Genomic DNA, 43,306 nt, shown 5'->3' with positions numbered 1-43,306 from the left:
AAGTTCACCTCCGAGGTGAACCGGCAGGCCCAGCGGCTCGAGGGCTTTGCGGATGAATTTTCGGCCATCCTGTCGCGTCAGATCGACGAGCGGGGCTAATGGACGGTATAATGACGATCGTGGGCTCTAGATCATGGGCATGAACGTCGCAAGTTCGTCCGGAGGCGGCGGCCGCCGCAGCCGGCGCAAGCCGGTCATGGCCGAAATCAACGTCACGCCGATGGTCGACGTGATGCTGGTGCTGCTCATCATCTTCATGGTGTCGGCGCCGCTGCTCACCGTCGGCGTGCCGCTCGACCTGCCGCAGACCCAGGCCAAGAGCCTCGAGACGAACGACCAGAAGCCGATCCAGCTCTCGGTCGACATCAAGGGCAAGGTGTTCATCAACGACGCCGAGATCGACATCAACGAGCTGGTGCCGAAATTGAAGGCGATCACGGATGCGCGCGGAGGCCTGGAGGAGCGCATCTACATGCGGGCCGACAAGAAGGCGGATTACGGAACGGTGGCCAAGGTGATGGGGCTGTTGTCCGGCGCGGGCTTCAAGAAGCTGGCGCTCGTCACGGAAGTGGACCAGGGGTCGTAAGATCGTGAAGGTGAAGGTCGACAAGACACTCGTTGCGTCGATTGCCCTCCATGTCCTCGTGCTTGGGTGGGGGATGGTCACCTTTTCGTCGCGCTCGATGGAAGCGCCGCCGCCGGAATCGCTGCCGGTCGACATCATCTCCGCCGATCAGCTGTCCAAGATCACGCAGGGCATCAAGACCGGCGACAAGAACCAGCCGAAGCCGATGGTCGAGAAGGTCGCCGAGGCCAAGCCTGTCGAGGAAGCCATAGGCAAGGTGACCGAGAAGAAAGAGATCATCACCTCGTCCGCGCCCGAGCCGCCGCCGAAGCCGGTGGAGAAGCCGGTCGAGAAGAAGCCGGATCCGCCGAAGCCGGTCGCCGAGAACAAGCCGAAGGAAGAGCAGAAGCCGGCCGAGAAGAAGCCCGACCCGGCCAAGGAAGATCCGATCGCCGAAGCCATCAAGAAGCAGGAAGCGAAGAAGCCGACACCGAAGCAGGAGACCAAGCCTGCGCAGGCGCAGGCTCAGCCGCAACCTCCGAAGCCGAAGCAGGAGCGCACCTTCGACCAGACCAAGATCGCGGCCCTGCTCGACAAGCGCGATCCGACCCGGCAGGCGATCACCGGTGCATCGCTGAACGCCTCGGCTTCGCTCGGGACGACGCGCGGCACGGCCGCGACGCTGTCGCAGTCCGAGCTCGACGCGATGCGCGCGCGGCTCGCCAGCCTGTGGAACGTGCAGCCCGGCATCGAGCATCCCGAAGAGATGTTCGTGACCGTGCGCATCCATCTCGGACCGGATCGACGACTGACGCAACCGCCGCAGGTGGTCTCGACCGGCTCCTCGCCGCGCTATCAGGCCGCGGCTGACGCCGCCGTTCGCGCCGTGTTGCAGGGCCAGCCCTACACCATGTTGCGCCAGGAAACCTACGATCAGTGGAAATACATGGACATCGATTTCGATCCCAAGACGATGTTCCGCAGCTAATGTTTGAGAGCCCGCAATGTCCGTGAAGTCTTTTCCCTTATCGCCTTTGCCGATCGATCGCCGTCAGCTTCTCATCGGAGGCGCCGGTGCCGCCGCGGGGCTGCTGCTTCCTTCGCAGCTATCGGCGCAGACCAAGCTGCAGATCACCGAAGGCAACGTCGCGCCGATGCCGATCGCGATCACCAACTTCGTGGCGGGCTCGCCGTCCGATGGCGAGGTCGGCAATGGCGTCACCCAGGTCATCACCAACAATCTCAAGCGCTCGGGGCTGTTCAATCCGATCGATCAGGCCGCCTTCATCGAGCGCATCTCCAATATCGATGTCGCGCCCCAGTTCCAGAACTGGAAGACGATCAACGCGCAGGCACTCGTCACCGGCCGCATGACGCGTCAGCCGGACGGCCGGCTCAAGGCCGAATTCCGCCTGTGGGACGTGGCCTCGGGCCAGCAGCTCACCGGCCAGCAATATTTCACCTCGCCGGAATATTGGCGCCGCATCGCTCACATCATCTCCGACCAGATCTACGAGCGTCTCACCGGCGACAAGGGCTATTTCGACAGCCGCGTGGTGTTCGTCGACGAGACCGGCGCCAAGGAACGGCGCGTCAAGCGGCTCGCGATCATGGACCAGGATGGCGCCAATGTGCGCTATCTGACGCGCGGCTCGGATCTCGTGCTGACGCCGCGCTTCTCGCCGAACTCGCAGGAAATCACCTACATGGAGTTCGGCCAGGGCGATCCGAAGGTCTATCTCTACAACATCGAGACCGGCCAGCGCGAAATCGTCGGCAACTTCCCCGGCATGACCTTCGCGCCGCGCTTCTCGCCGGACGGCCAGCGCGTCATCATGAGCCTGCAGCAGGGCGGCAACTCCAACCTGTTCGCGATGGATCTGCGCTCGCGCTCGACCACGCGGCTCACCGACACGCCCGCGATCGACACCTCGCCGTCCTATTCGCCCGACGGCACGCGCATCTGCTTCGAGTCCGATCGCGGCGGCAAGCCGCAGATCTACGTGATGGCCGCAGGCGGCGGTCCGGCGCAGCGCATCTCCTTCTCGAAGGACGACATCAACGGCAGCTATTCGACGCCGGTGTGGTCGCCGCGCGGCGATTACATCGCGTTCACCAAGCAGGGCGGCGGCCAGTTCGCGATCGGCATCATGAAGCCTGATGGTTCGGGTGAGCGCATCCTCACCTCCGGCTACCACAATGAGGGGCCGACCTTCGCGCCGAACGGTCGCGTCGTGATGTTCTTCCGCGATCCCGGCGGCAGCGGCGGGCCGTCGCTGTTCACCGTCGACATCTCCGGCCGCAACGAGCAGAAGGTGCCGACGCCGGGCTTCGCGTCCGACCCGGCATGGTCGCCGCTGCTCTCCTCGACGTCGGGCTAGCGGCCCGGTCCTGGTCCGGTCCTGGCACGATCTTGGCGCGCGAGCCTGAACGCGCGCCTTTTTCGAAAAACTTTGCGCGATGTTTGCCCGCATCAATCTTTCCTTTAGATTGTGCCCGGTAAAATTTTCCCAGTCCTTTGATTTAATTGATGTATTTCGATCGTCTGACGTTCAGAAACACTCGACTTTAACGATGTTCCCTCAGAAAGACTTCACTCCAGGTCTGTAAAACTGCGTGTCAGACAGGACGCGCGTACAGACCAGATGCAGCTTGCTAGTCAGAGCGGAGAGCCGGACAAGCGACAGCCCTCGCCGACGATCTCGGCAGCGCTGATCGATTCGTTGTACGAGGCTCCTGGTACGGTGCTCACCGGCATCGTCTTCTCCGCCTTCGCTGCAACCTTGACCGCTCTGAAGACGGGACAGACGTTGATCTGGGGATTCGTCCCTCTCCTCATCTTGGCGGGAGCTGTCCGGGCGTTCGATCTACATCGGTACCAGGCCCGAAAATCCGACGTTACCGCCGAACAGGCCGCGCACTGGCAGAGGCGCTATCAGGTCGGAGCGCTGATCCAGGCTGCTGCAATCGGCCTGTGGTGTTCCACCACCCTGTTGAGCAGCGACGACGCCGTCGCCCACATGATCTGTGTTTCCGTGACCACCGGGATCGTGGCGGGTGGCGCGGGCAGGGCCTATGGACGGCAAACGATATTTCGACTGCAGGCCCTGCTGATATTCGGCCCAACCGTGGTCGCCTTGGGGCTGCGCGGCACGCCCTACTACATCGCGATGTCGGTGATATCCGCTGCCTTTCTTCTGGCGGTCGTGCAGCTATCGGCCAATCTGCACAGGATCTTCGTGCGAGCGGTCGTGGCGCGCGAGCGCGAGGCGGCGCTCGCCAGCCAATTCGACACGGCACTGAACAACATGCCGCACGGTCTGTGCATGTTCCGCGCCGACGGGCAGCTCGCGGTCATGAATCACAGGTTCGGCGAGATGGTCGATCTGTCCGGCGACCTCGCGCAGAGTGGCGCCGGCGCAGCCGACATCATCGCGGCGTGCGTCAACTCCGCCTCAATCTCGGCGGAGAGCGGCAAGCTGATCCTCAGCGAGATCGCAGATGCGCGGATGAAGGAGATCGTGACCAACGATCCCGATCTCGCGCGCGGACGGACGCTGTCATGGACGCTGCAGCCGATGGCGGACGGCGGCACGGTCGTGCTGCTCGAGGACATCACCGAGCGCAAGAACGCGGAGGCAAGGATCAGCCATCTCGCCCGCTATGACGAGCTCACGGCGCTGCCCAACCGGGTCAGCTTCCGCGACGAGATCGAGCGGCTCCTGGCGATTTCCCAGAATGCCGAGCGCCTCTCCGCGCTGCTCTTCGTCGATCTCGACCAGTTCAAGCAAGTCAACGACACGCTCGGCCATCCCTGCGGCGACCAGCTGCTGTGCGCGGTCGCCAACCGTCTGCGCGAGATGCTGCGGCCGGAGGACTTCGTCGCCCGCTTCGGCGGCGACGAGTTCGTCGTGTTCCAGCAGAACATCCACTCGCCCGAGGATGCCGCGGCGCTTGCCCGCCGCATCGTCGAGCGGCTGAGCGAGCGTTACCGCATCGACAATCACCTGGTCGAGATCGGCGCCAGCGTCGGCATCGCGCTGACCTCGCCGGAGGGCATCAGTGCCGATACGCTGCTGAAGAACGCCGACATGGCGCTCTATCGCGCCAAGGCCGACGGCCGGGGCACCTACTGCTTCTTCCGCGACGAGATGGCGGCGACCGTCGAGGCCCGCCGCATCCTCGAGCTCGACCTGCGCAAGGCGCTCGCCAACGAGGAGTTCGAGCTGTTCTACCAGCCGCTGGTCAATCTGAAGTCCGGCAAGATCACCACCTGCGAAGCGCTCTTGCGCTGGAATCACCCGGTGCGCGGCACGGTCTCGCCGGTCGACATCATTCCCGTCGCCGAGGACATGGGATTGATCGTCGATCTCGGCCGCTGGATCCTGCGCAGGGCCTGCATGGAATGCATGAAGTGGCCCGACGGTGTCAGCGTGGCGGTCAACTTCTCGCCGCAGCAATTCCACCAGCGCGACGTGCTGAGCGAAATCCGGTACGCGCTCGAGGTCTCGGGCCTGCCCGCCCATCGTCTGGAGATCGAAATCACCGAATCCTCGCTGTTGCGCAACACGCAGCTGACCCACGACATCCTGTCGCAGCTGCATGCGCTCGGCGTGCGCATCTCGCTCGACGATTTCGGCACCGGCTATTCCAGCCTCAGCTATCTGCACAATTTCCCGATGCAGAAGGTGAAGATCGACCGCTCGTTCCTCGAGGGCATCGACACGGACCGGCCGCTGACGCTGCTGCGCGGCGTGGCGCGACTGTCCGCCGATCTCGGCATGTCGGTCGTGGTCGAGGGCATCGAGACCAACGAGCAACTCGCGCTGATCAGCGCTGATGGTACGGTGAGCGAAGGGCAGGGCTATCTGTTCAGCCGACCGATCCCGGCGGTGCGGGTCCGCCAGTTGCTCAACGCCTCCCATGGCCGCCGCATGCCCGACGACCAGATCACGCTGGTGTCGTCGCGATCCATCGCCTGATCGTCCCTCGACAGCTCTGAATTGCGTTCAACTCTCGCGCGCACCCGTGTTTTTGCGGGTCGCAAAGCTTAACCTTAACACTTCGAAGGCTTTGCAATTTTGTTAAGGAACTATTAATCTTCCTACACTCGCGGAAGTTGCTGGAGTTGTAGGGGTAAGAGATGAAGTCCGGGGCCGAACCGCATACGGCGCTCCTTCCGCGTGGAGCCGCACTGTTTGACCGCATCGACTACCGGCTCATCGAGACGCCGGAGGACAGAGACAGCCTCTACTTGATGCGCTACCGGGCCTATCTGCATGCCGGGCTGATCCCGCCGGCGGAATCGCAGCGCGTGACAGACCGCTTCGACGATGCGCCCAATGTCTGGAATTTCGGGGTCTATGTTGACGACGAACTCTGCAGTGCCGTCCGGATTCACGTTCTGACGTCCGAATGGCGGATGTCCTACACCACCGAGGTGTTCGGCGATGCCCTCCATCCTCGCCTCGATCGCGGCGAGGTGTTTGTCGATCCGTGCCGGTTCGTTGCCGAACCCGAAATGCAGCAGCGCTTCCCGGAACTACCCTATCTGACCGTGCGGCTGCCCTTCGTGGCATGCGAACATTTCAACGCCGACGTCGGGCTTTCGATGGTGCGCGTCGATCACCAGGCCTTCTATCGCCGCGTGTTCCTGTCGGAGACCCTGACCGAGCCTCGTGGGTTTCCGGGCTGGCCCACGAAGAAGGCGGTCTTGATGGCATCCGATTTCCCGAGGACGCGGGAAAGGATTCTGACGCGCTTTCCCATCATGCGGTCCAGCGCCTTCGAGCGGCGCATGCTGTTCGAGCGTTCCAGCGCGCGCCAGGCCGCGCCGCGGCCGGTGCTGGCCACCTCGCGGAACCCCGACGCAGCAGCGACCCTGATCGGTTCCGCCCGTTGAGGCGCAACTCCGGGCTCCTACCTGTTGCCTAAGGGCCAAAGTCCCGGCAAAACCAGCGCTTCTGCCGGCTGAGACGGCTTGCCTTCACCATCGCGCCACATTTACAACCCATTAACCATCGCGGTTGCTTTTCGCCGATTGGGGGCATTCGAACGGCTGTGGCAACGTCCCATCAAGGTTGACGGAACGTTCGCTTAACCAACCCCCTGTAGACCGGACAGCAGTGGACTAACGTGAGCGTGGAGGCTCCGGAATGAAACATCCTATGCGTATCCTCCAGGGATTGAAGCTGGCTGCGGTGCTTGCGGTCGCGCTGTCGATGGGCGCCTGCGCCAACAAGAACCTGGGTGCCGATGCGATGGCCAGTGCGGCGACGCCTGGCAGCCAGCAGGATTTCGTCGTGAACGTGGGCGACCGCGTGTTCTTCGAAAGCGACCAGACAGATCTGACCCCGCAGGCGATCGTGACCCTGGAGAAGCAGGCGCAGTGGCTCCAGACCTATCCGCGCTACACCTTCACCATCGAAGGTCATGCCGACGAGCGCGGCACCCGCGAATACAACATCGCCCTCGGCGCCCGCCGCGCCCAGTCGGTGCGCTCGTTCCTGGCCTCGCGCGGCATCGATCCGAACCGCATGCGCACCATCTCCTACGGCAAGGAGCGTCCGGTGGCTGTCTGTAACGACATCTCCTGCTGGTCGCAGAACCGTCGCGCCGTCACCGTGCTGAACGCGAGTTCCTGACGGCCAGTCAGGCGCTGTTCAGCTTCAGACTTGGACTATGCCGGCGCCCCCCCTCGGGCGCCGGTTTCGTTTGACGGGGCCGGCATAGAAACCCCTTGGTAGCAGTCACAGTTTTGGCGTACTCCCTCTCTCAATGTGTGGCGCGGCGAGAGTTCCGCCGCGCGCCACGTCGCTTTCGTCGTCAGGGCAAAATGTCATCTAAATTCCAGGTCATTTCCGGCACCGTGGCGATCGCCACGCTGCTCTCTCTGTGCTCGCCCGTCCTCGCGCAGGAGGATGCCGACGCCGAGATGCGGATCGAGCGGCTGGAGAATCAGCTACGCCAGCTCACCGGCCAGAACGAAGAACTGCAATATCGCAACCGCCAGCTCGAAGAGCGGATCCGGCAGCTCGAGGGCGGTGCGCAAGGCGCGCCCGGACAGGTGCCGGCCCAGCCCAACGTGGCGGCCATGCCGCCCGCCCAGTCCGCGCCGACCTATCGCCAGCAGCAGGCAGTCCAGCCCACCCAGCCGGCCTACGAGCCGCAGGGAGGGGCGCCGGCTCCGATCGTTCAGGAAGCGCCGCCGCCTGGGGCGCCGGGGTCCCGCCGCCGCGGCGATGCGTTTGACCCGAACCAGAGCCCGAATGCCCCGGGTGCGCCGCGCGCGCTCGGCGGCGGCCAGCAGCCGATGGCGACGGCTCCGGTCGGCCCGCCCGGCGGCCGCGGCGCCGGCGAGCCGCTGGACCTCGCCAACACCGGCAGCCGCTACCCGCAGCAGCAGGCACCGGCGCCGGCGCAGCAGGGCTATCCAGCACCGGCCGGCGGCGGTCTTACCACCCAGCCGCCCTCGCAATCGCCGCGCGACGAGTTCGACCTCGGCATCGGCTACATGCAGCGCAAGGATTATGCGCTCGCCGAGCAGACCATGAAGAACTTCGCGCAGAAATATCCGAGCGATCCGCTGCTCGGTGACGCCCAGTACTGGCTCGGCGAGAGCTATTTCCAGCGCCAGCAATATCGCGACGCGGCGGAAGCCTTCCTCGCCGTCACCACCAAATACGATAGGTCCGGCAAGGCCCCGGATGCGCTGCTGCGGCTCGGCCAGTCGCTTGCGGCGCTGAAGGAGAAGGAGGCCGCCTGCGCCGCCTTCGGCGAGGTCGGCCGCAAATATCCGCGCGCCTCCGCCGGCGTCAAAGCCGCCGTCGATCGCGAGCAGAAGCGCGTGAAGTGCTAGAGCATGATCCGGAAAAGTCTGAGGCGGTTTTCCCTCGCGACAAACGCGGAACGCGTTTGCGCGGAGATCATGCTCGAACAACAGAACCGCGCCAGTGCGCAGCGTTTGATCCTGACAAGGTGGATGGTGCTGCGCTAGACAGTCTTCCATCCGCTGGCGATTGCTGGGCAGCGTCATGTCAGACGACGACAATTCGCCGATCTCGGCCCGTGCGGCGAAGCTGCTCTTCGCCGACCTGAAGAACGCGCCCGCACTGGTGCTCGCGGTCTCGGGCGGGCCGGATTCGGTCGCGCTGATGTGGCTTGCAGCGCGCTGGCAACGCAGCCTCGCGCATGGCCCGCGCCTCGTCGCCGTCACCGTCGATCATGGTCTGCGACCGGAAGCGGCGCGCGAGGCGCGCGACGTCAAGCGGCTCGCGACAGTGCTCGAGTTGACGCACCGGACCATGCGCTGGACGGGGCCGAAGCCGAAGACCGGACTGCCCGCCGCGGCGCGGCAAGCCCGCTACCGCCTGCTTGCGCGTGCCGCTCGTGCGGCCGGCGCGACCCATGTGCTGACCGCGCACACCCGCGATGATCAGGCCGAGACGCTTCTGATGCGTCTGCTCCGCGGGAGCGGAATCGCCGGGCTGTCGGCGATGGCGCGCATCTCCGAGCGCGAGGGAATCATGTTGGCGCGACCGCTGCTCGACATTCCGAAGTCGCAGCTCGTCGCCACGCTGAAGCGGGCGAAGATCGGTTTTGCCGATGACCCGAGCAACCGTGACACCGCGTTCACGCGTCCGCGGTTGCGCGCTCTGCTGCCGCAGCTCGCGGCCGAAGGCGGCGATGCCCGGGGTCTTGCGCGGCTCGCAGCGCGGCTGGCCCGGGCCAACGCGGCGGTGGAGGTGCTGACCGACGGCGCCGAACGCTTCCTCAGGCTCAGGGATCGCGGCGATGCGTCGCATGGCCTGCCCGCGCGAAGCTTCGAGGCGTCGGCCTTCGCATCCCTGCCCGAGGAGGTCCGGCTGCGGCTCCTGCTGCGGGCCATCAACGCGCTCGGGCACGAGGGGCCGGCGGAACTCGGCAAGGTTGAAGCGCTCATGGCGATGCTTGATCAAGCCATTGCCGGCGACGCCCGTACGCCCGCAAAGGGCCGGCCGCTCCTGAAGCAGACGCTTGCGGGAGCCCTTATCAGCCTCGCCGGGGGACGCATCCATATCGCGCCGGCGCCCGCTCGACGCGCGAGGAACGGATCGAGGGGCGGATCATGACACCGGCTGATCGAGGCACTATCATCAGAGCAACCTTAACCAGGCAGGAAAAACCCCCGATCCGGTGCCATTATTTCAGCAGGAATCGGGCTAAGATGGGATAAATAGTCCCATCTCGTTCCCTTGGCAGCGACCGGGGCGGCACCTAAATTGTATGCGTCTAACCGAGAGGATTCCTTGGGGATTTCCTCGTATTGCCCAAGTAGCTCCTGAAGGATCAGGGCCGCGATCCGCGCGACCACGAAGGAAGATCGATGAACGCCAATCTGCGCAATTTCGCCCTCTGGGTCATCATTGTTTTGCTGCTGTTGGCGTTGTTCACGCTCTTCCAGAATCCGGGCCAGCGGGCGGCCTCCCAGGACATCGCCTTCTCGCAGCTCCTGACTGAGGTCGACAAGGGCAATGTGCGCGACGTCGTGATCCAGGGGCCGGAGATTCATGGCACCTTCACCAACGGCTCGAGCTTCCAGACCTATGCGCCGAACGATCCGACGCTGGTCAAGCGCCTCTATGACAGCAAGGTCCAGATCACCGCGAAGCCGCCGGGCGACAACGTGCCGTGGTTCGTCTCCCTGCTGGTCTCCTGGCTGCCCTTCATCGCGCTGATCGGCGTCTGGATCTTCCTGTCGCGGCAGATGCAGGGCGGCGCCGGCAAGGCGATGGGCTTCGGCAAGTCGCGCGCCAAGATGCTGACCGAGGCGCATGGCCGCGTCACCTTCGAGGACGTCGCCGGCGTCGACGAGGCCAAGCAGGACCTCCAGGAGATCGTCGAATTCCTGCGCGATCCCGGCAAATTCCAGCGGCTCGGCGGCCGCATCCCGCGCGGCGTTCTGCTGGTCGGCCCTCCCGGCACCGGCAAGACGCTGATCGCGCGCGCGGTCGCGGGCGAAGCCAACGTGCCGTTCTTCACCATTTCAGGCTCCGACTTCGTCGAGATGTTCGTCGGCGTCGGTGCTTCGCGCGTCCGTGACATGTTCGAGCAGGCCAAGAAGAACGCGCCCTGCATCATCTTCATCGACGAAATCGACGCGGTCGGTCGTCACCGCGGCGCCGGTCTCGGCGGCGGCAATGACGAGCGCGAGCAGACGCTGAACCAGCTGCTGGTCGAGATGGACGGCTTCGAGGCCAATGAGGGCGTGATCCTGATCGCCGCGACCAACCGTCCCGACGTGCTCGATCCCGCGCTGCTGCGTCCGGGCCGCTTCGACCGCCAGGTCGTGGTGCCCAATCCGGACGTCGTCGGCCGCGAGCAGATCCTCAAGGTTCACGTCCGCAAGGTGCCGCTGGCGCCGGATATCAACCTCAAGACCATCGCGCGCGGCACGCCGGGCTTCTCCGGCGCCGACCTGATGAACCTCGTCAACGAGGCCGCGCTGACCGCCGCCCGCCGCAACAAGCGGATGGTGACGCAGGCTGAGTTCGAGGAGGCCAAGGACAAGGTGATGATGGGTGCCGAGCGCAAGTCGCTCGTCATGACCGAGGAAGAGAAGCTTCTTACGGCCTATCACGAGGGCGGCCACGCCATCGTCGGCCTGAACGTGCCGGCGACCGATCCGATCCACAAGGCGACCATCATTCCGCGCGGCCGTGCCCTGGGCATGGTCATGCAGCTGCCCGAGCGCGACAAGCTGTCGATGTCGCTGGAGCAGATGACCTCGCGCCTCGCCATCATGATGGGCGGCCGTGTCGCCGAAGAGCTGATCTTCGGCCGCGAGAAGGTGACCTCGGGTGCCGCCTCCGACATCGAGCAGGCCACGCGCCTTGCCCGCATGATGGTGACGCGCTGGGGCCTGTCGGAAGAGCTCGGCACGGTCTCCTACGGCGAGAACCAGGACGAGGTCTTCCTGGGGATGTCGGTGTCGCGGACGCAGAACGCTTCTGAGGCGACCGTCCAGAAGATCGACTCCGAGATCAAGCGCTTGGTCGAGGAAGGCTACAAGGAAGCGACCCGCATCCTCACCGAGAAGCATGCCGACCTCGAGGCGCTCGCCAAGGGCCTGCTCGAGTTCGAAACGCTGACCGGCGACGAGATCGTCGACCTGCTCAAGGGCAAGAAGCCGAACCGCGAGTCCGTGCTCGAGCCGACCACGCCGCGCGCTTCCGCCGTGCCGCCGGCCGGCAAGTCGCGCCCGCGGCCCGATCCGGATCCCGGCCTGGAGCCGCAGCCGCAGGCATAACGGCAAGCGGCAGATTGAAATGAAAAACGCGGCGGAAACGCCGCGTTTTTTGTTGCCTCCGTCATTGCGAGCGCAGCGAAGCAATCCAGACTGGCACCGCGAAGGGATTGCTTCGCTGCGCTCGCAATGACGATGCGGATGCAGCTCCACTCTAACGACGCGGCACCGCTCTCGTAGGATGGGCAAAGGCGCGCAAGCGCCGTGCCCACCATCTTTCTGCAACCGCGATAGAACTGGTGGGCACGCTGTCGCTTGCCCACCCTACGACATCTCACTTTGCCGCATCCTTCCGCCCGAGAGCCGCAGCTTCGTAGGGTGGGCTCTCAATGCCGCCGGGAAATTTGCGGCCGCGTCAGGCCGCTTGCCCGTTCTCGATCGCCGCTTGCGGCGTGTTCCGGAAGCTGATGGCCATGCGATTGTAGGCGTTCATCAAGCCGATCGCGATCGTGAGGTCGACGAGCTCGCGCTCGTCGAACACGGCGCGGGCGGCCTGATAGGCTTGATCCGGCACGTTGGTCTCTGCGACGCGCGTCACCGTTTCTGACCATGCGAGCGCAGCGCGTTCGCGTGCGTCGAAGAGATTTCCAGCCTCAGCCCACGCTTGCACCAGTGCGAGCTTCTCGATCTTCACACCCTTCTTGAGCAGGTCGCGGGTGTGCATGTCGAGGCAGTAGGCGCAGTTGTTGATCTGCGACACGCGCAGATAAACCAGGTCGACAAGCACTGCGGGAAGCTTGCTCTGCATGACGTAGCCGTAGACGCCGCCCAGCGCTTTGACGCCTGCCGGCGCGATCTGGTTGTAGTCGAGGCGCTTGCTCATTTCGTGCTCCTTGATGAAGTGAAGATGAAGGCGACTTGGCGTGGAGATGTGAAGGCGATGCCCCACCCGGCGCGTAATCGACGATCACGCTGACCAGCGACTTGCCGGGGATGTCGGGAATCGCCTCCTCGAAGTGCACCGCTCCGGAAAAGCCGGCTCACTTGCGAATGGCTGCCTTCAGCGAATCGACGAAGACCCAGAAGGAGGCGGCGAACAGGCCGGCATCCTTGAGGAGGAACTGGCCCGGCGCGACCGTGATTGCGGGCACCCCGAGCTCCGGCACCACGACGCCCGGCGTCGAGAACATGAAGCTCAAGGTCGTGACGAAGAGCCCGGCCGAGAGAAAACCGCCGGCGACGGAGAAGACCGGGCTTGCCAATCTGAGGGCGATCAGCAGTCCGATGCTCAGTTCCAGGAAGCCGAGAAAGGTGGCGAAGCCGCGGACCGAAAACGCGGCGTAGAACCAGCTCAGCAACGGGCTGTTCTCTACCAGCGGCACCAGCCCCTGGGCTTCGTAGTCGGTGAACTTCATTCCGCCGAACCAGGCGTAGATGATCGCGAGCGATACATAGAGGCCGACCCGGCTGACCGGCTCTGCGTAAGTGAGCAGGCGTTCGGCGTGATCGTGCCACCGCACGCCGGTACCAGGTAAGAGGAACGGTTCGGGGGCCTGAGTGATGATGCGTGACATGGTCATTTCCTTTTCGTGGTCATGGTTTCAGTTGGACATGCGGTTCGATCGGTCTCACGCATTCACGCGCGAGCGAGGTTGTAACGGGGGGCCGGAATGGCGCTCGAGAGCTTGTTCGTCATGGCGAGGCGAGCGGTCTCATGACGGTCCCATTCGGCCTTGTCCGGCAGCGAGGGGATGGTCACGATCTCGCCGAGGTCGAGACCCGCGAGCGCCGCATCGACCAGATCGTCGGCCGACATCACGATTTGCGCCGGAAGCTGATGCACCGGCGTGCCGGCGACATCCCAGAACTCGGTGGCGGTTGCGCCAGGCAGCACGGCCTGCACGCGGACGCCCTTGTCGGCGAGCTCGTGAACGAGCGATTGACTGAATGCGAGCACGAAAGCTTTCGAGCCGCCGTAGACGCCATTCAGCACCTCCGGTGCGATCGCGACAATCGACGCAATGTTGATGATCGTGCCGTTGCCGCGGGCGACAAATCCGGGGACTGCGGCATAGGTCAGCCGCGTCAGCGCGGTGACGTTCAGGTTGATCATGTCTTCCATCGTGTCGGCATCGGAGGCCACCAGCGGGGCCGATGCGCCGACGCCTGCATTGTTGACCAGCACCGAGATGCCGGCGTCGGTCTTGAGGATCTCCTCGACGCGCCGGAGGTCCGCCGGGGAGGTGAGATCGGCTTCGACCGTCTCCACCTTCCGGCCCGTCTCGTTGGAGAGGCGGCNCGACGCGAGCCGCTGCTTGTTGCGGGCAACAAGAATGAGATCATGGCCGCGCCTGGCCAGCCGATCGGCGTAGATCGCGCCGATGCCGGTTGATGCGCCGGTAATGAGGGCAGTGCCTGCAGTCTGGGTCATTTCCATCTCCGTTGGTTGGCCGGGTTCGCGGCCTCGCCGTGATGGATATGCCCTTCCGAATTTGATGGGTATCTGGCAAGATAGAGATGCATCCTTCCAAAAATGGAAAAATGCCATGGGCCGTTTCGAAAGCATGTCGATCGTGTTGGCAGTCGCGGAGACCGGCAGCCTGTCGGCTGCGGCGCGCCGCCAGAAAATCCCGCTGGCGACGGTGAGCCGAAAAATTTCCGAGCTGGAAGCGGACCTGCGCACCAAGCTGTTCAACCGCTCGACCCGCGCGCTTGTCCCGACCGAGGCAGGGCTCTCATACGCGGTTGCGGCCAAGCGGATTCTCGCCGATGTCGCCGAAGCCGAGCGCGCTGCGTCCGGCGAGTACGCGACGCCGCGCGGGGAGCTGAGCGTTTCGACCCTTGTCGCGCTCGGCCGCTTGTGTCTGCAACCAATCCTGGCGGAGTTCCTGGTGGCGTTCCCGGAGGTCGACGTTCAGCTCAATCTACAGGATCGCACACTCGATCTTCTGGACGAGCACATCGACGTTGCGCTTCGCGTCGGCGATCTCGCCGACAGCAGCCTGATCGCCGTGCGCGTCGGAGAAATTCACCGCGTCGCTTGCGCCAGCCCGGCCTATCTGAAATCCCGGGGCACGCCGAAAACGCCCGACGATCTCTGTGCGCACGACTGCATCAGCTATCCTCCGATGCAGTCGCCAACCGCGTGGCGATTCAAACGGGAGCAGACCGACTACGAGATACCCGTGCGTTCCCGCTTCGTTGCGAGCAATCTGGAGTCGGCCTGTGATGCCGCGCGCGCGGGCATAGGGATCACCGTGGTGTTCTCCTATCTCGCCGCCGAATTGATCAAGTCGAGAGAGTTGGTTCCGCTGCTCCAGGATTTTCAGCCGCCGCCGAAGCCCGTCAGCTTCGTGTATTCGCCCAATCGTTTCATGTCGGCCAAATTGCGCGTCTTTCTCGACTTCGCGGTGCCACGCCTCAGGGCGCGCCTCGCCGACCTGCCAAGAGGCGTAGCTTCGCCGAAGCGCCCCACGTAACCGTGTCGGCGTCGACAAATGTCGTTCAACATCCGCTTCGAATCGGCCTTGTAGCCTCGTAGGGTGGGCAAAGGCGCGTAGCGCCGTGCCCACCACATCTCGCAGCAGTCACTACGAAAGTGGTGGGCACGCTATCGCTTTGCCCACCCTACGATATCTCACTTCGGCGCTGCATCTCGGCGCCCCAGAAATCGCAACACATCATCACTAAACTGCTCGGGATCCTGCAGGAACGAGAAGTGGCTGACCTCCGGCTGGATCAACAGGCCGGCGCCCGGAATGTTCGCCGCCATGAACTCGGTGTTCTCGCGCTTGATCGCCTCGTCGTGGTCGCCGTCGACGATCCAGGTCGGGACCTTGATCGCCGCGAGGTCCGTGGCCGTCCATTTCGGTTGGCTCTCCCACATTTTCGTAATCTCCGCGACGAAGCTCTTGTACTCCGTCGGCGTCGGCGAGAGGCGCTTGTACTCTTCGCCCGCCCTGGCGATGTAGGCGTTGAAGACGTCGCTCGAGGCGATGTCCGCAACGCCTGACGGATCGGAGTTCGCCGCGAAGGCGAACAGCCTGCTCACCCGCTCCGGATGCTTCATCGCGATGTCGAGGCCGATGATGGCGCCGTCGCTCCAGCCGACGATCGCGGCCTTCTTGATCTTCAGGTGGTCGAGCAGGCCGACGACGTCCGAGGCCATCAGATCGTAGCCGTACGGCTCCTGATTGCGGCTGCTGCGCCCATGCCCGCGACTGTCCATGACGATGACCTGATAGCGGCCTTGCAGCGCGCGGACCTGGTGGCCCCAGTAATTGGCGTTGGCAAGACCGCCATGCAGCAGGATGACCGGCTCGCCGCGGCCGAACATGGCGTACCAGATCTTCACCCCGTTGACGGGCGCGAGGCCGCTCTGCGCCGCCTTCGGCAATGTCGGCGTCGGCGGCAGGTTCAGCCATCGCGGCGCGGCGTGGGCCGCGCTGAGCGAGATCGTGACGAGAAGCGCGGCGAAGAGATTGCGAAGCAGCATGAGGCGTATTCCTGTTCGACCGTCGGCCGTAGGGTGGGCGAAGGCGCGCACGCGCCGTGCCCACCATTCCCACGTCGTGCGCGCTACGATAGCCGTCGCTTATAATGATTGGAGTCCATGCCGATGTCATGGCATGCTCCCTTCAAGTAAAGGTGCGGCGCGATCGCACCACAAAAGGGGAGGGGAAGCCGATGCGCTTTGCGATGGCATTGGGCGTGCTTGGCGCCGTTGCATTTGTAACATTGCCTGCCGCTTCCATCGCCGCCGAGATGCGCGGCGTCACCGCAACCGAGATCAGGATCGGCCAGACCATGCCCTATAGCGGACCGGTCTCGGCGTTCGGTGCGCTCGGCAAGGGCGAGGTCGGCTATTTCAGGATGCTGAACGAGAAGGGCGGCATCAACGGCCGCAAGGTCAATCTGATCTCGCTCGACGACAGCTATGCGCCGCCGAAATCGGTCGAGCAGACGCGCAAGCTGGTGGAAAGCGACGAGGTCGCGCTGATCTTCTCCTCGATCGGCACCGCCCACAACACGGCGATCGCGAAATATCTCCAAAGCAAGAATGTGCCGCAGCTCTTCATCGGCTCCGGCGCCTCGAAATTCGCCGACATCGCGCAATATCCGCAGGCGACGATGGGCGTGCAGGCGCCGTTCCGCTACGAGGCGCGGCTCTATGCGCGCTATGCGCTGGCGATGAATCCCAGCGCGAAATTCGCGGTGATCTCGCAGAACGACGACTATGGCCGCGACTATCTCGCCGGCCTCAAGGACGTGCTCGGCGACAAATACGACACCGTCGTCACCAGCGCGACCTACGAGATCCAGGACCCGACCATCGATTCCCAGATCGTGAAGCTGAAGGCGTCAGGCGCGGAGGTGTTCGTGATCGCGGCGACGCCGAAATTCGCGGCGCAGGCGATCCGCAAATCCTTCGAGATCGGCTGGCGGCCGATGACGTTCCTGTCCAACGTCGCGGTATGGGTCTCGACCGTGATGGAGCCCGCGGGCCTGGAAGCCGGCACCGGCATTCTCTCCACCGCCTACGTGAAGGACCCCGACGATCCTGCCTGGAAGGACGATCCGGGCGTCAAGGGCTGGCGCGAGTTCATGACAAAGTACGTGCCGGAGGCCGACCAGCACGACACCAATTACGTCAACTCCTACAACAGCGCGATGGCGCTGGAGGCGGTGCTGAAAGCCTGCGGCGATGATCTGTCGACCGAGAACATCCTCAAGCAGGCCTACGCGATCCACGACCTCGAGCTGCCGATGCTGCTGCCGGGCATCAAGGTCAACACCAGCCCAACCGATCACGTCCCCGTCGACCAGATGCAGTTCATGCGCTTCAACGGCAGGAGCTGGGAGCGCTTCGGTGAGTTGCAGACCGGGAATTGATGATCAATGTGGAATGAGCGTTGGTCTTCTGCCATTTACCCGAGAATTCACGCGCCATAGCGCCGAAGTAGGCGCCCACTGCCGGGATGGATTCGCGTCTACTGGTCAGGCAGCAGCGCCCAACTGCACTTGAAATTCTTCGAAGGCCGAGATGGCGTCCGCCGCGTACATCAGCGACGGCCCGCCGCCCATATAGATGGTCATGCCGAGGGTTTCCTCCACCTCCTGACGGGTGGTACCGAGCCTGACCAGCGCTTCCATGTGAAAGCCGATACAGCCGTCGCAGCGCGTCGCAATCGCGATCGCAAGCGCGATCAGTTCTTTGGTCTTCTTGTCCAGGGCACCGTCGCGGCCAGCTGCCTGCGCGAGCGCCGAGAAGGCCTTCATCGTGTCGGGGATATCTTGGCGCAGTTTTCGCAAATCGCCGGAAATGCGCTTGGTGATGTCGAGGTAATTTTTCTTCATGAGTGCACTCCTCGCTTGCTTGATGACGGCTGGAGCGATGGTTGCCCGAACAGCAAACGAAACGGCCAAGCCCTGAAAAATCGGATTGAGCAGTGCAAACCAAAATTGAAGGGCGCGAAGCCGCCGTCCGCCGAAGGCCAGTATCGCACAAAGTGCATTTTGCACTGCCGTCAGGGAACCTCGAACCTCTGCGCGCGCGGCACAGCAAGGATATCAGCGGGAGGAAGCGCGCTCACTGAACAAGCCGAGCGCGCAGTCGTGTAAATTCGGCATCGCTGATCGACCCTGCCTGTTTCAGCCGACTGAGCTTGTCGATTTCATCTGCGACGCTGAACCCAACTGCGCTCCTGAGTTCGTCGCGTGCCTGCCGAACTTGTTGCACGTTACGCTCCGCCATGCCTCTTCCCTGAAAGATCAAGTACGCAAGCACGACGATGTATGGAAATACGATCCATCCTATCACCCACATTGCCTTGACCCAGCCGGAGATGTCGTGGCGTCGGAATAGATCGGAAGCGACAGTAATAAGCAGCCAGAACCACACGATGAGGAAGAATATCGTGAGAGCGTCCAGCAAAAAATTTCGATAGGTGAAGCCCTCCTGAAAGAACAACATTGCGCGCTCCCTTTGCCTGTCACGGAGTGCAAGAGACCAGCCGACTGTTATTATTATTCAAGGTCGCTGCCCGCTTTTGATTTAGATCAACGCATGTCGGGTTGGGGTCAAAACGCGAAGAACTCACCGTGCGCAAATCCAATCCGCTATACCCCCGTGTCCGGACTCGACAAAGCGCACGGCCACTTCGCTGATGGGCCACGAGCCGGCATTCAGATGAATGCTATTCCGTTCGCCAGTGCTCGTTGATCTGATGCCATGTACCGTCTGCGCGTATCGAAGCAATTCCAGCGTTCAGGCGCGCGAGCAGTTCAGCTCGCATACCTTTTGGCACGGCAACTGCGAACGGCAGTTCCAGAAACATGTGCGGTGAACCGCGAACCTGGCCTGGATAGAGCCCATCAGCAATGCGCGAGCCCACATGATAGCTCAGCGCCGCAGCAGCAGCCTCACCACGAACGAGACGGCCCAGGCATCCTAACACGGGCGATGTCGGAAATGGGTCAAACCGCGACACCGCCGGTGTCCAAGTCGAGTTTGCTTCACGCCTGGAAGCGGACATCTCACTTTTGCGCGGGCCGGCCCAAAGCTACGCCCTCACTTCGACGGCGGCGCGGCCGCGCCTTCCGATTCGTCCCGTACATGGATCACGGCAATTTTGTCCGCGTAGAGCCGCTTCCAGCCCTTGATGTGATCCAGCACCTGCGCCGCCGGGGCATCAGCAACCAGCAGCGTGGCGTCGATCTTGTATTCGTCGAGCAGCCGCGTCAGGTTGTCGAGCTTCTTGACCTCCACCGCCTTGAAGAAGTCCATCACGAACTTCTCGCCATAGAGCTCGGCGCGGCCGTCGACGAACACCGGAATGTCGCGCGAGATCAAATAGCCGCCGAACTGGTAGGCGTTGAAGATGCGCTGTGCCTTGCGCTGTTCGAGCAGGTCGATGGCGGCAACCGGCGTCTGCTCCATCGTGAAGCTGAAGCGATGATGCGACAAGTAGATCGATGTCGAGGTCCAGGCGGCACCGACGATCATCAGCGCGCCGAGTGCCGTGACATAGCGGGCTGGCCAGCTCTCGCCGCCCGTCGCGTCCAGCTCGGGCCACGGTGATTGTTCGCCGAGCGGCTTGGCCAGCACCAGCGGCACCAGGAAGGCAAAGGCCTCGATGCTCCTGACATGGGTCAGTCCCATCCAGGTCAGCAGCAGGATCAGGAGAATGCGCGGTGGGGAAAGCGTGAGGCCACGGAAAAGGCCGATCGCGATCAGGCCGAACAGCGCGCCCTCGAACGCGGTGAAGGAGGCGAAATTCGCCGGCATCCATTCCGAGATGACCGAGAGCAGTTCGCCGAGATTGAGGATGTTCGTCGCGCCAAGCAGCGTTCGCCAGCCATAGGGCGTGACGCAAGCAGCTCCCATCGCGGCGACACCGAACAGGAACCAGCGCAGCAGCAGCCGGACCTGCTTGCCGGACTCAATGCCCCAGATCGCCACGAGCGCGGTCGGGCCGATCAGCGCGAGGCCCAGCACGAAGCCGCCATGCAGGTTCGACCACAGCGACATCAGTGGCAGCCAGTACCAGGACGGTGTGCCCCTGCGATCGGCCGCCGCCATCAGCATGCCGACCCACGCGATCATGACGGGCAGCGCCAGGATGTGCGGGCGCGCCAGAATGTGATGCAGCGACAGCACGACCGCGAGCATCGCGAACAGCACGGAGCGTGGAATCTCGAGATGTGCGTCGAGCAGATAGACGAAGATCGCCGCCGACAGCGCCACCGCAAGCGCAGTGAGGATCACCGGACCGGCCCACTCCCACTGCGCGTAGGACAGTGCGAACATCACCTGCGACAGCCACGACGTCGAGATCCAGGGCTCACCTGGCCGTGTGAAGGAATAGAAATCGGTATAGGGCATCGCCTGATGATCGAGGATCCACTGCCCGATCTTGATCTGCCAGAACGAGTCGGAGTCCTGCAGCAGCGTGTCGCCGACATAAAGGAAGAAGAGATAGGCGCCGGCGCCGACGCACAGCGGCACCAGCGCTCGCGCGCGGCCGTGGACCGCAATGCTGTTGGTGAAGGAGAGGGACATGCCGCCTTGACGTCCTGCCTGTTCTTTCCGGTTGGCCGGGCGGCATTGGACCATGGCGGTCATAACTTCGGGTAAATCGGCGCACGCAGCGCGGTTTCAAATCCCTACTATTTAACCGATCGTTTTCAATTTCGATTTACCATCGGCGAATACACGCAAACCGCCCCGTCTTTACGCGGTCGAGTTAACTGCGGCGCAATTCTTTGCATTTACAGTCGGTTCCATGGTCAGGCGGCGCTGGGAAGCCAAGAGACCAGACCAGTTGTAGCCTCGTGTACTCTTTGGAGCAGTCTATGAAGAACCTCGTTGCGCGTTTCGCGAAGGATGAATCCGGCGCCACCGCTATTGAGTACGGTCTGATCGCTGCCGGCATCGCGCTGGCAATCATCACCGTCGTCAATAGCCTCGGCACCACGCTGAACGCCAAGTTCGGCTCGATCTCGTCCAGCCTCAAGTAAGGCCAGACGAACTGGAATCAAAAGAGCCCCGTCCTGGACGGGGCTCTTTTCTTTTGGGCGGTGATTTCGTGCTGGTATGGTGAGCAAAGCGAAGCGTGCCCACCATTGAAAATCTTGAACTGCGAGAATGCTGGTGGGCACGGCGCTACGCGCCTTTGCCGACCCTACGGTAGCTCTAGCCGAGGCCTGGCTGCCAGGCGGGTGACGCGTCCTTCGCAACGTCGTCCGACGCGCGGCTCATCCATGAGAGATAGCATTTTGCGGCCCAAATCGACGCCGCGGCGAGTGCAATGCCCCCGATGACATCGATCATGTAGTGCGCGCCGATCACCGGCGTCGCGGCGATCATCAAGAGGTTGAGCGCGGCGGCGATGCCGCCGATGCGGCGCACCGGCCACAGCGCCCACATGTAGAGCACGGCTGAGGCGGCGTGAAAGCTCGGGAACGAGACGATGCCGGAGAGCTTGAACAGTTTGAGCTCGTGCAGGCTTCCGTCGCGCAAGGCGAGGATGTCGCGCAGCTGCCCGGCATAGATCGCGGTGTTGATGTCGGGGAAGTGGGCCGCCGGCAATTGCAGTCCGTAATAGGTGCCGATCGCCGGGACGACGGCCGAGATCGCGATGGTGATCGCGAGCGCGAGGCTCATCGCGAGCATGAACAGTTGTAGGCGCACATAGCGCGCCGTCAGCGCCAGCACGATGGGGATGGCGAGCAGCGGCCATTTGATCAGTCCGTAGCCGCGCGACAGGACGTCGGCGAGCCACGGATGGTCGTTGACATAGCGGGCGATCGGTTCGGGATCCATGCCAAGCGCGCGATCGATCGCAAGCAGCGCGTGGTCCTGCAGCGGCCAGCCCATGTTGCCCGCGACAAAGCTCAGCGGGCCCACGATGGCGCAGGTGAGAATGACCTGACCGATCGTGCCGAGCGAGAACACCAGCTTTGGATCGGCGCGCTCGCCTTTGGTCATCTGATGAAGATAGGTAACGGCGAGCAGTACAGCTGCGATCGCCAGCGTCACGCCGTAGGCGATCGGCTCGAGCCGAAGCCCCGTGAAGGCGAGGCCGAGCGCCAGCAGGCTGCCCATGGCTGCGATGGGAAGCCAGTTCACGTGGAAGAGCTGCCAGGCGGTTCGGGCGTCCGTATCGATCATGCTGCACCGAAATTGATGCCGTACAATCGCGGGCCCGCTTTAAGATGGCGGTAAGAATTGTAGTCAGCCATTCGCCAAGAGATTCGCTGCAGTTTTAGACGTCCAAGAGATGGTCCAGCGGAACGTCCAAACCGCGTTGCGTGGATTGCGGCTCCGCGCATTTGCTTCTTGTCATTCGCTCTGAATAGTTGTTCAGTTCTTGGGGGCGATTTGCAGCGAAATTGGTGACGAAGCGTTCGGGCGCAGGGCATGCGGTCGGCGTGGGTGGGACAGGAAGCGCGCCATGGTTTATCGGCGGACGCATCAAGTGGTTAAGCGCCTTGCGGCCCGGCGCAGCGCCATTCTCGCGGCGGCGCGCGAGGCGGCGGCGGAAGGCGGGATGGCGGCGGTGCAGATCGCGCCAGTCGCGGTTCGGGCCAATGTCGCGGCCGGAACCGTCTATCGCTACTTCCCCTCCAAGGCCGACCTGATCTCCGAATTGATCGCCGAGGTCTCCCGCGACGAGCTCGCGGCGATCCGCCGGGCGGCCGATGCCGCGCCGGGCCCGTCCTCGGCGCTGGCGGCCGCCGTCACCACGGTCGCCGTCCACACCCTGTCCCAGCGCCGACTGGCCTGGGGCATCCTGGCCGAGCCGGTCGACGTCGATGTCAGCGCCTCCAGACTTGCCAGCCGGCGCGAGATCGCGGGCGAGATCGCCGCCCGGATCGAGGCCGCGGTGCGCGCCGGCCACCTGCCGGCCCAGGACACCGCGCTTGCCGCGACCGCGCTGCTCGGCGCGCTGCATGAGGCGCTGGTCGGGCCGCTCGCCCCCGACAATCTCGAAGATCCCGCAAAGATGCGCGATGCCGTGCAGACCGTGACGCTGCTCGCGCTGCGCGCCGTCGGCGTCATGGACGCCCGCGCCCGTGGCCTCGTGGTGCAGCAGACGCTGCTACCGACCGCAAAGGCGCTGGTAGGGGCTTAAGGCCGGCGCCCGATCGAAGCGGCATGGGACCCCATCGCGTTTAAGCTGCTGTCCGAGAGTGAGTTTTCGAAAGACCGCCGCACGCCGATGGTGGCGCCATGCCGCCCTCGTGAGATTCGCAAGGCATCATGCCGGGCCGTCACCGGCTACTTTGCATGGGGTTGTTTTCGATATTTCTTGCGGCGCGATCAGGCCAGCATCGTCGGACGCGCCCCAATCCCCGGATTCCGGGTTCGCCCGCGAATGCGCGAGCGCCCCGGAAGACGGGAGCCTCACATATTCGCGTCGCCCTCGGGGCCGACGGAGGCGATGCGCACCATGTTGGTGGTGCCGGGAATGCCGAGCGGCACGCCGGCGACGATGATCACGCGCTGGCCGGCGCGGACGAACCCATCCCGAAACGCGATCTGGCCGGCGCGGCTCACCATGTCGTCCTGGTCGCGCGCATCCTCGGCGACCACACAGTGCACGCCCCAGACCACCGCGAGCCGGCGGCCGGCCGTGATGTTCGGCGTAATCGCCACGATCGGCGGCTTCGGCCGTTCGCGCGCGACGCGGACGGCGGTCGAACCTGAGCTGGTCCAGCAGATCAGGGCCGGCAGGTCGAGCGTTTCGGCGATCTGCCGCGCGGCATCCGCGATGGCATCGCCCGCGGTGGATTCAGGTGAGGGCCGCTGTGCCGCGACCATGGAATGATAGGTCGGGTCGCGTTCGACCTCCTCGCCGATGCGGTTCATGGTCGAGACCGCCTCGACCGGGAATTTTCCGGCGGCCGATTCCGCCGACAGCATGATGGCGTCGGCGCCTTCATAGACGGCGGTGGCGACGTCCGAGACCTCGGCGCGGGTCGGCACCGGTGCCTGGATCATCGATTCCAACATCTGCGTGGCGATCACCACCGGCTTGCCGGCGCGGCGCGCCATGCGCGTCATCTGCTTCTGCAGGCTCGGCACGCGCTCCAGCGGCAGCTCGACGCCGAGGTCGCCGCGCGCCACCATCAGCGCGTCGGAGGCCTCGATGATGTCGGCGAGGCGATCGATCGCCTGCGGCTTCTCGATCTTGGCCATCACGGCGGCGCGGCCGCGGATCATCTTCTTGGCTTCGATCACGTCGTCGGCGCGCTGCACGAAGGACAGCGCGATCCAGTCGACGCCGGTCGTCAGCGCCGCCTCGAGGTCGGCGCGGTCCTTCTGGGTCATCGCCGAGACCGCCAGGTCCGTATCCGGCAGGCTGACGCCCTTGCGGTCCGACATCTTGCCGCCGACCACGACACGCGTCACTGCATGCTCTTTCGAGGTTTCCTCCGCGATCAGCCGCACCTTGCCGTCATCGAGCAGGAGCGCATGGCCCGGCCGCAAGGCGGCGAGAATCTCCGGATGCGGGAGATGGACGCGCGTGGAATCGCCCGGTGCCTTGTCGGAATCGAGGGTGAAGGTCTGGCCGTTCTGGAGCTGGACCGAGCCCTCGGCGAAGGCGCCGAGCCTGAGCTTCGGCCCCTGGAGGTCGACCAGAATGCCGATCGGCCGGCCGTAGCTGCTCTCGACGTTGCGGATGGTCGCCACCAGCTCCCGCATCTTGTCATGCGGGGTGTGGCTCATATTGATCCGGAAAAGGTCGGCGCCGGCCTCGAACAGGCGGCGGATCATCGCGAGGTCTGAAGAGGCGGGTCCCAGGGTCGCGAGAATCTTGATACGGCGAAGACGCCTCATGGCTTATTCCCAGGCGGGAGAGGGGCGCCTGGCGGGAGGCCAGGCGAGGGCGGGGGCGTAGCACCCGGCGGGCTATTGGGCAAACCCGGAACGCCGCCCGGGCCAACCGGGCCCGGCAGGCCGGGTACCCGCTGCTGCGGGGGCTGCTCGTTGGCGTCGGTGAGCTGCACGGTCCAGGCCCGCTGCTCGCCGGTGTCGACCTCGAAGAAGCCGGTCCGGTCGTAGCCGCGCGCCAGGCAGTCCTCGGTGCCGCGGATGGTGAATTCCTTGTCGCGCGAGCACATGAAGGCCTGCCCGGACCACTCGCCGCCGCGGTCGTAGTCGATCGCGTAGATGTAGTAGTAGCGGGCAACCAGCGTGCCCCTGAGCAGCGTCTCGCAGGAGCGGGACGAGATGTTCCACCAGCCCTCGGTGGTCCAGCCGTCGGCGTCCTTGTAGCCCAGCGCGATGCCGACCCGGCTCGAGGTGTTGTTGCAGAGGCGGAAGTCGGCCGATGCCGGGCCATTCCAGAGGCACAGCAGGGCGACCACCAGCACCGGGACCAACCGGGCAAGCAGGCGAAGGGGTGAGCGGGGAGATTCGGCGATCATTGTCGCGGAAGCTATATCAGATGGTTGACGATTTCGCGTAGAGGGACCGGAACTGCCGGACCGCCCCAATGGCCCGTTTGCGCCGCGATATGGCAAAATCTGTGACAGGACCCCACCTGATCCCGTAAGGGTGAGCCAATCACCGGGGTGAGAGCCAACCGGGGCAGGGTAAGGGATCCAGCTATGGCAATCGACGACAAAACCAGAACAGAGCTCGAGGCGGCAGCGTTCCGGCGCCTGGTCGAGCATTTGCGGACGCGGACCGACGTCCAGAACATCGATCTGATGAACCTCGCGGGCTTCTGCCGCAATTGCCTGTCCAACTGGCTCAAGGATGCGGCCGACGCGCAAGGGGTCGCCTTAAGCAAGGATGAGAGCCGCGAAGCCGTCTACGGCATGCCCTACGAGACCTGGAAGACGAAATATCAGGGTACGGCCACGCCAGAGCAACTCGAAGCGATGAAGAAGGTCCATCCCGGTCATTAAGACCGTCCAGGCTTCGGCGTCGACGCGTGCGGCCTGAGTCGCGCGCAGCACAACGGCTTTCTTGGTCCTTGTGCAGGAAGATGTGGGCGCGCTGTGGACGATTGCGTTGTTGCCTTGAACGCGAGGGCCGCCAACCCTAAGGGTCAAGCAGCACGCGCGGTGACCATGCCGGCGTCACCTCGTTTTGCCAGTTCCATTGGGAGTACAAGATGGCCACCTCCGCCGCCGTCCGCGACGACGAACCCGCGACGAAATTTGCCAAGGACCAGCTCAAATCCATCATCGAGCGCATCGAGCGGCTGGAGGAAGAGAAGAAGGCGATCTCCGACGACATCCGCGACGTCTATGCCGAGAGCAAGGGCAACGGCTACGACGTGAAGGCGCTGCGCACCATCGTGCGCCTGCGCAAGCAGGATCCCAACGAGCGCGCCGAGGCCGAGACGATCCTCGAAACCTACATGCAGGCGCTGGGGATGCTCTGAGGGCTGGCTGTCGTCCTGGCGAAAGCCAGGATGGTGGATTGCCTACGCTTATTCTGTCGTCCCGCGAGACTGACATCGCGCTTCATTGATAGATTCCGCGGTTAGGTCCTGGCTTGCGCCAGGACGACGCCTGAGTTTTGGGCCGGGGAGAGATATCGTGACTGCGCCGCCGCTGCCGCGCGAGGTGGGCCGTGCCTTCGACGCCTTTCCGGCGCCGATCAGCAAGCGGCTGCTCCAGGTGCGCGCGCTGATCTTTGCGACCGCCGCGGCGCATGAAGAGGTCGGCCGGTTGACCGAGGCGCTGAAATGGGGCGAGCCGGCCTATCTCACCGAGGAGACGGGCAGCGGCAGCACGATCCGGCTCGGGCGCGTGAAAGACTCAGAGCTCGCCGCCATCCTGTTCAACTGCAAGACGACGCTGGTCGACACGTTTCGTGAACGGTTTGCGGAGCAGTTCGAATATCGGCAGACCCGGGCGTTGTTGTTGCCCGTCTCGGGCGCGCTGCCGAAGCAACCTTTATCGATCTGCTTGTCGCTGGCGCTGACGTATCATCTGGATCGGCGGGGCAGAAAAGCGCGATAGCAGTTGCGCCTCAGCGCAGCGTGGCGGTGCGCATGACGAAGGACGTCATATCGAGCTTCGCGGTGGCGCTACCCGAAAAACTGTCGCAGGACATTCCCAGCATCGGATCATCGGTGAAGCCCATCGCGATCACGGCCTGCGGCTTGATGAAGTAGGCGCGCATCGCGGCCATGTCGATCTCGCCCATCAGCGTCACCGACATTGCGCGGCTGGCGCTCGGCGACAGCATCACGATCTTGAGCCAGAGGCTCTCGCCCTTGGCCGCGGAGAGGCGGCTCGAGGTCGCGACCGCGCCCTGGGCGCCCTTGGCCACGACCGTGTTGATTTCCGTCGCCTGCGCGAGGTTGCGGGAGGCCGGGCGGCTCGTGCGCGGGATAGGCGCCGAGGCGGCAACGACGTTGGCGCGGTCGACCGGGGAGGCGGCGGCCGGCGCATAGGCCAGTGCCTGATAGGCGGCTGAGGAGACGCTCGCGGTCGGCTGCGGGTCGGTCGCGGCGGCGAGCGCCTGGCGCGCCTTCAGCGCGGCGACCTGGGCCGGGGTCGCCTGTTGCGGCGTCGCCGGAATATCCCAGAAGCCGCGGGCATTGATGATGTCGGCCGGTGTTTCGGGCTTGTCAGCTGGCTTGGCGTCAGCCGGTTTGTCGGCGACCGGTGCAGGCTTCGGCTTCGGCGGCGCAACGGCCTGCACATCGGCCGAGGCGAGCTGGAGCGCTGCGGGCACCTGCGGCTTGGCGCGAGGCGTCGGCACCGGATCGGCCGGCTTCGCCGCGGCGGCGACCGCGGTCGGGGCCGCCGGCTTCCCGCTCGCAACGGGCGCGCCCTCGTCATCCTCCTCGCTGCTGCTCGGAGCGGACTTGCTCCTGAACAGGGCGGCAAAGAAGTTCGGCTTGCTCGCGGCGTCATCGCCGCTGCCGCGCCGCTCAATGTCGGCCTTGGCGAGCTCATAACCCTTCAGCGGCACGCCGTCGGTCGGAACGTGGACCGTGCGGCCGTCGGGGAAGACGCGCGCGAGCTGATCATGCGTCATGCGCGGCCAGTGCCGGATGCTGCCGGTGTCGAGATGCACGAAGGGCGAGCCGGAGGTCGGATAGAAGCCGACGCCGCCGCGCTGCAGGCGCAGGCCGGCGAAGCGGATCTGCTCCAGCGGCACGCCCGGAATGTAGAAATCCATCGCATGTCCCAGCATGTGCTGGCTGAAGCGCGCGACGCCCGAGGAGCGGCGGCGGAGCATGGCGTTGGTGGCGGGGGAGCGGTAGGAGGAGATGATCTGGATCGGCTGCTTGGCGTCGACGTCGCGATAGACTTCCCAGAGGATGTCGAAGAGGTGACGGTCCATGACCGTCTCGTCCTGGGTACGCCAGTCGCGCAGGAAGTGGTTGAGCTGCTTCAGCGCCGCTTCGTCATAGCGTCCGTCGCGCTTGAAGGTGACGGTGAGATCTTCGCCGGAATGGGTGTGGTGGAAGGAGAGCGTGTGGGTTTCGTTCAGTGCCGCGGCGTCATGCACCGAGCCGGCGGCGGCAAGCAGCACCAGCGCGGCGAGGCCGATCCTGGATCCGGCCTTCAACCCCGCATGGGACAACGACACCGCAGAAATTTTGCGTGCGAAACCAGCCAGCACGTATGAGCCCACCCAGTCGACGAGCGTTCAAAATGGACTCTCCCGCCAACCCCGCTAGCGCGCGAAAGAGGATGAACGCTTTCTTAAAGCGAGAAGGTTAATTCGAGGTGTACCTTCCCGCCCCCAAACCAAGTCACAATACAAACCTAAACGGTTGACTGTGGCGAAAAAACGCCCGCTGCCCGGCCTCGGGCGAGAGAATGGTTAACGTTAAGCGATCCCGACCACGGGTCGAGATCGCTGATTTCATTGAAGAATTTCAAGAAATGATGGCTGAGAATGGCTCAGCGGGTAAACACCCGCTGCGGCCTGCGGCCGACCGGAGCCGGCGGCGGGGTCGGCGCGCCGAACAGCCGCTCGAAGAAAGAGGGGCCGGACGAGGAGAAGCCGCTGTTGGCCACTGCCACACCGGACGGCAGCGTCGTTGCCGGGCGCGAGTAGCTCGGCTGGGCATGAGCGACGACGTTCTCGAGATCCTTGCCGCGGTTGTTCTTCAGGATGTTGATCATGGTCGCATCGCGGCCATACACGTCCTTGCGGATTTGCAGCTTGCCGGCGTCGTCCACGAACGCGGTCTGGTAGGTGATGTTGACCGGGACCGGCGTCGGGAATTTCAGGTCGACCTCGCTCGAGCCGTACATGCTGCGGATTCGCTCCGGCGTGTAATGCTCGTTCGGCATCGTGATGTTGAGCAGCACCGAGGCGTATTGATCCGGATTCTGGACCCGCATGCAGCCATGGCTGTAGGCGCGCTCTTCCTTGGCGAACAGGTACTTGTCCGGCGTGTCGTGCTGATAGACCAGGAACTTGTTCGGGAAGTTGAAGCGGACGCGGCCGAGCGCGTTGGCTTCACCCGGCGGCTGCGAGATGTGTACGGAGCCGTCGCGGTTCTGTTCGAGGCGCAGGCCCATGCGCTGAAGCACGGTCGGATCCTGCTGAAGCGCCGGCAAATATTCGTTGTAGACGATCGACGGCGGCACGTTCCAGGTCGGGTTGACCGTGATGTACTTCATCGTCTCGCTGAGCAGCGGGGTCGCATGCGTGCCGGGCTTGCCGGTGACGACGCGGGTGGTCCAGACCTGCTGGCCGCGCTGCATCACCTTCAGCGTGTAGTCGGGGATGTTGAGGATGACATAGGCGTCGCCGAGCGAAGGGGCGCCGAGGTCGCGCGGCAGCCAGCGCCAGCGCTCCATGTTCACCAGCACCGTGTCGATCTGCCTGTCGCGCTTCGGGCTGTTCAGCGCCCTGACCGTCCTGTCGTCGAGGATGCCGGTGGCCTTGAGATCGGCGCCGTCCTGGAATTTGCGCACGGCTTCCGCGACGGTTGCGTCGTAGCGGGTGTCGTTGGCGTTCTCGGTGATGCCGAGCTTGGCACGGAGCTGCGGCACGCGCGGATCTTCCACCACGACCTCAGCCTGCTTCTTGCCGCGGGCCGGGGTGTATTTCAGCGCAGGCCCGTCAGTGATCTCGATCACCGGGCCGTCGCCCTGGCCGCGCAGCTGCGCGAGCTTCGCCTTCAGCTCCTTGTAGAGCTTCTGCGGCGGGTTGTAGCTGTCGAGCGCCGCGGAGGCGTCGGCCGAGGTAGTGATCTTGGTCAGCACCTCGTTCGGATCGGTCGGGTGCTCGGGATAGAGGATGTCGGCGCTGACCTGCGACCAGTGCATCCGGCCGCTCTGCGCCTGGCGCGCATAGTCGAGCATGCTGGCGGTGAGCTTCAGCTCGGCCTCGGCGAGCGCATCGGGCGTCGTGGCCGCAGTGAAATCCGGCACCGGGTAATCGGCGGGATTGAGGCCGTCGGAGGCCGCATCCTTCAGCCGCGAGATCACGCCCTTGCCCGCAGCGGTGAGGGCGCCTGCCTGGGTCCAGACCGGCGCGAACTCGCGCGCGCCGTAAAACTTCTCGACGGCGGCACGTTCATTCTTGCGATCGAAATAGCGCGAGGACTTGGCGCCGATCATGTCCTTGAGCTTGTCGGCGACCGGCTGGTCCGCGGCAGGAACGTTGCTCGCGGCCTTCACGGGCTCTGGGGCCGGCTCCTTGGCGACGTCCTTGGGCGGTTCGGCCGGGGTCGCTGCCGCGGCCGCAGGTGCGGCGGGAGCGATCGGCGTTGCGGTCGCAGTGTCCGCCTTGGCTGGTTCAGATTTGACGGGCTCCGTCTTGGCAGTCTCGTTCTTCGGCGCGTCAGCCGCGGGCGTGGTGGCGACGTCGGCGGGCTTGGCCTCGACCTTCTCGGGTGCGGGCGCGGCGGCCTCTGTCTTCGCAGCTTCCTTGGCGGGGTCCTGAACGGTTACCGTGGTATCGAGCTTGATGTCGGCGGCGGTCGGGGGCGGGACGTTTGCGGGCTCCGGGCGCGGGATCGCGGCTTCGATCGCGAGCTCGGCGGCGCTGCTGCGCGCCTGGTCCTGCGCCAGCGCCGAAGTGGCCGACACCGTGAGGAAGGTCGCCGTGACCGTCATCAGCACGCGGTCAAAGCCTCGACGGTGGTTCAAGCAGTCAAGCATTGTGTCGCACCCCTTGGGTGAACTGTCCCTCATGGAACAGCTTCGTTATCGTCTTATGAGCTTCGGCTAATCGTGCCGGCTTCTCGAAAGTTGCACGCCTGCACGCAACGATTCTTACGCAGACGATATACAGGCCCCGTTTTTGCAGCCAGCGCCACCCGGGACAACTCACGACAAACTGACTTCAAGGAAGCCTCTTGGCAACGGATTGTGCGCTTCTGCCAAGCGCTTTTCCCTTTGTCTGTCACTTCCAAGTCACGGTTCGCGCCGCGGTCGAAAACTCCGTAAACCGAAGGGCTTGCGGCCAAATTGGGGCGTCAGGCAAACCGCCATTCGCAGGCGCTGCTCAGTGCGTCTCCTCGCCGCTTTTCCCGCCGTGCCCTTGAACGCCGGCTTCGTCGAGTTTGCGGTAGAGCGTGGAACGGCCGATTTTGAGGCGGCGAGCAACTTCCGACATCTGTCCGCGATAATGCGAGATCGCGAAGCGGATGATTTCGTTCTCCATGTCTTCCAGCGGCCGCACGTCGCCGGTTGCGGTCAGCATGGTCAGGCTTCCCGTCGCCGGCAGGGGCGCGATCGGTATTTCATTACCCGAAACCAGCGAGGGCGCCGCGATCGGCTCGAGCATCAGCGGCGCGGTTGGAATGTCGTTTGCGGGATGGGGATGCGAATTGAGCAGGGGGAAATCGCCGAGGCCGAGCTGGTCGCCCTCGCTCATCACCACCGCGCGATAAACCGCGTTCTCGAGCTGGCGGATGTTGCCGGGCCAGTCGAGCTGCGCCAGATGCGCCATCGCCTCGCCGCTGATGCCGTTGATCGGGCGGTTTTCCTCGGCGGCAAACCGCGCCAGGAAATGCCGGAGCAGATGCGGGATATCCTCGCGCCGTGCGCGCAGCGACGGGATCGTCAGCGGCAGCACGTGCAGGCGATAGAACAGGTCTTCGCGAAAATGACCCTGCTTCACCCGCTCCAGGAGCCTGCGGTTGGTCGCGGAGACGATGCGGACATCGACCTTGACGGGCTTGCGACCACCGACCGCCTCCACTGCGCCTTCCTGCAGCGCGCGCAAGAGCTTGACCTGCGCGGTCAACGGCAGCTCGCTGACCTCGTCCAGAAACAGCGTGCCGCCATGGGCCTCGACGAACTTGCCCATGTGCCGCTCGGTTGCGCCGGTGAAGGCGCCCTTCTCGTGACCGAACAGGATCGACTCGACGAGATTGTCGGGAATAGCGCCGCAATTGACCGCGACGAAAGGCTTTGCCTTGCGTTCGCCGCTGCCATGGATGGCGCGCGCGAACATCTCCTTGCCGACGCCGGACTCGCCTTCGATCAGCACGGGAATGGAGGAGTTGGCCGCCTTCTGCGCGGCGCGCATCACGCCCGCCATCGCATCGGCGCGCGTGATGATGTCGGAGAAGGTCAGACGTCCTTCGCGGCTGTGGCGGATGCGCTGCAATTCGCCCTTGAGCGCCGAGGTATTGAGCGCGTTGCGCAGGGAGACTTGCAGCCGCTCCACGCCGACCGGCTTGACCACGAAATCGGCGGCGCCTGCGCGCATCGCCGAGATCACATTGTCGATGCCGCCATGGGCGGTCTGCACGATCACGGGTACGCTGAGGCCCGCCTCGCGGATTTTCGCCAGCGCGCCCATGCCGTCGAGGCCGGGCATCACGAGATCGAGGATGACGGCGTCGATGGCCGGTGCGTCGGGCGCGGTGAGGGTGGCAATCGCGGCGTCGCCGGAATCCACGACGATCGTTTCATAGCCGCATTTCTGCACCATGTTCTCGACCAGACGGCGTGCCACGGCGTCGTCATCGGCGATCAAAATACTGGCAGCCATGGTGTTCCCCGCACGCTACAACTATCTGTCTCGAATCGGGTCACTCTGGCCGAAGCCGATTAACGCACTCTTAAACCTTGATGACCCCGCTCTTTGCGATCGTTGAACACAGGTTTCCAGCACAATGACTTCGCGCTCCAAGCCCACTCGTAGCATGCCCGCTCTCCGCAAGCCGAACACCAAAAAAGCCGCCGCCAAAGCCAAACCCTCCGGCAAGTCTGCAAGCAAAACCGGAAAGCTTCCGGAATGGAACCTCGCCGATCTCTATTCCGGGATCGATGCGCCGGACGTGGCGCGTGATCTCGAAAAGATGGATGCCGATTGCGTCGCGTTTGAGACGGACTACAAGGGCAAGCTCGCTACAGGCACAGCAAACGAAGATGGCGGAAAATGGCTCGCCGAGGCCGTGCGACGCTATGAGGCAATTGACGATCTCGCCGGCCGCCTCGGCTCCTATGCCGGCCTCGTTCACGCCGGCGACAGCGTTGATCCCGAGATTTCAAAGTTTTACGGCGATGTGTCCGAGCGCCTGACAGCGGCGTCCACCCATCTGTTGTTTTTCGCGCTCGAGCTCAACCGGATCGATGACGATCTTTTGACCTCCGCGATGCAGACGGTGGAGCTCGCGCATTATCGTCCCTGGATCGAGGATTTGCGCAAGGAGAAACCGTATCAGCTTGAGGACAAGCTGGAGCAGCTCTTTCTGGAGAAGGCGCAGACCGGTTACTCCGCCTGGAACAGGCTGTTCGACCAGACCATTTCGGGCCTGCGTTTCAAGGTCGGCTCCAAGGAGCTCGCGATCGAGCCGACGCTGAATCTGCTGCAGGACCGCGACGGCGCCAAGCGCAAGACCGCCGCGGAGGCGCTGGCAAAGACCTTCAAAGCAAACGAGCGCACCTTTGCGCTGATCACCAACACGCTCGCCAAGGACAAGGACATCTCCGACCGCTGGCGCGGCTTCCAGGACGTCGCGGATTCCCGGCATCTGAACAACCGGGTCGAGCGCGAGGTGGTGGATGCGCTGGTCGCCTCGGTGCGCGCGGCCTATCCAAAGCTGTCGCATCGCTACTACGCGCTGAAGGCGCGCTGGTTCAGGAAGAAGCGGCTGGCCTATTGGGACCGCAACGCGCCGCTGCCCTTTGCCGCGACCGACACCATCGGCTGGCCCGACGCCCGGAACATGGTGCTGACGGCCTATCGCGGCTTCTCGCCTGATATGGCCGAGATCGCCGAGCGCTTCTTCACCGACCGCTGGATCGATGCACCGGTGCGCCCGGGCAAGGCGCCCGGCGCCTTCTCGCATCCGACCACGCCGTCTGCGCATCCTTACGTGCTGATGAACTACCAGGGTAAGCCGCGCGACGTCATGACGCTCGCCCATGAACTCGGCCATGGCGTGCACCAGGTGCTGGCGGCCAGGAACGGCGCGCTGATGGCGCCGACGCCGCTGACGCTGGCGGAGACTGCGAGCGTGTTCGGCGAGATGCTGACCTTCAAGCGGCTCTTGGCGCAGACCAAGAGCCCGAAGCAGCGCCAGGCGCTGCTCGCCGGCAAGGTCGAGGACATGATCAATACCGTAGTACGGCAGATCGCGTTCTATTCCTTCGAGCGTGCCGTGCACACCGAGCGCAAGAACGGCGAGCTTACCGCGACGCGGCTCGGCGAGATCTGGCTGTCGGTGCAAGGCGAGAGCCTCGGGCCGGCGATCGAGATCAAGGCGGGCTACGAGAACTACTGGATGTACATCCCGCACTTCATCCATTCGCCGTTCTACGTCTACGCCTATGCCTTCGGCGATTGCCTCGTGAACTCGCTCTATGCCGTCTACGAGGACGCCGCCGAGGGCTTTGCCGAGCGCTACCTCGACATGCTCGCCGCTGGCGGCACCAAGCACTATTCCGAGCTGCTGCGCCCGTTCGGGCTTGACGCCAAGGACCCGAAGTTCTGGGACGGCGGGCTCTCGGTCATTGCGGGCATGATCGACGAGCTGGAGGCCATGGGCTGAGCGGCGAAGGTGCCTGAATTTAGAGCAGGGCCGGGGCAAAGCATTCGTTGAACCGCCGTTCAGCGAATGCTGTCCGACCCGCTGGATCCGCGATAATCGGGATTCCAAATGAGCCCATTTGCCGGAAAACCGCGCGTCCGTGCCGTTGCCCTGTCCGGCTTATTGCGGTATTGCCAGCAAAGAATTTCGACTTTCGACTGGGGACATCATCAATGGCTGACCATAGCGAAGTGGCGTACACCACCGCCGACGGCAACGACTACGTTGCGCACGAGCAGACCTATGAGGGCTTCATCAAGCTCGTGAAATACGGCACGGCCTCGGTCGCGCTCATCGTCATTTTGATGGCGATCTTCCTCACCTGATCCGCCTATGGCGGCTGCCTACGCCAACGGCGGCAGCTGCCCACAATATTTGCATTCAAGCCGGTTCCAAAACCGGTATCGAACGTTGCGGGAGTAACGCTACTTTTTTGTGCGCGCGCTGTCCCGCGCCGCCGGAGGGCCTATGAAGATCGCCGTTGCCAAGGAAATCGATCCGTCAGAGTCGCGGGTTGCCGCTTCGCCTGATACGGTGAAGAAGTTCAAGGCGCTGGGCGCCGAGATTGCCGTCGAGCCGGGCGCCGGCCTCAAATCGGGCCTGCCGGATTCCGAATTCACCGCGGTGGGCGCCACCGTCAGCGCCGATGCGCTGAAGGACGCCGACATCATCATCAAGGTCAAGCGTCCCGAGGCGTCCGAGCTCGCGCAGTACAAGCGCGGCGCGCTCGTCATCGCCATCATGGACCCCTATGGCAACGATGCGGCGCTCAAGGCGATGGCCGATGCCGGCATCTCCGCCTTCGCGATGGAATTGATGCCGCGCATCACGCGCGCCCAGGTGATGGACGTGCTGTCCTCGCAGGCGAACCTCGCCGGCTACCGCGCCGTGATCGAGGGCGCCGAAGCCTTCGGCCGCGCCTTCCCGATGATGATGACGGCTGCCGGCACCGTTCCCGCCGCCAAGGTGTTCGTGATGGGCGTCGGCGTCGCCGGCCTGCAGGCGATCGCGACCGCGCGCCGCCTCGGCGCCGTCGTCACCGCCACCGACGTGCGGCCCGCGACCAAGGAGCAGGTCGAATCGCTCGGCGCAAAGTTCCTCGCAGTCGAGGACGAGGAGTTCAAGAACGCGCAGACCGCCGGCGGCTACGCCAAGGAAATGTCGAAAGAGTACCAGGCCAAGCAGGCCGCGCTCACCGCCGAGCACATCAAGAAGCAGGACATCGTGATCACGACGGCGCTGATCCCGGGCCGGCCGGCGCCGAAGCTCATCTCCGGCGAGATGGTCAAGTCGATGAAGCCGGGTTCGGTGCTGGTCGATCTCGCGGTCGAGCGCGGCGGCAACGTCGAGGGCGCCAAGGCCGGCGAGGTCGTAGACCTCGATGGCATCAAGATCGTCGGCTACACCAATGTCGCCGGCCGGGTCGCTGCCTCGGCGTCCAGCCTCTACGCGCGCAACCTGTTCTCCTTCATCGAGACCATGGTCGACAAGAAAGAGAAGAAGCTGGCCGTGAACTGGGACGACGAGCTCGTCAAGGCGACTGCGCTCACCAAGGACGGTGCCGTCATCCACCCGAACTTCCAGCCGAAAGCCTAAGGAGAGAAGCCATGGAGCACGCTGCACAGGTCGTCGACCCCTTCATCTTCCGGCTATCGATTTTCGTCCTCGCCGTTTTCGTCGGCTACTTCGTGGTGTGGTCGGTGACCCCCGCGCTGCATACGCCGCTGATGTCGGTCACCAACGCGATCTCCTCGGTGATCGTCGTCGGCGCGCTTCTCGCGGGCGGCGTCGCAAACGTATCGAGCGGCTCGGGCTGGGCTCGCGCCTTCGGCTTCGTCGCGCTGGTGTTTGCCTGCATCAATATTTTCGGGGGCTTTCTTGTCACCCAGCGCATGCTGGCGATGTACAAGAAGAAGGCCAAGTAAGCGGCCGCCTCGGGCTGAAGGGATAGATGGGGACCTGAGATGAGCGCTAACCTCTCTGCATTCTTGTATCTCGTGGCGGGGGTGCTGTTCATCCTGTCGCTGAGGGGACTGTCGAGCCCGGCGACGTCGCGCCGGGGTAATCTGCTCGGCATGATCGGCATGGCGATCGCGGTCGCCACGACGCTCGCCAACCATCCGCCGGCGGACGGCCTTGCCTGGCTGCTCGTCATCGTCGGCATCGCCATTGGTGCAGCGATCGGCGCGGTGATCGCACGCCGCGTGCCGATGACCTCGATGCCGGAGCTGGTCGCCGCCTTCCACTCGCTGGTCGGCATGGCCGCGGTGCTGGTTGCTGCCGGCGCGTTCTATGCGCCTGAGGCCTTTGACATCGGCACGCCCGGCAACATCCACACCCAGAGCCTGGTCGAAATGTCGCTCGGCGTCGCCATCGGCGCCCTGACCTTCACCGGTTCGGTGATCGCGTTCCTGAAGCTGTCGGCCCGGATGAGCGGCGCCCCGATCATCCTGCCAGCGCGGCACGTGATCAACATCGCGCTCGCGGTCGCGCTGGTCGCCTGCATCGTCGGCCTCGTCGTCACCGGCAGCGCCGTGTTCTTCTGGCTCAACGTCATCCTCGCGCTGGCGCTCGGCGTGCTCATGATCATTCCGATCGGCGGCGCCGACATGCCGGTTGTGATCTCGATGCTGAACTCCTATTCGGGCTGGGCGGCTGCCGGCATCGGCTTCACGCTCGGCAACTCCGCGCTGATCATCACCGGCGCGCTGGTGGGCTCGTCGGGCGCGATCCTGTCCTACATCATGTGCCACGCGATGAACCGGTCCTTCATCTCCGTCATCCTCGGCGGCTTCGGCGGCGAGACCGCGGCGGCCGGCGGTGCGACAGGCGAGCAGAAGCCGGCCAAGCTCGGTTCGGCCGACGATGCGGCCTTCATCATGAAGAACGCCTCCAAGGTCATCATCGTGCCCGGCTACGGCATGGCGGTGGCGCAGGCCCAGCACGCGCTGCGTGAAATGGCCGACATGCTGAAGAAGGAAGGCGTCGAGGTGAAGTACGCAATTCACCCGGTCGCGGGCCGCATGCCCGGCCACATGAACGTGCTCCTGGCCGAAGCCAACGTGCCCTATGACGAAGTGTTCGAGCTCGAGGACATCAACTCCGAATTCGCGCAGGCCGACATCGCCTTCGTGATCGGCGCCAACGACGTCACCAACCCCGCCGCCGAAGAGGACAAGACCTCGCCGATCTACGGCATGCCGGTGCTCCAGGTCTGGAAGGCCGGCACCGTGATGTTCATCAAGCGCTCGCTGGCGTCGGGCTATGCCGGCATCGACAATCCGCTGTTCTATCGCGACAACACCATGATGTTGCTCGGCGACGCCAAGAAGGTCACCGAGAACATCGTCAAGGCGATGTAGCGCAACAGGAAAGCGGACCGTGGCCATCAACAAGGAATGGCACCGGTCCCATCGCGTGCCGCCCAAGACCACGCGAAGGCCACGCGAGAACAGCGCGTGGCCGCATGCGGCTGCCGCGATATTCCGGTGAGTACCCGGCCGGATGTCCTGAAATTGCTGCGAAGTCGGCGCAAGCCTTGAGGCCTGCGGCGGGTCCGTTGCGGACGACCACACGTCGTCCGCAATACCCTGCCGAAAGATTGGGCCTCAGCCGCGTGTCGCCTGTATGACCATCATCAAGTGGATCGCCATCCTCGTCGTGGGCGGCTATTTCGCAGGCCTCGTCCTGCTCTATGTGATGCAGCGCGACATGCTGTTTCCGATCCCGACCACCAAACGAACGGCGCCGGCCGCTGCGGGGTTTTCGGCGGAGGAGCACCTGCTGACCACGTCGGATGGTGAGACGGTGATCGTCTGGCACGTGCCGGCAAAGCCCGATCGTCCGGTGATCCTCTATTTTCACGGCAATGGCGATTTTCTCGCCGGCCTTGTCGGTCGCTTCAAGGCGATGACCGCCGACGGCACTGGTCTCGTCGCTCTATCCTATCGCGGCTATGCCGGTTCGAGCGGCGCGCCGAGCGAACAGGGCCTGCTGCGCGATGCCGCCGCGGCTTACGCCTTCACAGCCGCGCGCTATGCCGCCGAGCGGATCGTCGCCTGGGGCTTCTCGCTCGGCACCGGTGTGGCGGTTGCCATCGCCTCCGAGCACACGATCGGCAAATTGATCCTGGAGGCGCCCTACACGTCGATGACCGACACGGCCGCCTCGCACTACCGCTTCATCCCGGTCCGCTTGCTGATGCGCGACCAGTTTCGCTCGGACGAGCGCATCGCCCGCGTCACTGCGCCGCTTCTGATCATGCATGGCACAGACGATCCGACCATCCCGATCGCGCTGGGGACGCGCCTGTTCGCACTCGCCCGCGAGCCCAAACGGTTCGTGCGACTTGACGGCGGCGGACACAACGATCTCGATGCCTTCGGAGCCATGGAGATCGCGCGACAATTCATCAATGGCAGCTAAGGGCTGACGCACGCGATCTTCTCGCGCATAATCGTCCCCGGCTCGATTTGAGGATTTGTCTGCATGAGCGCTCACGGACCGATGCCGCGGTCGTCATGGTTATTTCCAGCTCTGGCGGTGCTGCTATTCCTGATCGTCACCGCGACCGGCTACGGCTTCACGCTATCGGCCGGCGGGGTCGTGTTTGCGGTCGTGCTCCTGGTGATCCTGTTCGGCACCGTGTTCGCGGCTGTTCATCACTCCGAGGTGATCGCGGAGCAGATCGGCGAGCCGTTCGGCACGCTGCTGCTCACGCTCTCGGTCACCATCATCGAGGTCGCGCTGATCACGACGATCATGCTGGGGGACAAGCCGGCGCCGGAGCTCGCGCGCGACACAGTCTTCGCGGTCGTGATGATCGTCTGCAACGGCCTGGTCGGCCTCTGTATCCTGATCGGCGGCCTGCGCTATCGCGAGCAGGGCTTTCAGGTCTCCGGCGCCAACGTCTATCTCAGCGGCCTGATTGCGCTCGCGACCATCACGCTGATCATCCCCAACTACACGCTGACCACGCCGGGCCCGATGTATTCGACGCTTCAGCTCGGCTTCGTCGACCTCGTGACGATCGTGCTCTACGGCGTGTTTCTCTATACCCAGACCGTCCTGCACCGCGACTATTTCATCAATCAAACCGGAGACGACGAGGCGGGCGGCACGAGCCATCTGTCCGGCAAGATGCTGGCGGTCAGCATCGCGTTGCTGCTGGTCTCGCTCTCAGCCGTGGTTCTCCTCGCCAAGAAATTCTCGCTGGTCGTCGATGCCGTTGCCGCCATGATCGGCGCTCCGCCCGCATTCGCGGGCCTGCTGGTCGCGCTCCTGATCCTGATGCCGGAAGGCGTCTCCGCGATTGCGGCGGCGCGCAAGAACGACCTCCAGAAGAGCATCAACCTGGCGCTCGGTTCCTCGCTTGCAACCATCGGGCTGACCATTCCGGCGGTCGGAATTGCCACCTATGCGTTCGACCAGCCGCTCGTGCTCGGACTGAACCCGCAGAACACGGCGCTGCTCTTCCTCACATTCCTGCTGAGCATGCTGACCTTCGGAACCGGCAGGACCAACGTCCTGTTCGGACTGGTCCATCTGGTGGTATTTGCCGTCTACGTGTTCATGGTTTTCGTGCCCTAGGAGAAAATGCTGATGCTCGCCGCCCAGTCCGACGTCCAGATCGACAATGAGGAGGTCCGGGTGACCGAGTGGAGACTGGCGCCGGGCAGCGCCACCGGGCCTCACGTCCATGGGATGGACTACGTGATCGTTCCCGTCGTCGCCGGGGAAATGACCATCGTGGCGCCCGATGGGGAGCGCTCCAAGGCGCAGCTCGCGGCGGGAAAGTCCTACTTCCGCAAGGCGGGTGTCGCGCATGACGTGCTTAACGAAACCTCAACCGAGATCGTGTTCCTTGAGATCGAACTGAAACCGTAGATCCCCGTTCATCGATTGCCATCGATCCGTCGCAGTTGATCCCTTACTATGCCCAAAAGTTCCCGCATCAGATCGCGCGGGGAGTGGCCGGAATGCTGAAATACTTCGCTAAGATATCGATGGATATTTTCCCCTCGGTGCTCGCCACGATCATCGGGGCGTACATCGTTAATCATTACATCAACGCCAAGCCGGCGCCCGACGCTCCCGCGGCCGCCGTCGCGCCCGCCCAGCCCGCCGGCAAGGACGGCAAGCCCGCCAACGTCGCCAATCTCCCGGCGCCGGGCGTCAAGGCCAAGGGCGTTTCCGAGAAATCCGTGACGGACAAGCCGGCGGCCGAGAAGCCCGCCGACAAACCTGCCGACCAGCCGGCCGAGACCAAGGGTGCAGAGACCAAGGCTGCGGATGTGGCGCCGGCCGAGGCCGCCCCCACAGGCGCCCGCGGCCGCACTTCGGCGCGCGAGAAGGCCGTCGCCAAGTCCACCCCCGCCGCCGCCGCTCCCGCTGCCGCCGCCCCGGTGGTCGAGGCCAATTCAGCCCCGACGGCTGCAACCCCGGACGCCAACGATCTCGCGCGCGCCGCGATCGAGCGGCTGCGCAAGTCACCTGAGTACAAGTCACCTGAATACAAGTCGCCCGAGACCAAGTCGTCTGAGCCTGTGGCTCAGGAGGCAGCCCACGCGCAGGAAGCTGCCCGCGGTCAGGAGGCGCCGCGAGTCGTGACTGCGGCGCCGTCGGCCGTGCGCCCGCTGCCGCCGCCGATCACGGTGTCGACGCCGCCTGCCGAGTCCTATGGCAATGGCCAATCGGCCAATCCGCCTTACACTGCCTCGGTCGGCAACGACGATCCCAACAGGATGACCCCGCCGGCCGATATCCCCGTCCCGGTGATCGCGCCGCCGCTCGATTTGCGTGCCGACGCGGGCGGGTCTGCCATGCCGCGGCCCAAGACCAACGTCGCCGAGGACATGCTGTCCGGCATGAAGTCGATGTTCCACGCCGTCCTGCCGAAGGGCGCTACCCCGGATTAAGGCGCCCGCGCCGCGCCCGGCCTTTCAGCCGCCGACGCGGGCAAGGCCGCTGCGTGCGGCGTCGTCGCGTGGACGGAGCGCGACCGCCTTGGTGTAGGACGCCTTGGCCTTGTCGCCCAGCCGCTCATAAGCCTGCCCCCGTGTCGTCCAGACCTGGGCGTTGTGCGGATCGGCCTCGGACGCCTCGTCGAGATCCGCTGCCGCCTCCCTGACCTTGCCAAGCGCGAGATAGCTGACGGCGCGGCCAAGCAGCGGCTCGGCCTTTTGCGGGTTGAGCCCGCTCGCCGCGCCGAAATCGGCAATGGCGAAGTCGTGCTGGTTGTTGCCCTGGTAGATCAGGGCGCGGCCATAGAGCGCCTGCGCATTATAGGGATCGAGCGCGACCGCGCGGTTGAACTCGTCCAGCGCGGTGGAGGTTTCTCCGGCTTTCGCCAGCGCCTGCGCTTTCGTGGTGTGGGCCTGCGCCTCGCTGACATTGCCGGCGCTGACGGCGCTGTCGGCGGGCGCCGCCTTGGGCGTCTCCTGCGGCTTGTCCTTCTCCGGCATCAGCGATCCCAGGTCGAAGGAGCAGCCGGAGAGCGCGATTCCTACCATGACCGCCACGAGTGGCCGCTGACAGACGTGGCGTGTCCGCGCCAGGATGCGCGCGGGGAAAGGGGAAGCCATCTACGGTTCGCTCGCGCTGGTGCCGCATCTGTAGTGCCCCATCCCAGAAAGGCACCGCTTGCAAAAATAATAACGCGGGCCAGGGGCCCGCGTCATTGAAAACTCAGTCTTGCAAGTTCGGCAAAATCAGCGCGGTCCGCGCGGACCTGCGCCCGGGCCACCACGGCCGCCACGCTCACCACCGGGACCGGCGCCGAACACCGGCTTCGGCTTCATCGGCAGCAGGCCTTCACGCTGCAGCTTCTTGCGGGCGAGCTTGCGCGCGCGGCGCACGGCTTCGGCCTTTTCGCGGGCCTTCTTCTCGGAGGGCTTTTCGTAGTGACCGCGGAGCTTCATCTCGCGGAAAATGCCCTCGCGCTGCATCTTCTTCTTCAGCGCCTTGAGGGCTTGATCAACATTGTTATCGCGAACGAGAACCTGCACGCGGCATCCTCTTCAGTAG

Annotated in this window: 40 protein-coding genes and 2 pseudogenes; 26 read left to right on the top strand and 16 right to left on the bottom strand. The window is 64.4% G+C overall.

Annotated elements, in window-relative coordinates; translation table 11 throughout:
* The 10 genes and pseudogenes from AXW67_RS43805 to ftsH all read left to right on the top strand — a co-directional run.
* A pseudogene (locus AXW67_RS43805) lies at window positions 1–99 on the top strand (protein TolQ); the annotation flags it as partial.
* 34 nt (window positions 100–133) lie between these two features.
* Complete coding sequence (gene tolR, locus AXW67_RS06400) at window positions 134–586, top strand: protein TolR (RefSeq protein ID WP_027553213.1); 453 nt, start codon at window positions 134–136, stop codon at window positions 584–586.
* 10 nt (window positions 587–596) lie between these two features.
* A complete protein-coding gene (locus tag AXW67_RS06395; RefSeq protein ID WP_027553214.1) occupies window positions 597–1,553 on the top strand; it encodes a cell envelope integrity TolA family protein in 957 nt (318 codons plus the stop codon).
* A 16-nt stretch (window positions 1,554–1,569) separates the two neighbouring features.
* A complete protein-coding gene (gene tolB / locus AXW67_RS06390; RefSeq protein WP_027553215.1) occupies window positions 1,570–2,946 on the top strand; it encodes a Tol-Pal system beta propeller repeat protein TolB in 1,377 nt (458 codons plus the stop codon).
* A gap of 264 nt (window positions 2,947–3,210) precedes the next feature.
* Window positions 3,211–5,547 carry a putative bifunctional diguanylate cyclase/phosphodiesterase gene (locus tag AXW67_RS06385; RefSeq protein ID WP_027553216.1) on the top strand — a complete coding sequence of 779 codons (2,337 nt, stop codon included), beginning with the start codon at window positions 3,211–3,213 and terminating at the stop codon, window positions 5,545–5,547.
* 161 nt (window positions 5,548–5,708) lie between these two features.
* Window positions 5,709–6,467, top strand: coding sequence for an N-acyl amino acid synthase FeeM domain-containing protein (locus tag AXW67_RS06380; protein WP_063677173.1), 759 nt, complete (start codon window positions 5,709–5,711; stop codon window positions 6,465–6,467).
* Window positions 6,468–6,720: 253 nt separating this feature from the next.
* Window positions 6,721–7,209: a peptidoglycan-associated lipoprotein Pal gene (gene pal / locus AXW67_RS06375; protein WP_027553218.1), complete on the top strand. Its 489-nt coding sequence runs from the start codon at window positions 6,721–6,723 to the stop codon at window positions 7,207–7,209.
* 191 nt (window positions 7,210–7,400) lie between these two features.
* Window positions 7,401–8,423, top strand: coding sequence for a tol-pal system protein YbgF (gene ybgF, locus AXW67_RS06370; RefSeq protein WP_063677172.1), 1,023 nt, complete (start codon window positions 7,401–7,403; stop codon window positions 8,421–8,423).
* Between the two features lie 175 nt (window positions 8,424–8,598).
* A complete protein-coding gene (gene tilS / locus AXW67_RS06365; RefSeq protein WP_063677171.1) occupies window positions 8,599–9,675 on the top strand; it encodes a tRNA lysidine(34) synthetase TilS in 1,077 nt (358 codons plus the stop codon).
* 254 nt (window positions 9,676–9,929) lie between these two features.
* Window positions 9,930–11,852, top strand: a complete 1,923-nt coding sequence (gene ftsH / locus AXW67_RS06360) for an ATP-dependent zinc metalloprotease FtsH (protein WP_027553222.1) — start codon at window positions 9,930–9,932, stop codon at window positions 11,850–11,852.
* Between the two features lie 352 nt (window positions 11,853–12,204).
* Here ftsH and AXW67_RS06355 read toward each other — a convergent pair whose 3' ends face one another.
* The 4 genes and pseudogenes from AXW67_RS06355 to AXW67_RS43800 all read right to left on the bottom strand — a co-directional run.
* Window positions 12,205–12,672, bottom strand: a complete 468-nt coding sequence (locus AXW67_RS06355) for a carboxymuconolactone decarboxylase family protein (RefSeq protein WP_063677170.1) — start codon at window positions 12,670–12,672, stop codon at window positions 12,205–12,207.
* Window positions 12,673–12,829: 157 nt separating this feature from the next.
* Window positions 12,830–13,363: a YkgB family protein gene (locus tag AXW67_RS06350; protein WP_082907810.1), complete on the bottom strand. Its 534-nt coding sequence runs from the start codon at window positions 13,361–13,363 to the stop codon at window positions 12,830–12,832.
* A gap of 62 nt (window positions 13,364–13,425) precedes the next feature.
* Window positions 13,426–14,087: pseudogene (locus tag AXW67_RS06345) on the bottom strand (SDR family NAD(P)-dependent oxidoreductase); the annotation flags it as partial.
* 1 nt (window position 14,088) lies between these two features.
* Window positions 14,089–14,220 (bottom strand): SDR family NAD(P)-dependent oxidoreductase (locus AXW67_RS43800; RefSeq protein WP_245315450.1); only part of this gene is annotated, 132 nt, incomplete at its 3' end.
* Between AXW67_RS43800 and AXW67_RS06340 the strand changes: the two genes are divergently transcribed.
* Complete coding sequence (locus AXW67_RS06340; protein WP_347336744.1) at window positions 14,171–15,268, top strand: LysR family transcriptional regulator; 1,098 nt, start codon at window positions 14,171–14,173, stop codon at window positions 15,266–15,268. The genes AXW67_RS43800 and AXW67_RS06340 overlap by 50 nt on opposite strands.
* A gap of 158 nt (window positions 15,269–15,426) precedes the next feature.
* On the opposite strand, the gene AXW67_RS06335 is transcribed toward AXW67_RS06340, so the two are convergent.
* Complete coding sequence (locus AXW67_RS06335; RefSeq protein ID WP_082907800.1) at window positions 15,427–16,284, bottom strand: alpha/beta fold hydrolase; 858 nt, start codon at window positions 16,282–16,284, stop codon at window positions 15,427–15,429.
* A 191-nt stretch (window positions 16,285–16,475) separates the two neighbouring features.
* On the opposite strand from AXW67_RS06335, the gene AXW67_RS06330 reads away from it, so the two are divergent.
* On the top strand, window positions 16,476–17,681 hold the full coding sequence (locus AXW67_RS06330; protein ID WP_063677167.1) for an ABC transporter substrate-binding protein: 1,206 nt from the start codon (window positions 16,476–16,478) through the stop codon (window positions 17,679–17,681).
* A gap of 105 nt (window positions 17,682–17,786) precedes the next feature.
* Here AXW67_RS06330 and AXW67_RS06325 read toward each other — a convergent pair whose 3' ends face one another.
* From AXW67_RS06325 to AXW67_RS06315, 3 genes are all read right to left on the bottom strand, one after another.
* Entirely contained in the window at window positions 17,787–18,146 is a 360-nt protein-coding gene (locus AXW67_RS06325; protein WP_063677166.1) for a carboxymuconolactone decarboxylase family protein, read from the bottom strand.
* Between the two features lie 232 nt (window positions 18,147–18,378).
* Complete coding sequence (locus AXW67_RS06320) at window positions 18,379–18,762, bottom strand: SHOCT domain-containing protein (protein WP_063677165.1); 384 nt, start codon at window positions 18,760–18,762, stop codon at window positions 18,379–18,381.
* A 597-nt stretch (window positions 18,763–19,359) separates the two neighbouring features.
* Entirely contained in the window at window positions 19,360–20,850 is a 1,491-nt protein-coding gene (locus tag AXW67_RS06315) for a hypothetical protein (protein WP_063677164.1), read from the bottom strand.
* Between the two features lie 293 nt (window positions 20,851–21,143).
* Between AXW67_RS06315 and AXW67_RS06310 the strand changes: the two genes are divergently transcribed.
* Window positions 21,144–21,308: a Flp family type IVb pilin gene (locus AXW67_RS06310; protein WP_063677163.1), complete on the top strand. Its 165-nt coding sequence runs from the start codon at window positions 21,144–21,146 to the stop codon at window positions 21,306–21,308.
* Between the two features lie 175 nt (window positions 21,309–21,483).
* Here the strand turns inward: AXW67_RS06310 and AXW67_RS06305 are convergent, their stop codons facing one another.
* A complete protein-coding gene (locus AXW67_RS06305; RefSeq protein ID WP_063677162.1) occupies window positions 21,484–22,461 on the bottom strand; it encodes a phosphatase PAP2 family protein in 978 nt (325 codons plus the stop codon).
* 283 nt (window positions 22,462–22,744) lie between these two features.
* Here AXW67_RS06305 and AXW67_RS06300 point away from each other — a divergent pair, with 283 nt between their 5' ends.
* The gene (locus AXW67_RS06300) at window positions 22,745–23,425 is read left to right on the top strand and encodes a TetR/AcrR family transcriptional regulator (RefSeq protein ID WP_027553229.1); all 681 of its coding nucleotides are present in this window, start codon (window positions 22,745–22,747) and stop codon (window positions 23,423–23,425) included.
* A gap of 272 nt (window positions 23,426–23,697) precedes the next feature.
* Here AXW67_RS06300 and pyk read toward each other — a convergent pair whose 3' ends face one another.
* On the bottom strand, window positions 23,698–25,134 hold the full coding sequence (gene pyk / locus AXW67_RS06295; RefSeq protein ID WP_063677161.1) for a pyruvate kinase: 1,437 nt from the start codon (window positions 25,132–25,134) through the stop codon (window positions 23,698–23,700).
* Window positions 25,131–25,724 (bottom strand): DUF1036 domain-containing protein, encoded by a 594-nt coding sequence (locus AXW67_RS06290; RefSeq protein WP_063677160.1) that lies wholly within the window; start codon window positions 25,722–25,724, stop codon window positions 25,131–25,133. The genes pyk and AXW67_RS06290 overlap by 4 nt, the downstream gene beginning before the upstream one ends.
* Window positions 25,725–25,907: 183 nt before the next feature.
* On the opposite strand from AXW67_RS06290, the gene AXW67_RS06285 reads away from it, so the two are divergent.
* From AXW67_RS06285 to AXW67_RS06275, 3 genes are all read left to right on the top strand, one after another.
* The gene (locus tag AXW67_RS06285; protein ID WP_027553232.1) at window positions 25,908–26,210 is read left to right on the top strand and encodes a DUF1244 domain-containing protein; all 303 of its coding nucleotides are present in this window, start codon (window positions 25,908–25,910) and stop codon (window positions 26,208–26,210) included.
* 209 nt (window positions 26,211–26,419) lie between these two features.
* Window positions 26,420–26,692: a DUF2312 domain-containing protein gene (locus AXW67_RS06280; RefSeq protein ID WP_018641571.1), complete on the top strand. Its 273-nt coding sequence runs from the start codon at window positions 26,420–26,422 to the stop codon at window positions 26,690–26,692.
* A 157-nt stretch (window positions 26,693–26,849) separates the two neighbouring features.
* Window positions 26,850–27,275, top strand: a complete 426-nt coding sequence (locus AXW67_RS06275; protein ID WP_063677159.1) for a hypothetical protein — start codon at window positions 26,850–26,852, stop codon at window positions 27,273–27,275.
* A 10-nt stretch (window positions 27,276–27,285) separates the two neighbouring features.
* Here AXW67_RS06275 and AXW67_RS06270 read toward each other — a convergent pair whose 3' ends face one another.
* The 3 genes from AXW67_RS06270 to AXW67_RS06260 all read right to left on the bottom strand — a co-directional run bounded on the left by AXW67_RS06270 (window position 27,286) and on the right by AXW67_RS06260 (window position 33,237).
* Window positions 27,286–28,905, bottom strand: coding sequence for a peptidoglycan L,D-endopeptidase MepK (locus AXW67_RS06270; protein WP_063677158.1), 1,620 nt, complete (start codon window positions 28,903–28,905; stop codon window positions 27,286–27,288).
* A 272-nt stretch (window positions 28,906–29,177) separates the two neighbouring features.
* Window positions 29,178–31,394: a L,D-transpeptidase family protein gene (locus tag AXW67_RS06265; RefSeq protein ID WP_063677157.1), complete on the bottom strand. Its 2,217-nt coding sequence runs from the start codon at window positions 31,392–31,394 to the stop codon at window positions 29,178–29,180.
* A gap of 346 nt (window positions 31,395–31,740) precedes the next feature.
* Window positions 31,741–33,237, bottom strand: a complete 1,497-nt coding sequence (locus AXW67_RS06260; protein ID WP_063677156.1) for a sigma-54-dependent transcriptional regulator — start codon at window positions 33,235–33,237, stop codon at window positions 31,741–31,743.
* A 124-nt stretch (window positions 33,238–33,361) separates the two neighbouring features.
* Here AXW67_RS06260 and AXW67_RS06255 point away from each other — a divergent pair, with 124 nt between their 5' ends.
* The 9 genes from AXW67_RS06255 to AXW67_RS06215 all read left to right on the top strand — a co-directional run bounded on the left by AXW67_RS06255 (window position 33,362) and on the right by AXW67_RS06215 (window position 42,198).
* Window positions 33,362–35,242, top strand: coding sequence for a M3 family oligoendopeptidase (locus AXW67_RS06255; protein WP_063677155.1), 1,881 nt, complete (start codon window positions 33,362–33,364; stop codon window positions 35,240–35,242).
* 212 nt (window positions 35,243–35,454) lie between these two features.
* Window positions 35,455–35,607: an aa3-type cytochrome c oxidase subunit IV gene (locus AXW67_RS06250; protein ID WP_008136857.1), complete on the top strand. Its 153-nt coding sequence runs from the start codon at window positions 35,455–35,457 to the stop codon at window positions 35,605–35,607.
* A gap of 142 nt (window positions 35,608–35,749) precedes the next feature.
* Window positions 35,750–36,877 (top strand): Re/Si-specific NAD(P)(+) transhydrogenase subunit alpha, encoded by a 1,128-nt coding sequence (locus tag AXW67_RS06245; RefSeq protein ID WP_063677154.1) that lies wholly within the window; start codon window positions 35,750–35,752, stop codon window positions 36,875–36,877.
* A gap of 11 nt (window positions 36,878–36,888) precedes the next feature.
* The gene (locus AXW67_RS06240; RefSeq protein WP_027553239.1) at window positions 36,889–37,206 is read left to right on the top strand and encodes a proton-translocating transhydrogenase family protein; all 318 of its coding nucleotides are present in this window, start codon (window positions 36,889–36,891) and stop codon (window positions 37,204–37,206) included.
* A 39-nt stretch (window positions 37,207–37,245) separates the two neighbouring features.
* Complete coding sequence (locus tag AXW67_RS06235) at window positions 37,246–38,643, top strand: NAD(P)(+) transhydrogenase (Re/Si-specific) subunit beta (RefSeq protein ID WP_027553240.1); 1,398 nt, start codon at window positions 37,246–37,248, stop codon at window positions 38,641–38,643.
* A gap of 265 nt (window positions 38,644–38,908) precedes the next feature.
* The gene (locus AXW67_RS06230; protein ID WP_063677153.1) at window positions 38,909–39,706 is read left to right on the top strand and encodes an alpha/beta hydrolase; all 798 of its coding nucleotides are present in this window, start codon (window positions 38,909–38,911) and stop codon (window positions 39,704–39,706) included.
* A 63-nt stretch (window positions 39,707–39,769) separates the two neighbouring features.
* Window positions 39,770–40,870, top strand: coding sequence for a calcium:cation antiporter (locus AXW67_RS06225; RefSeq protein WP_063677152.1), 1,101 nt, complete (start codon window positions 39,770–39,772; stop codon window positions 40,868–40,870).
* 12 nt (window positions 40,871–40,882) lie between these two features.
* Window positions 40,883–41,167 (top strand): cupin domain-containing protein, encoded by a 285-nt coding sequence (locus AXW67_RS06220; RefSeq protein WP_027553243.1) that lies wholly within the window; start codon window positions 40,883–40,885, stop codon window positions 41,165–41,167.
* A gap of 92 nt (window positions 41,168–41,259) precedes the next feature.
* Window positions 41,260–42,198, top strand: a complete 939-nt coding sequence (locus AXW67_RS06215) for a hypothetical protein (protein WP_063677296.1) — start codon at window positions 41,260–41,262, stop codon at window positions 42,196–42,198.
* Window positions 42,199–42,222: 24 nt separating this feature from the next.
* Here the strand turns inward: AXW67_RS06215 and AXW67_RS06210 are convergent, their stop codons facing one another.
* Together AXW67_RS06210 and rpsU are read right to left on the bottom strand one after the other, a co-directional pair.
* Window positions 42,223–42,864, bottom strand: coding sequence for a tetratricopeptide repeat protein (locus tag AXW67_RS06210; protein ID WP_063677151.1), 642 nt, complete (start codon window positions 42,862–42,864; stop codon window positions 42,223–42,225).
* 126 nt (window positions 42,865–42,990) lie between these two features.
* Entirely contained in the window at window positions 42,991–43,287 is a 297-nt protein-coding gene (gene rpsU, locus AXW67_RS06205) for a 30S ribosomal protein S21 (RefSeq protein WP_027545547.1), read from the bottom strand.
* Window positions 43,288–43,306 lie beyond the last annotated feature (19 nt).

It is taken from the genome of Bradyrhizobium neotropicale (assembly GCF_001641695.1).
Lineage (GTDB): Bacteria > Pseudomonadota > Alphaproteobacteria > Rhizobiales > Xanthobacteraceae > Bradyrhizobium > Bradyrhizobium neotropicale.
The sequence above is the reverse complement of the archived record's forward strand: the minus strand, read 5'-3'. Positions and strand labels throughout refer to the sequence as shown.

What these genes read in the sequence shown, in the direction of transcription:
- AXW67_RS06320 (WP_063677165.1), bottom strand. Translation starts at nt 18,762, where the DNA reads ATGTTGTTCTTTCAGGAGGGCTTCACCTATCGAAATTTTTTGCTGGAC.
- AXW67_RS06230 (WP_063677153.1), top strand. Translation starts at nt 38,909, where the DNA reads ATGACCATCATCAAGTGGATCGCCATCCTCGTCGTGGGCGGCTATTTC.
- tolR (WP_027553213.1), top strand. Translation starts at nt 134, where the DNA reads ATGGGCATGAACGTCGCAAGTTCGTCCGGAGGCGGCGGCCGCCGCAGC.
- AXW67_RS06385 (WP_027553216.1), top strand. Translation starts at nt 3,211, where the DNA reads ATGCAGCTTGCTAGTCAGAGCGGAGAGCCGGACAAGCGACAGCCCTCG.
- AXW67_RS06290 (WP_063677160.1), bottom strand. Translation starts at nt 25,724, where the DNA reads ATGATCGCCGAATCTCCCCGCTCACCCCTTCGCCTGCTTGCCCGGTTG.
- AXW67_RS06220 (WP_027553243.1), top strand. Translation starts at nt 40,883, where the DNA reads ATGCTCGCCGCCCAGTCCGACGTCCAGATCGACAATGAGGAGGTCCGG.
- AXW67_RS06260 (WP_063677156.1), bottom strand. Translation starts at nt 33,237, where the DNA reads ATGGCTGCCAGTATTTTGATCGCCGATGACGACGCCGTGGCACGCCGT.
- AXW67_RS06325 (WP_063677166.1), bottom strand. Translation starts at nt 18,146, where the DNA reads ATGAAGAAAAATTACCTCGACATCACCAAGCGCATTTCCGGCGATTTG.
- ftsH (WP_027553222.1), top strand. Translation starts at nt 9,930, where the DNA reads ATGAACGCCAATCTGCGCAATTTCGCCCTCTGGGTCATCATTGTTTTG.
- AXW67_RS06330 (WP_063677167.1), top strand. Translation starts at nt 16,476, where the DNA reads ATGCGCTTTGCGATGGCATTGGGCGTGCTTGGCGCCGTTGCATTTGTA.
- AXW67_RS06340 (WP_347336744.1), top strand. Translation starts at nt 14,171, where the DNA reads ATGCCGGTTGATGCGCCGGTAATGAGGGCAGTGCCTGCAGTCTGGGTC.
- AXW67_RS06305 (WP_063677162.1), bottom strand. Translation starts at nt 22,461, where the DNA reads ATGATCGATACGGACGCCCGAACCGCCTGGCAGCTCTTCCACGTGAAC.
- AXW67_RS06240 (WP_027553239.1), top strand. Translation starts at nt 36,889, where the DNA reads ATGGAGCACGCTGCACAGGTCGTCGACCCCTTCATCTTCCGGCTATCG.
- AXW67_RS06300 (WP_027553229.1), top strand. Translation starts at nt 22,745, where the DNA reads ATGGTTTATCGGCGGACGCATCAAGTGGTTAAGCGCCTTGCGGCCCGG.
- pyk (WP_063677161.1), bottom strand. Translation starts at nt 25,134, where the DNA reads ATGAGGCGTCTTCGCCGTATCAAGATTCTCGCGACCCTGGGACCCGCC.
- AXW67_RS06310 (WP_063677163.1), top strand. Translation starts at nt 21,144, where the DNA reads ATGAAGAACCTCGTTGCGCGTTTCGCGAAGGATGAATCCGGCGCCACC.
- AXW67_RS06380 (WP_063677173.1), top strand. Translation starts at nt 5,709, where the DNA reads ATGAAGTCCGGGGCCGAACCGCATACGGCGCTCCTTCCGCGTGGAGCC.
- AXW67_RS06350 (WP_082907810.1), bottom strand. Translation starts at nt 13,363, where the DNA reads ATGTCACGCATCATCACTCAGGCCCCCGAACCGTTCCTCTTACCTGGT.
- AXW67_RS06235 (WP_027553240.1), top strand. Translation starts at nt 37,246, where the DNA reads ATGAGCGCTAACCTCTCTGCATTCTTGTATCTCGTGGCGGGGGTGCTG.
- AXW67_RS06245 (WP_063677154.1), top strand. Translation starts at nt 35,750, where the DNA reads ATGAAGATCGCCGTTGCCAAGGAAATCGATCCGTCAGAGTCGCGGGTT.
- AXW67_RS06335 (WP_082907800.1), bottom strand. Translation starts at nt 16,284, where the DNA reads ATGCTGCTTCGCAATCTCTTCGCCGCGCTTCTCGTCACGATCTCGCTC.
- AXW67_RS06250 (WP_008136857.1), top strand. Translation starts at nt 35,455, where the DNA reads ATGGCTGACCATAGCGAAGTGGCGTACACCACCGCCGACGGCAACGAC.
- tilS (WP_063677171.1), top strand. Translation starts at nt 8,599, where the DNA reads ATGTCAGACGACGACAATTCGCCGATCTCGGCCCGTGCGGCGAAGCTG.
- AXW67_RS06210 (WP_063677151.1), bottom strand. Translation starts at nt 42,864, where the DNA reads ATGGCTTCCCCTTTCCCCGCGCGCATCCTGGCGCGGACACGCCACGTC.
- AXW67_RS06315 (WP_063677164.1), bottom strand. Translation starts at nt 20,850, where the DNA reads ATGTCCCTCTCCTTCACCAACAGCATTGCGGTCCACGGCCGCGCGCGA.
- tolB (WP_027553215.1), top strand. Translation starts at nt 1,570, where the DNA reads ATGTCCGTGAAGTCTTTTCCCTTATCGCCTTTGCCGATCGATCGCCGT.
- AXW67_RS06255 (WP_063677155.1), top strand. Translation starts at nt 33,362, where the DNA reads ATGACTTCGCGCTCCAAGCCCACTCGTAGCATGCCCGCTCTCCGCAAG.
- AXW67_RS06355 (WP_063677170.1), bottom strand. Translation starts at nt 12,672, where the DNA reads ATGAGCAAGCGCCTCGACTACAACCAGATCGCGCCGGCAGGCGTCAAA.
- AXW67_RS06280 (WP_018641571.1), top strand. Translation starts at nt 26,420, where the DNA reads ATGGCCACCTCCGCCGCCGTCCGCGACGACGAACCCGCGACGAAATTT.
- pal (WP_027553218.1), top strand. Translation starts at nt 6,721, where the DNA reads ATGAAACATCCTATGCGTATCCTCCAGGGATTGAAGCTGGCTGCGGTG.
- AXW67_RS06215 (WP_063677296.1), top strand. Translation starts at nt 41,260, where the DNA reads ATGCTGAAATACTTCGCTAAGATATCGATGGATATTTTCCCCTCGGTG.
- ybgF (WP_063677172.1), top strand. Translation starts at nt 7,401, where the DNA reads ATGTCATCTAAATTCCAGGTCATTTCCGGCACCGTGGCGATCGCCACG.
- AXW67_RS06285 (WP_027553232.1), top strand. Translation starts at nt 25,908, where the DNA reads ATGGCAATCGACGACAAAACCAGAACAGAGCTCGAGGCGGCAGCGTTC.
- AXW67_RS06265 (WP_063677157.1), bottom strand. Translation starts at nt 31,394, where the DNA reads ATGCTTGACTGCTTGAACCACCGTCGAGGCTTTGACCGCGTGCTGATG.
- AXW67_RS06225 (WP_063677152.1), top strand. Translation starts at nt 39,770, where the DNA reads ATGAGCGCTCACGGACCGATGCCGCGGTCGTCATGGTTATTTCCAGCT.